This window comes from Shewanella marina JCM 15074 (assembly GCF_000614975.1).
Taxonomy (GTDB): Bacteria; Pseudomonadota; Gammaproteobacteria; order Enterobacterales; family Shewanellaceae; genus Shewanella; species Shewanella marina.
The window spans coordinates 57,672-115,342 of record NZ_BALM01000001.1 but is presented as its reverse complement, the minus strand read 5'-3'; the positions used below and the strand labels follow the sequence as shown (position 1 = coordinate 115,342).

Annotated in this window: 48 protein-coding genes, 2 tRNA genes, 1 other RNA gene and 4 pseudogenes (2 of these 55 cut by a window edge); 19 read left to right on the top strand and 36 right to left on the bottom strand. The window is 41.1% G+C overall.

Going from position 1 to position 57,671, the window contains the following annotated elements; translation table 11 throughout:
- From rbfA to rlmE, 12 genes are all read right to left on the bottom strand, one after another.
- Positions 1-55, bottom strand: partial view of a 30S ribosome-binding factor RbfA gene (gene rbfA / locus JCM15074_RS00535; protein ID WP_025819337.1) — the start only. The gene continues 362 nt to the left of window position 1, outside the view; only the first 55 of its 417 coding nucleotides appear in the window; its start codon is at positions 53-55; its stop codon lies off the left edge, out of view.
- 40 nt (positions 56-95) lie between these two features.
- Positions 96-2,789: a translation initiation factor IF-2 gene (gene infB, locus JCM15074_RS00530; protein ID WP_025819336.1), complete on the bottom strand. Its 2,694-nt coding sequence runs from the start codon at positions 2,787-2,789 to the stop codon at positions 96-98.
- A gap of 26 nt (positions 2,790-2,815) precedes the next feature.
- Entirely contained in the window at positions 2,816-4,315 is a 1,500-nt protein-coding gene (gene nusA / locus JCM15074_RS00525) for a transcription termination factor NusA (protein ID WP_025819335.1), read from the bottom strand.
- Between the two features lie 26 nt (positions 4,316-4,341).
- Positions 4,342-4,797, bottom strand: coding sequence for a ribosome maturation factor RimP (gene rimP, locus JCM15074_RS00520; RefSeq protein WP_025819334.1), 456 nt, complete (start codon positions 4,795-4,797; stop codon positions 4,342-4,344).
- A gap of 167 nt (positions 4,798-4,964) precedes the next feature.
- Positions 4,965-5,041: transfer RNA gene (locus tag JCM15074_RS00515), tRNA-Met, on the bottom strand.
- Between the two features lie 76 nt (positions 5,042-5,117).
- A tRNA-Leu gene (locus JCM15074_RS00510) sits at positions 5,118-5,204 on the bottom strand.
- A gap of 10 nt (positions 5,205-5,214) precedes the next feature.
- Positions 5,215-5,556, bottom strand: a complete 342-nt coding sequence (gene secG / locus JCM15074_RS00505) for a preprotein translocase subunit SecG (protein ID WP_025819333.1) — start codon at positions 5,554-5,556, stop codon at positions 5,215-5,217.
- Positions 5,557-5,559: 3 nt separating this feature from the next.
- Positions 5,560-6,342 (bottom strand): triose-phosphate isomerase, encoded by a 783-nt coding sequence (gene tpiA / locus JCM15074_RS00500; protein WP_025819332.1) that lies wholly within the window; start codon positions 6,340-6,342, stop codon positions 5,560-5,562.
- A 230-nt stretch (positions 6,343-6,572) separates the two neighbouring features.
- Entirely contained in the window at positions 6,573-7,904 is a 1,332-nt protein-coding gene (glmM, locus tag JCM15074_RS00495; protein ID WP_025819331.1) for a phosphoglucosamine mutase, read from the bottom strand.
- A 51-nt stretch (positions 7,905-7,955) separates the two neighbouring features.
- Positions 7,956-8,792, bottom strand: a complete 837-nt coding sequence (gene folP, locus JCM15074_RS00490; RefSeq protein ID WP_025819330.1) for a dihydropteroate synthase — start codon at positions 8,790-8,792, stop codon at positions 7,956-7,958.
- A 68-nt stretch (positions 8,793-8,860) separates the two neighbouring features.
- Positions 8,861-10,825, bottom strand: a complete 1,965-nt coding sequence (gene ftsH, locus JCM15074_RS00485; protein ID WP_025819329.1) for an ATP-dependent zinc metalloprotease FtsH — start codon at positions 10,823-10,825, stop codon at positions 8,861-8,863.
- 48 nt (positions 10,826-10,873) lie between these two features.
- Complete coding sequence (rlmE, locus tag JCM15074_RS00480; RefSeq protein WP_025819328.1) at positions 10,874-11,503, bottom strand: 23S rRNA (uridine(2552)-2'-O)-methyltransferase RlmE; 630 nt, start codon at positions 11,501-11,503, stop codon at positions 10,874-10,876.
- A gap of 93 nt (positions 11,504-11,596) precedes the next feature.
- Here rlmE and yhbY point away from each other — a divergent pair, with 93 nt between their 5' ends.
- On the top strand, positions 11,597-11,896 hold the full coding sequence (gene yhbY, locus JCM15074_RS00475) for a ribosome assembly RNA-binding protein YhbY (RefSeq protein ID WP_025819327.1): 300 nt from the start codon (positions 11,597-11,599) through the stop codon (positions 11,894-11,896).
- Between the two features lie 75 nt (positions 11,897-11,971).
- On the opposite strand, the gene greA is transcribed toward yhbY, so the two are convergent.
- Positions 11,972-12,448, bottom strand: coding sequence for a transcription elongation factor GreA (greA, locus tag JCM15074_RS00470; protein WP_025819326.1), 477 nt, complete (start codon positions 12,446-12,448; stop codon positions 11,972-11,974).
- A 613-nt stretch (positions 12,449-13,061) separates the two neighbouring features.
- Here greA and JCM15074_RS00465 point away from each other — a divergent pair.
- Complete coding sequence (locus JCM15074_RS00465) at positions 13,062-14,300, top strand: L-lactate MFS transporter (RefSeq protein ID WP_025819325.1); 1,239 nt, start codon at positions 13,062-13,064, stop codon at positions 14,298-14,300.
- 285 nt (positions 14,301-14,585) lie between these two features.
- On the top strand, positions 14,586-15,887 hold the full coding sequence (locus JCM15074_RS00460) for a coproporphyrinogen III oxidase family protein (protein WP_025819324.1): 1,302 nt from the start codon (positions 14,586-14,588) through the stop codon (positions 15,885-15,887).
- Between the two features lie 5 nt (positions 15,888-15,892).
- On the opposite strand, the gene JCM15074_RS00455 is transcribed toward JCM15074_RS00460, so the two are convergent.
- Complete coding sequence (locus tag JCM15074_RS00455) at positions 15,893-16,429, bottom strand: hypothetical protein (protein WP_037468767.1); 537 nt, start codon at positions 16,427-16,429, stop codon at positions 15,893-15,895.
- A 160-nt stretch (positions 16,430-16,589) separates the two neighbouring features.
- On the opposite strand from JCM15074_RS00455, the gene JCM15074_RS00450 reads away from it, so the two are divergent.
- The 4 genes from JCM15074_RS00450 (at position 16,590) to JCM15074_RS24480 (ending at position 19,372) form a co-directional block, all read left to right on the top strand.
- Positions 16,590-17,294, top strand: a complete 705-nt coding sequence (locus tag JCM15074_RS00450; protein ID WP_025819320.1) for a hypothetical protein — start codon at positions 16,590-16,592, stop codon at positions 17,292-17,294.
- A 233-nt stretch (positions 17,295-17,527) separates the two neighbouring features.
- On the top strand, positions 17,528-17,812 hold the full coding sequence (locus tag JCM15074_RS00445) for a hypothetical protein (protein WP_025819319.1): 285 nt from the start codon (positions 17,528-17,530) through the stop codon (positions 17,810-17,812).
- Between the two features lie 101 nt (positions 17,813-17,913).
- Positions 17,914-19,041: a hypothetical protein gene (locus JCM15074_RS00440; RefSeq protein ID WP_025819318.1), complete on the top strand. Its 1,128-nt coding sequence runs from the start codon at positions 17,914-17,916 to the stop codon at positions 19,039-19,041.
- A gap of 106 nt (positions 19,042-19,147) precedes the next feature.
- Positions 19,148-19,372, top strand: a complete 225-nt coding sequence (locus tag JCM15074_RS24480) for a hypothetical protein (protein ID WP_037468765.1) — start codon at positions 19,148-19,150, stop codon at positions 19,370-19,372.
- 111 nt (positions 19,373-19,483) lie between these two features.
- On the opposite strand, the gene JCM15074_RS00430 is transcribed toward JCM15074_RS24480, so the two are convergent.
- The 11 genes from JCM15074_RS00430 to JCM15074_RS24470 all read right to left on the bottom strand — a co-directional run bounded on the left by JCM15074_RS00430 (position 19,484) and on the right by JCM15074_RS24470 (position 30,149).
- Positions 19,484-20,761, bottom strand: coding sequence for an RNA polymerase sigma factor (locus tag JCM15074_RS00430; RefSeq protein ID WP_025819317.1), 1,278 nt, complete (start codon positions 20,759-20,761; stop codon positions 19,484-19,486).
- A gap of 147 nt (positions 20,762-20,908) precedes the next feature.
- Positions 20,909-22,318: a DEAD/DEAH box helicase gene (locus JCM15074_RS00425; protein ID WP_025819316.1), complete on the bottom strand. Its 1,410-nt coding sequence runs from the start codon at positions 22,316-22,318 to the stop codon at positions 20,909-20,911.
- A 314-nt stretch (positions 22,319-22,632) separates the two neighbouring features.
- Positions 22,633-23,049, bottom strand: a complete 417-nt coding sequence (locus tag JCM15074_RS00420; RefSeq protein WP_037468835.1) for a DUF2057 family protein — start codon at positions 23,047-23,049, stop codon at positions 22,633-22,635.
- Between the two features lie 170 nt (positions 23,050-23,219).
- Positions 23,220-23,759, bottom strand: a complete 540-nt coding sequence (locus tag JCM15074_RS00415; protein WP_025819314.1) for a redoxin family protein — start codon at positions 23,757-23,759, stop codon at positions 23,220-23,222.
- A 113-nt stretch (positions 23,760-23,872) separates the two neighbouring features.
- Entirely contained in the window at positions 23,873-25,135 is a 1,263-nt protein-coding gene (gene efeB / locus JCM15074_RS00410; RefSeq protein ID WP_025819313.1) for an iron uptake transporter deferrochelatase/peroxidase subunit, read from the bottom strand.
- An 11-nt stretch (positions 25,136-25,146) separates the two neighbouring features.
- Complete coding sequence (locus JCM15074_RS00405; protein ID WP_025819312.1) at positions 25,147-26,043, bottom strand: EfeM/EfeO family lipoprotein; 897 nt, start codon at positions 26,041-26,043, stop codon at positions 25,147-25,149.
- A complete protein-coding gene (locus JCM15074_RS00400) occupies positions 26,027-26,869 on the bottom strand; it encodes an FTR1 family iron permease (protein WP_025819310.1) in 843 nt (280 codons plus the stop codon). Before JCM15074_RS00400 ends, JCM15074_RS00405 begins: the two co-directional genes overlap by 17 nt.
- Positions 26,869-27,216 carry a cupredoxin domain-containing protein gene (locus JCM15074_RS00395; protein WP_025819309.1) on the bottom strand — a complete coding sequence of 116 codons (348 nt, stop codon included), beginning with the start codon at positions 27,214-27,216 and terminating at the stop codon, positions 26,869-26,871. Before JCM15074_RS00395 ends, JCM15074_RS00400 begins: the two co-directional genes overlap by 1 nt.
- A gap of 72 nt (positions 27,217-27,288) precedes the next feature.
- Entirely contained in the window at positions 27,289-27,843 is a 555-nt protein-coding gene (locus JCM15074_RS00390; RefSeq protein WP_025819307.1) for an iron transporter, read from the bottom strand.
- Positions 27,844-28,482: 639 nt separating this feature from the next.
- Positions 28,483-28,821 (bottom strand): hypothetical protein, encoded by a 339-nt coding sequence (locus JCM15074_RS00385; protein ID WP_025819306.1) that lies wholly within the window; start codon positions 28,819-28,821, stop codon positions 28,483-28,485.
- 353 nt (positions 28,822-29,174) lie between these two features.
- Positions 29,175-30,149 carry a hypothetical protein gene (locus JCM15074_RS24470; RefSeq protein WP_025819305.1) on the bottom strand — a complete coding sequence of 325 codons (975 nt, stop codon included), beginning with the start codon at positions 30,147-30,149 and terminating at the stop codon, positions 29,175-29,177.
- 375 nt (positions 30,150-30,524) lie between these two features.
- Here JCM15074_RS24470 and JCM15074_RS00375 point away from each other — a divergent pair, with 375 nt between their 5' ends.
- Complete coding sequence (locus tag JCM15074_RS00375; protein ID WP_025819304.1) at positions 30,525-32,687, top strand: AAA family ATPase; 2,163 nt, start codon at positions 30,525-30,527, stop codon at positions 32,685-32,687.
- 774 nt (positions 32,688-33,461) lie between these two features.
- Here JCM15074_RS00375 and gcvP read toward each other — a convergent pair.
- The 6 genes and pseudogenes from gcvP to JCM15074_RS00345 all read right to left on the bottom strand — a co-directional run bounded on the left by gcvP (position 33,462) and on the right by JCM15074_RS00345 (position 41,334).
- Positions 33,462-36,349: pseudogene (gene gcvP / locus JCM15074_RS20265) on the bottom strand (aminomethyl-transferring glycine dehydrogenase).
- Between the two features lie 122 nt (positions 36,350-36,471).
- Positions 36,472-36,861 (bottom strand): glycine cleavage system protein GcvH, encoded by a 390-nt coding sequence (gcvH, locus tag JCM15074_RS00365; RefSeq protein ID WP_025819303.1) that lies wholly within the window; start codon positions 36,859-36,861, stop codon positions 36,472-36,474.
- 26 nt (positions 36,862-36,887) lie between these two features.
- Positions 36,888-37,981, bottom strand: a pseudogene (gene gcvT / locus JCM15074_RS20260) (glycine cleavage system aminomethyltransferase GcvT).
- 248 nt (positions 37,982-38,229) lie between these two features.
- Positions 38,230-39,459, bottom strand: coding sequence for an FAD-dependent monooxygenase (locus JCM15074_RS00355; protein WP_025819302.1), 1,230 nt, complete (start codon positions 39,457-39,459; stop codon positions 38,230-38,232).
- Positions 39,460-39,473: 14 nt separating this feature from the next.
- A pseudogene (ubiH, locus tag JCM15074_RS20255) lies at positions 39,474-40,633 on the bottom strand (2-octaprenyl-6-methoxyphenyl hydroxylase).
- Positions 40,634-40,758: 125 nt separating this feature from the next.
- Complete coding sequence (locus JCM15074_RS00345; protein WP_025819301.1) at positions 40,759-41,334, bottom strand: UPF0149 family protein; 576 nt, start codon at positions 41,332-41,334, stop codon at positions 40,759-40,761.
- Between the two features lie 228 nt (positions 41,335-41,562).
- On the opposite strand from JCM15074_RS00345, the gene JCM15074_RS00340 reads away from it, so the two are divergent.
- The 7 genes from JCM15074_RS00340 (at position 41,563) to JCM15074_RS00320 (ending at position 47,263) form a co-directional block, all read left to right on the top strand.
- Positions 41,563-41,871, top strand: a complete 309-nt coding sequence (locus tag JCM15074_RS00340; RefSeq protein ID WP_025819300.1) for a cell division protein ZapA — start codon at positions 41,563-41,565, stop codon at positions 41,869-41,871.
- A 32-nt stretch (positions 41,872-41,903) separates the two neighbouring features.
- Positions 41,904-42,084, top strand: a non-coding RNA gene (gene ssrS / locus JCM15074_RS23885) — 6S RNA.
- An 18-nt stretch (positions 42,085-42,102) separates the two neighbouring features.
- Positions 42,103-42,669, top strand: coding sequence for a 5-formyltetrahydrofolate cyclo-ligase (locus JCM15074_RS00335; protein WP_025819299.1), 567 nt, complete (start codon positions 42,103-42,105; stop codon positions 42,667-42,669).
- 158 nt (positions 42,670-42,827) lie between these two features.
- Positions 42,828-43,754 carry an EAL domain-containing protein gene (locus JCM15074_RS23330; protein ID WP_051536783.1) on the top strand — a complete coding sequence of 309 codons (927 nt, stop codon included), beginning with the start codon at positions 42,828-42,830 and terminating at the stop codon, positions 43,752-43,754.
- The gene (locus JCM15074_RS23325) at positions 43,730-44,350 is read left to right on the top strand and encodes an EAL domain-containing protein (protein ID WP_148300700.1); all 621 of its coding nucleotides are present in this window, start codon (positions 43,730-43,732) and stop codon (positions 44,348-44,350) included. The genes JCM15074_RS23330 and JCM15074_RS23325 overlap by 25 nt, the downstream gene beginning before the upstream one ends.
- A 247-nt stretch (positions 44,351-44,597) precedes the next feature.
- A complete protein-coding gene (locus tag JCM15074_RS00325; RefSeq protein ID WP_025819298.1) occupies positions 44,598-46,778 on the top strand; it encodes a TonB-dependent receptor plug domain-containing protein in 2,181 nt (726 codons plus the stop codon).
- Positions 46,778-47,263 carry a TlpA family protein disulfide reductase gene (locus JCM15074_RS00320; protein WP_025819295.1) on the top strand — a complete coding sequence of 162 codons (486 nt, stop codon included), beginning with the start codon at positions 46,778-46,780 and terminating at the stop codon, positions 47,261-47,263. The genes JCM15074_RS00325 and JCM15074_RS00320 overlap by 1 nt, the downstream gene beginning before the upstream one ends.
- A gap of 7 nt (positions 47,264-47,270) precedes the next feature.
- Here the strand turns inward: JCM15074_RS00320 and JCM15074_RS00315 are convergent, their stop codons facing one another.
- The gene (locus tag JCM15074_RS00315) at positions 47,271-48,203 is read right to left on the bottom strand and encodes a DUF808 domain-containing protein (RefSeq protein ID WP_025819294.1); all 933 of its coding nucleotides are present in this window, start codon (positions 48,201-48,203) and stop codon (positions 47,271-47,273) included.
- Positions 48,204-48,419: 216 nt separating this feature from the next.
- Here JCM15074_RS00315 and rpiA point away from each other — a divergent pair, with 216 nt between their 5' ends.
- Positions 48,420-49,079, top strand: coding sequence for a ribose-5-phosphate isomerase RpiA (gene rpiA / locus JCM15074_RS00310; protein WP_025819293.1), 660 nt, complete (start codon positions 48,420-48,422; stop codon positions 49,077-49,079).
- A 109-nt stretch (positions 49,080-49,188) separates the two neighbouring features.
- On the opposite strand, the gene recJ is transcribed toward rpiA, so the two are convergent.
- From recJ to brnQ, 4 genes and pseudogenes are all read right to left on the bottom strand, one after another.
- On the bottom strand, positions 49,189-50,913 hold the full coding sequence (gene recJ / locus JCM15074_RS00305) for a single-stranded-DNA-specific exonuclease RecJ (protein WP_025819292.1): 1,725 nt from the start codon (positions 50,911-50,913) through the stop codon (positions 49,189-49,191).
- 67 nt (positions 50,914-50,980) lie between these two features.
- Positions 50,981-51,711 (bottom strand): annotated as a pseudogene (gene dsbC, locus JCM15074_RS20245) (bifunctional protein-disulfide isomerase/oxidoreductase DsbC).
- A 125-nt stretch (positions 51,712-51,836) separates the two neighbouring features.
- On the bottom strand, positions 51,837-52,739 hold the full coding sequence (xerD, locus tag JCM15074_RS00295) for a site-specific tyrosine recombinase XerD (protein ID WP_025819290.1): 903 nt from the start codon (positions 52,737-52,739) through the stop codon (positions 51,837-51,839).
- 75 nt (positions 52,740-52,814) lie between these two features.
- Positions 52,815-54,221, bottom strand: coding sequence for a branched-chain amino acid transport system II carrier protein (gene brnQ / locus JCM15074_RS00290; protein WP_025819289.1), 1,407 nt, complete (start codon positions 54,219-54,221; stop codon positions 52,815-52,817).
- Between the two features lie 574 nt (positions 54,222-54,795).
- Here brnQ and JCM15074_RS00285 point away from each other — a divergent pair.
- The 3 genes from JCM15074_RS00285 to JCM15074_RS00275 all read left to right on the top strand — a co-directional run.
- Positions 54,796-55,521, top strand: coding sequence for a tRNA1(Val) (adenine(37)-N6)-methyltransferase (locus JCM15074_RS00285; protein WP_025819288.1), 726 nt, complete (start codon positions 54,796-54,798; stop codon positions 55,519-55,521).
- Positions 55,522-55,654: 133 nt separating this feature from the next.
- On the top strand, positions 55,655-56,878 hold the full coding sequence (gene srmB, locus JCM15074_RS00280; protein WP_025819286.1) for an ATP-dependent RNA helicase SrmB: 1,224 nt from the start codon (positions 55,655-55,657) through the stop codon (positions 56,876-56,878).
- 143 nt (positions 56,879-57,021) lie between these two features.
- Positions 57,022-57,671: the 5' portion of an efflux RND transporter periplasmic adaptor subunit gene (locus JCM15074_RS00275; protein WP_025819285.1), read on the top strand. Its footprint extends 529 nt past the window's final position; 650 of the gene's 1,179 nt are visible here — the first part of the coding sequence; its start codon is at positions 57,022-57,024; its stop codon lies beyond the right edge, outside the window.

Below are 57,671 nucleotides of genomic sequence, written 5' to 3'. Positions count from 1 at the left end.
GCTCTTGTTGAAGTTGCTGTCCGATACGACGTGTACGACCAAATTCTCTTGCCATAATAATCACCAAGGGCGGCCTGAGCCGCCCTTTTTAAATGTTACAGTGTACGAGCGATTTCAACTGTTTCGAATACTTCGATTTGGTCGCCTACGCGAACATCGTTGTAGTTCTTAACACCGATACCACATTCCATACCGTTACGTACTTCAGCCATGTCGTCTTTAAAGCGACGTAATGACTCTAACTCACCTTCGTAGATAACTACGTTTTCGCGAAGTACGCGGATTGGTGCGCTACGCTTAACGATACCTTCAGTCACCATACAGCCAGCGATTGCGCCAAGCTTAGGAGACTTAAATACGTCACGAACTTCAGCAAGACCAATGATCTGTTGCTTAAATTCAGGAGCAAGCATACCGCTCATTGCTGAACGAACTTCGTCGATTAGGTCGTAGATTACGCTGTAGTAACGTAAATCAACGCTTTCTGCGTCAATAGTCTTACGCGCCTGTGCATCAGCACGAACGTTAAAGCCGACCATAATTGCGTTAGAAGCTGCTGCTAGAGTTGCATCAGTTTCAGTTAATGCGCCTACGCCACGAGCAATAATGTTCACTTTAACTTCATCTGTAGAAAGTTTAGTTAAAGAATCACAAATTGCTTCTAATGAACCTTGAACGTCAGCTTTTAGCACGATGTTAAGTTCTTGAACTTCGCCTTCAGTCATGTTGGCAAACATGTTCTCTAGCTTAGCTTTCTGCTGGCGAGCTAGTTTAACATCACGGAACTTACCTTGACGGTATAGTGCTACTTCACGCGCTTTACGCTCATCACGTACAACAGTCGCTTCGTCACCCGCTGATGGCACACCAGAAAGACCTAAGATCTCAACTGGAATTGAAGGACCCGCTTCAGTGATTGACTTACCGTTCTCATCTTTCATTGCACGGATTTTACCGTACTCAAGACCACATAGAACGATATCACCTTGACGTAATGTACCTTCTTGAACCAATACAGTTGCTACAGGACCACGGCCCTTGTCTAGCTTAGATTCGATAACAACACCCGCTGCCATACCATCTTTAACTGCTTTAAGCTCTAGTACTTCAGCTTGTAGAAGAATGCCTTCTAATAGCTCATCGATACCTTGACCAGTTTTAGCTGAAACGTAAACAAACATGTTGTCTCCGCCCCAATCTTCAGACATTACGCCGTGCTGTGATAATTCACTCTTAACACGTTCAATATCTGCTTCTGGCTTATCCATCTTGTTCACAGCTACGATTAGCGGTACGTTACCTGCTTTAGCGTGCTGGATTGCTTCGATAGTCTGTGGCATTACACCATCATCTGCAGCAACAACAAGAATTACGATATCAGTTGCTTTCGCACCACGAGCACGCATTGCAGTAAATGCTGCGTGACCTGGAGTATCTAAGAAAGTGATGATGCCGCCTTCAGTCTCAACATGGTATGCACCAATATGCTGAGTAATACCACCGGCTTCGCCAGCTGCTACTTTAGCGCGACGAATGTAGTCAAGTAATGAAGTCTTACCGTGGTCAACGTGACCCATGATAGTTACTACTGGCGCACGAGGCTCCAATTTCACAGTATCATCATCACGATCTAACAGTACTTGATGCTCAAGTTCGTTATCACGAATAAGCACTACTTTATGACCCATTTCTTCTGCAACCATCTGAGCAGTTTCTTGATCAAGCACTTGGTTAATAGTAACCATTGAGCCCATCTTCATCATCTGCTTAATGATTTCAGTCGCTTTAACTGCCATTTTCTGTGCTAATTCAGCAACAGTAACTGTTTCGCCAATACGAATATCGCGGTTAACAGCAGCAACAGGCTTGTTAAAGCCATGAGCCATTGACTCTGGAGCTGTTGAACGGTTACGAGTTTGCTTTTCACGGCGAGCGTCTTTACCACCACGCTTCTTGATGCCGCCTTTGTTACGAGCACGACGACCGCGCTTTTCAGCATCAGCATCAGAACTATCTTCAGCAGCACGAGCTACTTTAGATGTAGTAACGTGGTGGTCACTTTTCTTTTCAGCTTCTAAACGTTGGCGTTCTTCATCAGCCCAACGCTTTTCATTTTCTTCAGCAAGACGACGAGCTTCAGCAGCAGCTTTTACTGCTTCTTCATCTGTCTTACGTTGTGCTTGTTGTTCTTGAGCAGCTTTAATACGTTCTGCTTCTGCTTTAGCTGCTTCAATTTCAGCTTGGTTCGCTACTGAACCTTTGTCGTTAGTCGCTTTATTTGCCACTTCGGATTCCCGTTTTGCTTTGGCTTTTGCTTCAGCTTTCGCTTTTGCGTCTACGGCAGCTTTTTCTTTCGCTGCTTTTGCCTCTGCCTCGGCTTTAGCTTGTGCTTCTGCCTTGGCTTGTGCTTCAGCCTTTAATTTCGCTTCTGCCTCTGCTTGCACTTGTGCGGCAGCTTTGGCTTCCTGTTCGGCTTTCAATGCCGCTTCGTTAACATCTTGTTTAACGAAGGTGCGCTTTTTGCGCACTTCCACTTTAACATCTTTCGATTGCCCGCCATTTCCAGCAATACTGAGTGTCGATACCGACTTGCGTTGTAGTGTCATTTTAGTTGGCACTACATCGCCACCGTGTTGCTTTTTAAGATAGCCAAGCAGTTCAGCTTTTTCAGCTTCAGAGACCAAATCGGAGCGAGTTTTCTTAATACCAATGTTAGAAAACTGTTCTATTAGACGTTCAACGTCCTTACCAATATCCGTGGCCAACTTTTCTACTGTATGTGTTGTCATCAGTAACCTCCCATCCGTTGATCGACTTAAGCGTCTTCACCAAACCAACAGATATTACGCGCAGCCATAATTAGCTCGCCTGCTTTTTCTTCTGTTAATTGTTCAATATCCATTAAGTCATCTACACCTTGCTCCGCAAGATCTTCAAGGGTTACAACACCCTTGCTTGCAAGTGTAAATGCTAGGTGACGCTCTAAACCTTCAAGTGCTAATAAATCAGCACTTGGCTCTACGCCATCTAATGCTTCTTCATTGGCTAATGCACGAGTTGTAATAGCCGCTTTTGCACGCTCACGTAATGCTGCAACGATATCGTCATCAAGACCATCAATTGCTAGCAATTCTGTTTCTGGTACATAAGCAATCTCTTCTAAAGAGCTAAAGCCTTCATCAGCTAATACCTGTGCAAATTCAGCATCGATATCAAGTGATTCAACAAATAATGTTACCACTTTTGCGCTTTCAGCTTGATGCTTCTTCGCCATATCTTCAACTGTCATTACGTTTAATTCCCAACCTGTTAGTTGAGTTGCTAAACGTACGTTTTGACCATTACGGCCAATAGCTTGTGCTAGGCTATCGCTTTCTACAGCAATATCCATAGAATGATTATCTTCATCTACAATGATAGATGCTACATCTGCAGGTGACATCGCATTGATCACATATTGTGCTGGGTTATTATCCCAAAGTACGATATCAACACGCTCACCGCCTAACTCATTTGATACAGCCTGAACACGCGCACCACGCATACCCACACAAGCACCAATTGGATCGATACGCTTATCGTTTGACTTAACTGCGATTTTTGCACGAGAACCAGGATCACGAGCAGCGCCCATGATTTCGATCATCTCATCGGCAATCTCAGGTACTTCAACACGGAAAAGCTCAATTAGCATTTCAGGCTTAGTACGAGTTAAGAAAATCTGAGCGCCACGAGCTTCTGGACGTACAGAGTATAAGAATGCACGAACGCGATCGCCTGGACGGAATGATTCGCGAGCGATTAAGTCTTCTTTAAATAATACACCATCAGCGTTATTACCTAAATCAACTACAACACTGTCACGATTGCTCTTCTTAACAACACCAGTGATTAACTCACCTTCTTTGTCTTGGAACTGCTCAACAACTTGAGCACGCTCAGCTTCACGAACTTTCTGAACAATAACTTGCTTAGCTGTTTGTGTAGTAATACGGTCAAATACAACTGAATCGATCTCATCTTCGATAAAACCACCCGGTTGGATAGTTGGATCTTCAAATTGAGCCGCTTCTAATGTGATTTCACGGAATGGGTTTTCAAGCGCATTACCTTCATCAGCAACAACCATCCAACGACGGAAAGTTTCGTAATCACCAGTCTTGCGATCAATTGATACGCGTACGTCGATATCACCTTCGTACTTTTTCTTGGTTGCTGTGGCTAGAGCAATCTCTAGCGCTTCAAAAATCTTCTCGCGCGGAACAGCTTTTTCGTTTGAAACAGCCTCAGCGACTAGCAGGATCTCTTTATTCATCTCTTGCCTCGTTCACCTTGAAACAATCAAAATTTAGCGATTACGTTGCCTTTGCGGATATTATCCAATGCGACAACAAGCTCGTTACCATCAACAACAACAGAAAGCATTTGACCTTCTACTTTGCTAACAGCGCCTTTTAAATTACGACTACCCGCTACAGGCATAGTCAATTGAAGCTTCACATCTTCGCCGATATATTTAGCGTATTGCTCAGCATTAAATAGCGGTCTATCCACACCTGGCGAAGAAACCTCTAGGGTAAATTCTGTTGAAATTGGGTCCTCAACATCGAGCACTGCGCTAACTTGACGACTGGTTTCAGCACAATCTTCAATATTGATGCCGTTGTCGCTATCGATATAAAGACGCAAAATAGAGTGTTTACCAGCTTGGATATATTCAATACCCCACATCTGATAACCTAATGCCTCTACAGGCACTCTTAGCATCTGTTCTAATTTGGATTCTAACGTTGCCACGATGATGACCCCCAAAAAACAAAAAAAGGGCATAAAGCCCCAGTCAGTGTCGTATCTAGACGACAAATTTAAAAGTCCATATAACAAAAAACCCCGTAAAATACGAGGTAATTTCGATAAGAACCTGTAAACAGTTGAAGAATACCGATATTCAACAAACTGGGAGTTGGTTGCGGGAGCCGGATTTGAACCGACGACCTTCGGGTTATGAGCCCGACGAGCTACCATACTGCTCCATCCCGCGTCAACTGGGTGCAAGTATATTGATTATTATCTCAACTTGCAATAACTAATAAATTATTTAATTTGTTAGTTAAATTTGGTGCCGAGAGCGGGACTTGAACCCGCACGACCGTTAGGTCACAGCCACCTCAAGGCTGCGCGTCTACCAATTCCGCCACCTCGGCGACACCTGGTTTAATCTGGAATTTTGTCTTCTGCTGGAGTTGTTACTGGTGCAACTGGAGCCGCAGGCTGAGTTACCACAGTATTAGAAGCAGGAAGATCCAAAATATCCTTATCCTTGCTGTGATTTGCACTTAAGTTACCAATAATTAGGCTTAGTGCAAAAAAACAAATCGCAAGAATTGCGGTTGTACGAGTCAAGAAGTTACCTGCACCACTTGAACCGAATAAAGTACCTGAAGCACCGGCGCCAAAAGAAGCACCCATGTCAGCACCTTTACCTTGTTGAATTAAAATTAAACCAACTAGGCCAATCGCTACTATTAAATAAACTACAATCAGTACTTCGTACATAATCTATGCGCTCATCGCTATGCTGCATAAGCTTAGAAACTCAGTTGAGTTAAGGCTTACACCGCCAATCAATCCACCATCAACATCAGGTTGTGCAAACAAGTCTGCAGCATTACTCGGTGTTACGCTACCACCGTACAAAATCCTGATATTTTCTCCAATGTATGGAGACACTTCAGAGAGACGTTTGCGTATAAACGCATGAACTTCTTGTGCCTGCTCTGGCGTAGCGCTCTTACCTGTCCCCACAGCCCATAAAGGCTCGTAAGCGATAATTGCATTATCAAAAGCCATGGTACCGTTCTTTTCGATTACCACATCTAGCTCTTCAGCAATCACTTCAAAAGTGCGTCTTGCTTCACGAGCTGGGCCGGATTCACCTACACATAAAATAGGCGTCATGCCGTGCTTTTGAGCTGCAGCGAATTTCTCCGCTACGATATCACTCGTTTCGCCATACATACGACGACGTTCCGAATGACCAATAATAACATAACGACAACCAGAATCTTTAAGCATTTGTCCTGAGATTTCGCCAGTGTATGCACCAAAATCATGTTGACTCAGGTTCTGAGCTCCCATTCGGACTAAGCAGCCATCAAGGGCTTCTTTATTTGCATTAAGTAGTTGTCTAACACTTTCTAAGTAAATAGTCGGTGGACACAATACAACTTCAGCAGAATCGTTTTTCAGCTTAGCGGCAAACTTGGTGAATAGCTCTTGTGCAAGCTCTGCACTACCATTCATTTTCCAATTCCCTGCTACCATCGGACGTCTAAGCGCCATTTCTATCTCCTCTGAAAGCGGCGAGAATAATAGCGAACCACTAATTAACTTACAATAGTTAATTGTCGATATTTTTGATTTAATTAGTCATTCGCTTACTTTTCGGTCAAAAACAAGCCTTTGGTTATCAAGGTTTTGCAATCAACCGTTAGCTATGTAGCTAAACGACTTGAAGTTACTATTTGCAATCGCCTTAATAACTTCAAGTAGGGATAACATAAAGCTCGTTACTATACCCCGATTTTTACAGCCTCAGCAATGCTATTTGCGTGTGCCATAACTTGCTCATAATCATCCCCTTCAACCATCACTCGGATCAAGGGCTCTGTACCTGATTTGCGAAGTAACACACGTCCACGCGCACCAAGTGCTTGTTCTACCAACAATTGGGCTTGTGCAACCTGCTCACTCGCTAATGGATCATTTTCACCTTCAAAACGAACATTGACAAGCACTTGTGGCAACATGTTCATACCATCAACCATGTCAATCAGGCTCACTTGTTTACGACGCATAGCCGCTAACACTAAAATACCGGCAACGATACCATCACCAGTTGTGCCATGGGCTAAATCAAGAATGTGACCCGAATTCTCACCACCGATACGCCAACCTTTGGTTTTCAGTAACTCCATCACATAGCGATCGCCCACTTTTGAACGTTCAAATGGAACATCAAGCTCTGCAAGTGCTAACTCAAGGCCTAAATTAGACATTAAGGTACCAACAACACCGCCCACTAAAGTGCCATTTTCTTTAGCATCTTTAGCCAGAATATACAGAATTTGGTCACCATCAATCACATTACCTAAATGATCGACCATCATAATACGGTCACCATCGCCGTCTAATGCAATACCTAGGTCAGCTTGCTCTGCAACGACGGCTTCACAAATAGCACCCATTGAAGTCGCACCAACTTTATCGTTGATATTAATACCATTAGGTTGATCACCAATGGCAACCACTTCAGCACCTAGCTCTCTAAACACATTAGGGGCAATATGGTAGGTTGCGCCATGGGCGCAATCGACAACAATTTTTAACCCTTCTAAGGTCATATCAGCAGGGAAATTACCTTTGCAATACTCGATATAACGACCCGCAGCATCATCAATACGAGCCACTTTACCAAGCTCATGTGATTCAACACAAACAAGTGGTTTTTCAAGTTCAGCTTCAATGGCTAATTCAATTTCATCATCAAGCTTGCTGCCATCAGCCGAGAAGAACTTAATGCCATTATCATAGTAAGGATTGTGCGAAGCACTAATCACCACGCCTGCTTCTGCGCGGAAAGTGCGCGTTAAGTATGCTACAGCAGGTGTCGGCATAGGGCCCATCAACATGACGTTTAATCCTGCCGCTGATAAACCAGCTTCTAATGCAGACTCAAACAAGTAACCTGAAATACGGGTATCCTTACCAATAATAACTTTCTTAGTGCCTTTACGAGATAAAACACGCCCAGCAGCCCAACCTAATTTTAGTGCTAATTCTGGGGTCATCTTACCTGCACCAACACGACCACGAATGCCGTCTGTGCCAAAAAACTTTCTCATTTTATTCTCCGAACATCCTTTGTTTGTCGATCAAAAACAAACTTTCTTAAATTATCTAATATAGGTTTCAGTTGCTTGCCATACTCGTACAACATCCATAGTTTGTTGTACATCATGCACACGAACGATCTGTGCACCTTGCTGAATGCTAATTAATGCACCCGCCAAACTGGCAGGTAAACGATCAGTCACGTCTCGTGCTAATAATTGACCAAACATACTTTTACGAGATAGCCCTGCCAAAACAGGTAATCCTAACCAACTAAACTCATTTAATCTGCCTAATAGCTCATAGTTATGAGCAAGAGTTTTACCAAATCCAAAACCTGGATCTAATATAAGCTGCTGTTTTTTAATACCTGCAGCTAAACAAGCGTCTACTCTATCTTGTAAAAATTGCTTTATATCAACAATAACATCATCGTATTCAGGAGCCATTTGCATAGTGCGAGGTTGTCCTTGCATATGCATCAAACATACTGGCACATCTAATTTTGCGGCCATCGCTAAAGCACCAGGCTCTTGTAAGGCTCTCACATCATTAATCATATGCGCACCAGCATCAATGCCCGCCTGCATAACTTCAGGCTTACTGGTGTCAAGCGAGATCCACACATCAAAATTAGCGGCAATGTATTCTACCAGAGGGATAACCCGAGCAAGCTCCTGTTCAACACTAACGGCTTGCGCACCGGGGCGGGTCGACTCGCCACCAATATCAATAATACTGGCACCAGCGGCAATCATCTCCCTTGCTTGCTGGCATGCGCCATCAAATTGGTGATATTGGCCACCGTCAGAAAATGAATCAGGGGTGGTATTTAAAATCCCCATCACTTGTGGGCTATCGAGCGCTAAAGTGCGCTTCTTTGAAGTCAATTGGAACATGTTATTTTATAATAATCCATAAACAAGAAAACCCCGTAACGGGGTTTTCTTCAATATTGAGTTAGTAGTTACTTCGCCGGAGATTCATCGACAGGACCTACTTCAGGTTTGTCTTGTTGCTCATCGGTTTCAGCTTTAGCTACTGGTTCAGCATCAATTGTTTTACCTTGACCATGATCGTCATGATTGTTCTTATCATCAGCGGTCCAGTCAGCAGGCGGTCTAACTTCACGACGCGCCATTAGATCTGCAATTTGTAGTGAATCAATAGTTTCATACTTCATCAATGCGTCTTTCATTGAATGAAGAATATCCATATTGTCGTTTAGGGTTTGGTAAGCACGATCATAGTTACGATCAATAATTAGCTTGATCTCGCTATCAATCATTGCCGCAGTATCATCAGACATATGTGATGATTTACCCATGCTACGACCTAAGAATACTTCACCTTCTTCTTCAGCATAAAGTAGTGGACCTAGCTTTTCAGAGAAGCCCCACTGAGTCACCATGTTACGTGCAATTGACGTTGCATATTTAATATCTTGTGATGCACCAGTCGATACCGCATCGTGACCAAAGATAAGTTCTTCAGCTAAACGTCCACCGTATGCAACCGAGATTTGACACTCTAGTTTACGACGGCTTTGGCTAATTTGATCACCTTCAGGTAAGAAGAAGGTAACACCTAGCGCACGACCACGAGGAATAATTGTAACCTTATGCACTGGATCATGCTCTGGCATTAAATAACCAATAATCGCATGACCCGCTTCATGGTAAGCCGTCATCTCTTTTTCAGCTTCAGACATTACCATTGAGCGACGTTCTGCACCCATCATGATCTTATCTTTAGCACGCTCAAACTCTTCCATGCTTACCACGCGGCGGTCACCACGAGCAGCAAAGAGTGCAGCCTCGTTAACTAAGTTAGCTAAGTCAGCACCAGAGAAACCCGGTGTACCACGAGCAATCACACTTGCTTTAACGTCATCACCCACAGGGATCTTACGCATATGTACTTTAAGGATCTGCTCACGACCACGTACGTCAGGTAAACCAACTACCACTTGACGGTCAAAACGGCCTGGACGAAGTAATGCAGCATCTAATACGTCTGGACGGTTAGTTGCAGCGATAACAATAATACCTTCGTTGCCTTCGAAACCATCCATCTCAACTAGCATTTGGTTTAGTGTTTGTTCACGCTCATCGTGTCCACCACCTAGACCAGCGCCACGTTGACGACCTACAGCATCAATTTCATCGATAAAGATGATACAAGGTGCAGACTTTTTAGCTTGTTCAAACATGTCACGTACACGAGACGCACCCACACCCACAAACATTTCAACGAAGTCAGAACCAGAAATAGTGAAAAACGGAACTTTAGCTTCACCAGCAATGGCTTTTGCAAGTAATGTTTTACCTGTACCTGGAGGGCCTACCAACAAAATACCGGTAGGAATTCGACCACCCAATTTCTGGAATTTAGTTGGATCACGTAAATAATCCACCAATTCTTTCACTTCTTCTTTTGCTTCATCACAACCAGCAACATCCGCAAAAGTGGTTTTAATTTGGTCTTCGCTCATCAATTTGGCTTTACTCTTACCAAATGACATCGCGCCTTTACCGCCACCGCCTTGCATTTGACGCATGAAGAATATCCACACACCAATTAGCAGTAACATAGGGAACCAAGAGATGAAGATTTGAGTCAAGAAGCCAGATTCCTCTGCTGCTTGGCCTTTCATCGCCACACCTTTGTTGTCTAATTGATTGATTAAATCGCGATCATAAATCGGCATAATAGTGACAAATTTTTCACCATTGCGCATTACACCATCAATGGTGCGTTGATCACTTTTAATTTCAACACTTGTAACCTGTCCTTTATTAACATCATTAAGGAAAGTTGAATAATCCATCTTCTGCGTCGACGACGTAGAGGGGGAGTAACCCTGAAAAACTGACATCAACACTACAGCGATGACAACCCAGAGTATTATGTTCTTAGCCATGTCACTCAAATTACTTGACCTCGTTTATAAAGCCTTGCGTTATTAATCAATAGACTACTACAACTTGTAGCCTGTCGCTACCAAATACACTTCACGAGAGCGCGCTCTTGAAGAATCTGGCTTCCGAGTTTTTACAGTCTTAAATGCTTGCCGAACGGCTTTCATGTATTCGTCAAAACCCTCCCCCTGGAATACTTTGACGGCAAAGCAACCATTAGGTGCCAAAACTTGATGGCACATATCTAAGGCTAACTCCACTAAATACATGGCTCGCGGTTGATCGACACCATCTGAACCACTCATATTTGGAGCCATATCTGATAATACCACATCAACTTTCTCTTCACCTACACGCTCAAGTAAAGCATCAAGAACTTTCTCTTCACGGAAGTCACCTTGAAGGAAATCGACACCGACGATTGGGTCCATCGGTAAAATATCACATGCAATAACCTTGCCTTTATCACCTGCAAGTTTTACTGCAACTTGTGACCACCCACCAGGTGCGGCACCTAAATCAACAACCGTCATTCCAGCACGAATGAGTTGATCTTTTTGCTGTAATTCTTCCAACTTAAAAGCAGCACGAGAGCGTAAACCACGCTTCTGTGCTAATTTCACATAATGGTCATCGAAGTGTTCTTGCATCCACCGACTGGAGCTGGCTGTACGTTTTTTAGCTGACATTTAACATCCGCAACAAAAAATGAGTGTTACATAAAAGGTATATAAGGGTAGAATAGCGTTTTTTCAACAGTAACTCAGCAAAAGTTGGTATAAATGAACTTAACAACCAAACAAAAACAGCATCTAAAAGGCTTAGCACATAATCTTAAGCCAGTTGTAATGCTTGGTGCCAATGGTCTGACTGAAGGTGTACTGGCTGAAATTGACAATGCACTCGCTCATCATGAACTGATCAAAGTGAAAGTGGCCTCTACAGATAGAGAGCTTAAAAATGCAATCGTTGATGCCATTGTACGTGAAACCCAGTCTACCAAAGTACAGCTTATTGGACACGTTTTAGTGTTATTCCGCCAGTCAGAAGAGATGAAAGTCGCTCTGCCTCGCGCAAAATAAGTCTGTAGACTGAATAAAAGCCAGTTGATATTCGTCAACTGGCTTTTTTGTATCCGAAACGTCTAAATCTAAAAATTAGATATATTTTACCGCGATGATCTCGAAATCTGTTTGGCCACCAGGCGTGTTAATGGTGACTTCATCATCAAGGTTTTTACCAATCAAGCCACGGGCAATCGGCGAACTTACAGAGATTAGATTCTCTTTAATGTTTGCTTCATCCTCGCCCACAATACGATAAGTGACTTCTTCATCAGTATCTAAATTTAAAATTGTCACAGTCGTGCCAAAAATAACACGGCCCGTATTTTCCATTTTAGTGACATCAATAATTTGTGCGTTTGAAAGCTTACCTTCAATATCGCGAATACGCGCTTCACAAATACCCTGCTCTTCACGAGCTGCGTGATATTCAGCGTTTTCTTTTAAATCGCCTAGCTCACGAGCTGTTCCAATCGCGTCAGTAATCTGCGGACGCTTTTCGAATTTAAGCATATCTAATTCTTTACGCAGCTGTTCAGCACCAACTAATGTCATCGGAACTTTATTCATTTATTTTCTCTCCTGTAAAGCAAAAGCACCCTCTGCCAAGTAGTGACTAAGCAAATATTTATTTTATTTGAAATTGTACTTAATTACTGTCTGTAGTTGTAAGCACTGTAATTTATAAGCACTAACTAAAAGGGTGCAATTAACTCAAGCTAATTGATGTTAGCTTACTCAACCTTGGCTTCAGTTACTAGGCGTTAGCGCAAAAATTTGTGCTTTGTAGCAAATGTAGAACTATAGATGATTAAATTTACAGCAAATATAAAACAATCTGATTTTACTGATAGTAAAAAGCAAACAATCATATTTCATCATCAAAAAATAGTATTGATCATTTTAACGAGTAGCATCCACTCTACAACCAAGCCATTAGCTAACGACTTAAAATAACATATACAACATAATTAAAACCAATGCGACAACTGAAAAGACGTGTCGGTTACAATCAATCAATTACTTTGACAATTCTAATTTAGCTCCATAAAATCCGCTGCCTTTTGAGCAAAACAACTATCGCTCATAAAATAACCAAATAATATTGACCTAAATTATCGCTTACCGTGTCGCTTTTTTGCTCACAAAAACATAAGCGGTAAACTCTGTTTTTGAGACCAACATGATAAAATTCAGTAAACCCGTACAGATCCTAGCTGCAGGCTTCTGTATCAACCTTTGTATGGGTATTTTGTACGCGTGGAGCGTATTTAAACAGGCCCTTGTAACAGATCTTAATTGGTCAAATGCAGATGCTTCTATGCCATATACCATTGGTGTTATTAGCTTTGCATTATCATTACTTGTTGCTGGCATTCTACAAGACAAAATGGGTCCTCGCCGTGTATTGTTGCTCGGTATCACCATGGTCGGTTTAGGTATGATCGTTTCAAGCCTTGCCACCAGCCCGCTATTGCTGACGCTAAGCTTTGGTGTCATGACAGGCTGTGGTATTGGTTTTGGCTATGCTTGCCTTGCGCCATCAGCAATGAAATGGTTCCACCCATCGAAAAAAGGCCTAGTTAATGGCTTAATTGCTGCAGGTTTTGGTTTAGCTGCAGTTTATTTAGCACCATTAACATCAACTCTGATTGTTCATTTTGGTATTAATCAAAGCTTCCTAATTCTTGGTATTGCGATTTTAGTTATTGCGATCCCATTAGCATGTACTATTTCAAACCCACCAACAGACTATGTCCCTGATGCGCCTAAAGGCTATCAAGGTAGCATTAAACCTGCACTAAACATTAGCTGGAAAATAATGATTAAAACCCCACAGTTTTATTCATTATGGGTAATGTATGCTTTCGCCTCTGCTGCTGGTTTAATGTTGATCGGTAACATCACCTCTATTGCCGCAACCCAAGCAAATATCACTCAAGCGGCTTACCTTGTTGTGATTTTAGCTATCTTTAACTCAGGTGGCCGTGTTGCAGCAGGTATCTTGGCAGATAAGATTGGTGGCCTAAAAACCTTAATGCTCGCCTTTATCATCCAAGGCATTAACATGCTAATGTTTGCCACTTATGAATCAGATCTAGCCCTAACTATCGGCGCTGCATTAGCCGGTATTGGTTACGGTACCTTATTGGCGGTATTCCCAACCATTACGGCTGATTTTTATGGTTTGAAAAATTACGGTGCTAACTATGGTGTACTTTATACTGCTTGGGGCATCAGTGGCTTTATTGGTCCGGTAGTGGCAGCTATTGCTGTAGATACCACAGGTTCTTATGAACTTGCCTATGGTATTTGTGCCGCAATGCTAGGTGTTGCAGTTGCATTGTCTTGGTTTACTAAGCCCGTTGATAGTGAAACTTTAGTTGAACAATCTAATCAAGATAATAGTGCATTTGCATAACATCGAATTGATTCAATATTAATGCGGCCTTAGTGCCGCATTTTTTCTGTGCGCTTGTTTACATTTTTTTATATTCACATTTGCCATTATTCAATTATTAGATTGATAACTCAAATATCAGTAAAATATATTTCTATATATTAATTCTGTACCTATCCGACATTTTAACACTGCCATATCCATTAGGCTAATTAGCAATAATTAAATTTAAAGCAATATCAAAATACCCCAACGTAAAGTTGTTTCCTCTTATTTGGTATGTTTGTATTGTAAAAGGCCTGATATATGAACTCGTTTTTTGCTGATAATAAATTATATATTGCAACTGATAGCCTTGATTGGGTGATGAATAAAGCCATTAGCCAATCTTTATCTTTATCAACGGCTATGCCTCTCAACACTCATAACGATCATGTACCTGAAAAGCCAATTGAAACACTCTATATTCATATTCCGTTTTGCCACACCTTATGCCGATTTTGTTCGTTCCACAAAGTTAAATTTAACCATGATTTAGCTATGCAATACTTCCAATCATTAAAGCAAGAGATTACTCATGTATTACAACAAGGTTATCGCTTTAATCGAGTCTATATTGGTGGCGGCACAACAACTATTTTAGAAGACGAATTAATTAAACTCATTGAGCAAATAAAATCAACAACTCATATCAGAGAAGTCTCGTGTGAAAGTGATCCAATCTATTTTGCTGAGGGCAATCCGCAACGTTTAGTGGGTTTAGTCGATCGAATGTCAATTGGTGTCCAAAGTTTTAATGATCAAGTATTAAAGAATACAGGTCGTTATGAGAAATTTGGTAGTGCCGCCCAGCAAGCTGAATATATCTTGCAAGCTAATCAATTATTCCCAACGGTTAATATGGATTTAATGTATGGCTTTAAAAACCAAACGATAGACGATGTTGCATATGATATTGAAATAGCCAAAAGCATAAATCCAGCGCAAATTACCACTTATCCTCTGACATTAGGTATAGGCAAAAACCGTAAGAAAGCTGGCGTGCTAGCAGGGAACCCGCATCAATTATGGCCTTTATTTCAGCAGGTAAAATCAAGCTTAGCGGATCATTATCACCAAGAATACCCTTGGACATTTAGCCGTATTCAACAAGCAACCGATAATAAATATGTGCTTGATGGTGAAGATTGCTTTGGTGTTGGTTCAGGCGCCTTCGGCCGATTTGGCAATCAGTTTAGGATCTCAAGTTTTAATATTGAACAGTACATTGAATTAATTAATCGCCACAATAGCGGCACAACCCATTATAAAATGATTGATGATAAAGCCTTAATGCAACACCAATTAATGATAATGATGGGTCATGGTTACCTCAATAACCATGCATTTAAACAACATACTGGCAAGAGCTTATGGCAGGCATTCCCACTAGAATTAAGCTTCTTAATTTCAATCGGTGCATTAACCAAACAAGGGCAAGACTATCGCACGACTGAACATGGTGAATTTGTTGCCTTAAAAATGTTTACAGGCTTCTTATCAGGTATGGACTGGTTAAGAGAGCAGGCCCGAGAAATTAACAGTGACCAATACGCTATCACGTTATAACTCCCCTACTTAATCACGATTGTAGGTAACCAGCGTAATTCAGGCTCCGACTCATCCAAATCGACTAATTTAATTGGAGCTTGAATTTGCTCGCTTGGCGCTGCAATGATATTTAAATCAACACTATGTGCCAGCCCTTCAATCTGCTGCTGTGAGTTGATCTTTAATTTGTAATAGATACCATTCCATAAATTGGCGCCAAAGCTGCCTTTAGGTTTATACATAAATAATAAATCGTGCTCTAGCCATGCTAGATCTGTCTGCGTTATAAAATGCGGATTATGATATGGATAGGGAATATAGCACCAGAGCTCTGGCCCCTCGAGACACTTCATCTCTTTCATTGATAAAAAGTAATCTTTAAAGGTATGAGTATCAATATCTAGCTGATACTTAATCTTGCCCTCCTGTTCAGTAAAATTAATCTTACCTATTTGATGGCTTTGCTGATATTTGTCATATAAGTAAATATATTTAGTACCACTCATATCAGCAAAACAACTGCTGCTTATCAATAACAATATCCATATAAAGCGACTCATACCTAATGACCTAAAATGAGTTAATAACCCATAAGTTTAATCAAGCCTAATTAACTCCGCATTATTAATTGGCATCATTAGGTTCATTCATTAGCATCACTTTGAAGCTTAATAACGACTATGCAATGATATCTAATCCACTCCACCATCTAGGCTCGATATGAATAAACGGATTTTTAAATACGCTCGAAAATTACATAAATGGTTTGGCTATATGTTGGCACTGCAAATTTTACTTTGGTTAATAGGCGGGTTAGTCATGAGTGCGATTCCATTAGCGTTAGTTCATGGAAAACATATTGCGACTAAACATATAACAAACCCTCTCAATATCGATGATTACTTAATTGATATTAATGCAGTTACCCAACAATACCCACAATTACAACAACTGCTTTTTAGTCACCGTTTAAATCAAGCTATTATTGAAGTCATCACCCCAAGCAAGCGTATTATTATCGACGCGGTGACAGGTCAATTAGCCGTTCCTTTAAGCCAAATTGAAGCACAAACCATCGCTAAGCAGCACTATCTTGGCAGTGGCTCAATTCAATCAAGTCAATACTTAGCTAAAGGTCCAAGAGAAACTGGTTATAAACCACAGCTATGGGCCATTCAATTTGACGATGTCTACCGTAGCACCCTCTATATTGATGCCAATTCAGGTCAGCTGCACACCATAAGAAGTCATATTTGGCGCATTTTCGATTTTTTCTGGATGTTACACATTATGGATTACGATGAGCGAGAAGATTTTAACAACCCACTTTTAATCAGTTTTGCTAGCTTTTCAGTGTTGTTTTGCTTAACCGGAATATTATTGCTCTTTCAACAAATAAAACCTTTTAGAATCAAGCGTAAATAACCGTCTAAGTCTCCAATTAAATAATCTAATTTATGCTGAAAAAGCGGTTTCATTCTGACAGACAAGAGCGCACAATAATTAAACAACAATAAACTTGTGCGCTACACCACATTTTATGTAATTACTAGTTGTTTAATGCCTGTTTAAACCTAAAATTCGGCAAAGTTAAGTACTTTTGTAGTATGTGTAACAATTTTGCGTTTTAGTTTGATGTGAGTTAAGGATAGACAATCATGAATTTTAAAGTATTCGCTGGTATCGGCATTGTTGCGGTAGGCTTTGCTATGTTGCACACCTTTTATGACAGAATGGATCCAGTAATGGATAAACTTAACTTAAATGCATGGCAAGCTATATTAATATTATTAACAGGTATCGCGTTGTTTTGTTTATTTTCAAAACGATTTTTAGGTTTAACCGTCGTCATGCTAATGATCACTTTTAGCGTAATACAACATAATCAAGCAGAGCCAAAAATCGAACCAACCCACGCCTCAACATGGCAGCAATTACGTTAATATAATTTCTTTTAAGGCTAGGTAAATTTGACATTTATTTAGCCAAAACTGACAATCTAAGAATACATTCAGGGCAGGATGCCCAATGAACGGCAATGGACATGTATTCTAATACTAGTATTTCATTTTTATCCTCATTAAGTAATCCCAATACTGATAACGGCAAACGTTATTTCAGTCTCTTAACCTTCACTGTAATCTGTTCTATTTTATTGCTATTCATTGAGCATGAATATCCTACTGCGTTACCGATTGGTAGTCCTCAATTATGGTTAATTGAACTATTTTTCCTACTGGTTTTTAGCCTAGATATTGGCTTACAACTTAAAACAATTAACCGCCGTAGCCCACAAGAACTGGCACAACTTTTTGCTGAAATTCTAGCGACACTGCCTTCATTGTTAGTGGTACTACAACCACTGGGTATTATTGATTCTAATGCCATTGATATGTTGGTGCTATTACGATTATTTCGATTACTTAGATTAGTGAGGCTATTGCGCGTGGGTCATCAGCTCACTGAAGTATTTGGTACTTCAGTTCTGACTCTTGTATTTGGCACCATGGCAGTCCATTTAAGTATTAGAGTACTACTACTTGAACTCAATAAGGTGACCGATTTTGATATTTTTACCTATTCAAATAGCCCATCACTTTCTATTGCAGTGACATCGGTCGGTGCCGTATTTGGTATTGCATTAGCAATCACCTTTGGCATCGTAAAACGTAAACAATTAGAGATTACCGAATTACATCGCCAAGCCATGGACAATCTAGCCGCCTTTGAACGTGATATCGAACTATTAGGTAAAGAACAGCACAATATCCCATTTACAGAGTGGCGCAGCGATCTGCAGAAATTCCTTAATGAACAACTCTCCTACTCACTGATGAAGCAACATACCAATCGCCTGCTGCATCAAATTCGAGTCGCTATTATAGATAGACCCAGTATGGATGTGCCCTATCACCGTGGTTTAGTACCAACTATGACTGCTTTTTTTAGTAAAACACAACTGGTGTTCCATCCTGCGTTTTACAAATGGATGAATCGCATTGCCCATCTCTATTTCCTATTAATCCTCTTTGCAACCGTAGGAATAACTGGCATCGTGGTACAAATGTTGGTCATTTATGTCTTTCAAGGATTAGTGGTCGTCATTGATGATATGGACCATACCATTGATACCGAAGTGGTTATCTTTAATGCCAAAATTCTTGATGAGTAACTTTTTTCATAAGTTAATAAATACATAAATGTCTCCATTTTAATCACTCGATCGTTATTAAAATAAGACGACAGTCTTAATCTCGATTTTTACAAAAGGAGTTTATATGAAAGATTATATGCTGATTTATAAAGGCGGCGATCCTGATTGGATGGACCATACTTCAGAAGCGCAAATGGCTGAAGTAATGCAGCAATGGCAACAGTGGCTTGGCGACTTGGCTGCCAAACAATTACTGGTTTCAGGTGGATCGCCATTGGAATACTCAGGCAAACAAATTAGCCTGATGGCGTTGTCACAGATATTGCTGCAGCAGAGTTTAAAGAGTTAGTTTCAGGCTATTCAATTATCAAGGCAGAAACTATTGAGCAAGCGGTCACTTTAGCTAAACAATGCCCAGTACTTCACAGCCCGGATGTAACCGTTGAAGTAAGAGAAGTTGTTAATCTCGACTAGCAGCCAATAGGCGCTCTATTTGTGACATCATTTGTTGATGTTCAATAGCAGTGCCTCCTTGCTTTTGTGCTTGCTCAGCTAATAAATAAGCTTGCTGCTTATGCCCTAACTTAGCTTGTATATGTGCCTGTGTGGCTAACGGCATATAGGATTGGCGCAATAATTTATGCTCAGCGGCTTGCTCAACCACTAATAACGCCGCTAATTCATCTCCAGCATATGCCATTGCGATGGCCTGATTCAGTCTAATGATAGGTGATTGAGTTAACTTAAATAAATGCTGATAACAAGTCACAATTTTAGGCCAATCAGTATCAGCAAAACTCTCTGCTTGGCTGTGAATTTCAGCAATTTGTGCTTCATAATAAAAACGGCTACTCCCCCTATCAGCCATTTTTTTGGCCTGCGACATGAAAAAATAGCCAGTATTTAAATACTGTTGCTGCCAGCAACGACGATCTTGTAAATCAAGAGGGATAATATTACCTAACTGATCTGTTTTAGCATCAATTCGAGCAATCAAAAAATGCATTAATGCAAACAGTGCAAGGCTGTCACGATGATAGAAACGACTGTCATCAACTAATAGTTTAAGCAACCCAATCGCCTCTTGGCAACGCTGTCTATTTGAGTCCTTATCAGCCGATTTACCATAAAATCCCTCATTAAATAACAGATATAAAATAGTATGCACACTGGCTAAAGCCGCCGGTATTTGTTGCTCATCAGGAATACAAAAGTGATGCTCTCGTAGTTGTTGTTTGGTTCTTAATAATCGCTTTTTTACTGTGCTTTGCTCAATAAATAACGCATCGGCAATCGCGCCCGTCGACATACCGCATAATACATTTAATACAAAAGGTAGACGATTCGCAGACTTGATATCTGGATGGCAGCACATAAACATCATGCGCAGTTGATCATCTTTAATATTATCAGCCTCAAATTCAAATTGAACCTGCGCAGTTAGTGCCCACTCACTGGTTAATAACTGTTGTAAATCAGTTGCGTATTTTAATTGAGTACGATTAGCACGGATGATATCAATGGCGCGGTTTTTAGCGGCTTTAGTCAGCCAAGCTTGAGGTTGTTTAGGCATTCCTTGTTGCTGCCAATGCGTTAATGCTTGGGCATAAGTGTCATGTAACACATCTTCAGCAATTTGCAGTTGGTGAGCACCAAATATACGGGTTAACACAGCAAGCAGTTGTGGTGAATGACTTATATATAACTGCTGTAGCGCGTGCTCTATGTCATAGTTCATTAACAGATACTCATCAGCTACCCCTTAACACCATAACGACTATTGTTACTCATTAGCAAATTTAGACAATAAAAAAGCGAACTGAAATAGTTCGCTTTTAAAGTCGTTATCGATTAACTAATTGTAGCTTAACTCATTATCTATTAATCAGTTATTCCAAGGATTCACTTTATTGTCAGTACTTGGTTTGGGTTTACTGCTACGAACAGCACTCTCTTTACCACGCTCAGCAGATTTACCTTTATTCAAGGTTAACTGCCCTATTTTAGGCTTAGGCGTACGCGGCTTTTTAGTGGTCGTGCTAGGTACCTTACTGTTCGCATATGGATCACGGCTATCGCTCGCTTTAGCTTCTTTTATTGCTTTAGCATCATTTTGTTTTTTTGCTTTCGGCACATAGTTTAAAATTGATACAGGCATTGGCTTTTTAGGTGCAAAACCTTCAACTTCGACGCGATCAATAATGTGCCCTAGCTTACTTTCAATTGCGCAAAGGTTCTTAAAGTCATCTTTTGATAAAAATGATACCGCTTCACCCGTAGCACCAGCACGGCCTGTACGACCAATACGATGAATATAGTCAGATGCAGGAAATGGTAAATCGTAGTTCACCACAAGCGGTAAATCGTCAATATCAATACCACGAGCAGCAACACCCGTAGCGACTAATAAACCCACTTTTCCGGTTTTAAAGTCAGCCAGTAATTGCTCACGAATCGCTTGGCTACGACCACTATGAAACGCCTCGGCAACAATGCCACGTTTCTCAAGTTGGCTAACAAGCTTAGCCGCGCCTTGCTTTGTTTCAATAAAGATTAATGCATGCTGCCAATTATGCTCTTGGATCAACTGGCTCAATAATGCCGACTTTTTATCTTTATCAACCGCAACCAACCACTGCTTAATTTTAGGCTTAGCATCGTTATCGCTAATCACTGATATTTCTACAGGCTTAACAATGGCCGTCTTCGCTAAAGCACGCACTTGATTATTCAAAGTGGCAGAAAACAGTAAACTTTGTCTAGCTTCTGGTAGCTTTTCTAAAATCTTATTGATGTCTTCAATAAAGCCCATATCTAGCATACGGTCAGCTTCATCAAGTACCAGCACTTCAAGTTCATCAAAATGCACAGCACGTTGAGTATACATATCAAGTAAACGACCAGGAGTCGCCACTAGGATATCAACACCTTCAATTAATGCCTGCTTTTGTGCTTTTGCATCAACACCACCATACATCGCTAATGATGTCAGTGGTAAGTGTTTACTATACAAGGCAACATTACGTTCAACCTGCACGACTAGCTCGCGAGTTGGCGCAAGAATTAAGGCACGCACACGTTTTTTACGTTGCGTCTGTGCTTGACTCAGTTTTTCTAAAATCGGTAATACAAAACTTGCAGTTTTACCTGTACCCGTTTGCGCTGCTGCAATAACATTGCGGCCACTCAGAACTACTGGGATGGTCTTAGATTGAATAGATGTAGGTGTTTGATAACCCAGTTCGGTTACCGCTTTTAAAATAGGATCGCTTAATCCAAGCTTAGAAAATGCCATTGCAGATCTCAGTGAAAATTTGATAAACAGGCTGTCCGCAAATGCGTAACAGGAATGCAGTATGGGGATTATAGCAGCAAATCGAACCGTTTAGCTTTAAATGTTATGGTACTAAAGGGTTCGATCTTACTGTTTTAACCAATAAGCGCACAACGAGTCTCTTGCAACGTTAAAAAGCGGATCACTGAAACGATATAAATGTAGATTAACAATTAATATTTGAATGTCTTCGTTTTATAGAATTAGCCTAACTAAACATTTATTTATAAAATAAAAAACAGACCATTTAAAATAAATAATATTTAAATAAAGTATTACTCTATTAATAACGCCATCATCTGATAGTTAGTTAATAATGTTTTAGTTTCTGTGTTACCTTGACTATCAACCAACATAATTTGCGGCGCATTAATAAACTGATGGGCGGCGATTTCAGAATGAATATCAGGCAAGCTCACCTGATACTCCCCTTGCTTTATATCCGCTTGTAGATAGAGCTTATTTGATGTCGTAAAGCGGCCACTATCTGCACTAGGCCCATGAAACATCTCACGATAACGCACCATGATGAGCTGCTTGCCAGACGTCACTTCAACAGTTTGCCCGTATTGACCATGCTCACCATTAATGCCTTCCACTTCTAATTCAGCCGGAAAAGTGATGGTTGCAGCGACAGTATTAAATGATAACGACAATCCGATTGTAACAAGTAAAGCTGATAACTTATTCATATTAATATTCATCATTAACTCCAATATTGACTAATTTAAAAATCACTAAAAGTAAAAAATAAATGTGTTATATGTGTAATGAATAAGAACAAGTGAACTAATAAAAAATTTCAAACTAATATTAAAAATTTTATTCTGATATAAAAAAGGGGCTGAATGCCCCTGATTAACTAATAACTAAATGTACCACGAATAGGATAATGATTATCAGGATTACGGATCCAAGCGAGCCCGTTGACTAAGGTTTGTAAATCAGGTCGCGTAAATGGATTATTGGCAATATCGACCACATGCAATTGTCCATGCTCATTGACAATAAACAGCCCTGGTTCAGCAAAATTGTGATCCGTTTCTTGTGCGCTACGCGGCACTGAAATATACAAACCTAACTGTTCAAGCTGAGCTTGCGATAAACCATAAGCCATCGCAAAATTGATATCAAGCTGAGTTAGATGCTGTTCTAACTGGCTTTTTGAGTCTGCAGACACCGCAATAATATCAACCCCAATTTCAGCTAACGCCTGAGTATACGACGCTAGTGCATTAAGATATTTGGTGCATAGCGGACAATGTCGACCACGATACACCACTACCGCTTGCCATGTGGCATCACCACTTGGCTGACCCAATGTCACAGCTGAGCCATCAAGCAATGTCGCCTGAATATCAGGAAAAGAGTCACCTGCCTTTAACTTTACTGAATATGTCATATACATTCCTTATGATGAGAATGATTAGAATTTATACCAAGCATCACCATTAAGCTAATAACATAAACAGATAAATAAACATTAAATAAGCTATATGGTAAAACTCTCCTTTACTAAGCCACCTTTTTTGCCAATTCAATCAGTTGATGTCCAAAATATGTTTGCTTACCATCCAAACCAGGCAGTACAAAATAGTAACCACCACCGAAAGGTTTTACATAACGCTCTAACGGCTCTCCATTTAACCGTTTTTGTGTATCGATAAATCCTGTCTTTAGGTTTTGCTGATAACAAACAAAAATCAGCCCCATATCGAGAGCGCCAGTACTGCTGACCCCCAGAGAGTAACTATAACTTCGGCGCCGAAGCTCTGCGGTATAACGATGAGGATTACGAGGCTCTGCTCGACGTATATGAGAGTCAAACAAGATGCGATCTCCGTGGGGATCTTTATCAAACTCCGGTGAGTCTTGCTCATGTTTCATACCGATTGGTGCACCGCTGACTTTGTGACGACCAAAGTCATTTTCTTGATCTTCTAACGGCGTTCGATCCCAAAACTCTAGATTAAAACGAATCAAGCGGATGGCCTGATAGCTACCTCCCACACACCACGCATGGTCCTTGTCATCATCCGTTACCCAAACGATGTCATCCATAAGTTGAGAGCTTTCAGCTGGCGCATTACCCGTGCCATCTTTAAAACCAAATAAGTTAATAGGTGTTGATTGGTTATCGATATTACGTGACGGTAGAAATCCATCCATTTTCCAAACAGGAATAAGGTAAGCACTGGTGTGCCGAATAATATCACGCAGGGCGTAAATCACGCTCTCAGGGCTGTTAGCACAGATTTGTAGTGTGATGTCACCGCCACACCAATCTTGCTCTAATCGATCATTCGGAAAACTCTTCATTTCAACCAAACGCTTAGGTTTAAATGCACTAAAGCCAAAACGAGAATCAAACAAACTCTCTCCAAGTGCCACGGTAATTGTAAGGGCATCTGGTTTTAAGTAACTGCCTAAAATACCGGATTCACGAGGGGGTAATTTGTCGTTAGTGTTGGGCGTAATAGCATGAGCTTGGGTCAAATAGGCGATGCGATCGGTGAGGATTTTAAAGCACTGCTCAAGCTCATCAAGGCTTTCTGTCGTAACATCAAAAGCAATAAATGAGGCATCTTTTTGCTCTTTGGTGATCACCCCAGCTTGATGCAAATCGTTAAACTTGATCACTTTAGCGTAGTCATGGCACGTCTTTGGCGCAGATGCAGCCATACTTGGTAATGTTAAAGCTGCACTACCTGCAGCGATGGCTTTGAGAACATTGCGGCGAGATACAACTGCAGTCGCCAAGTTTTGCGTGTTTTTCATCGTATTTTCACCTAAAACTTATAATACACTGCAACGTCTAATATGGCTCTTAGCGTCGCCAGTAAGTTGGCTTGTTGTGACAATAGGGAATAGAGCTTTTTCTTGTCATGCCAAGTTAGCGCCTCAAAGGTTTTGTATTGACCATTGGCAGTGACGTAATGCGACATAATTGCGTTAATTTGTTGATAATTACGATTAATTTGCTTGAGCATTGACTGCGGAATAAACGCTGAGAGTTCTTCAATAATATGTTGAGAACCTTGCACGTTAGCTGCCATATCAGCGATGTCTGAATGACTATATAGGTTTTCCTTGCCAGCGAGCTTAACTTCAATGGCCATCTCAATGAAATCTGCGGATGATTGCACTAGCTTAGGAATGTCAATTTGCTCTTGTGCTAGCCGCTGCTTGAGATCTCGGCAGTACATCAATAGCTCACCTACCGCATCTTTAGCCGCCGCAAGGTTTTTACTGTCAAATAGCAAGTATTCAACGAGGTGAAATCCTTTAAAACGATAATCTGATGTACCCTGTAAAAAATAACTAGCACGCGAATTAATGATGCGATCTGCATGACCAAACAGCCTAACAATCGGCCTTACTCGCTCGTAGTGTTGATGAGCTTGCACATAAAACTGCTGCGCTTGGGATAAATTACCGCTGCTTAAAGCAACATTAAGCTGATTAAGCAGCGAGATGATTGATGTGATATTTTGGCTGGCATAATCCAATTCTGCTTGAATGGCCTGATGATACTTCGCCGGCGTTGGTATATCACCTTTTGCGACAATAATGTCATCTCCAGTTTGCACCGGAGAACGCAACGCTTTAGCACTAAGCGAAGTACTGACTAATAAGCTTAATAACAAGCAACTAGCCATCAGCAATGGTTTAGCTTTGCTGTTCATTTTTGCTTCCTAAAACCATAAATGAACCCACCACGATCCAGTACAGCACAAAGGTGATCACACTAAGCCATATAGGTTGTGAACGATAAGCAAAGAATGACGCCAGTAAATTGCCAAACACAGTTGAATCATCAATGATTGCGGTGGTATTCCAAGCAGGTAAATAAAGAAAATCGGGCACCGCGTAATCGTATTGGATTAGCAGGTTAATGCTTTCTTCTACACCTCTAAGCAGCAAAGATAGTGCGAGGAAAAGCAAAATGATGCCGGTGATATTGAAGAAAATCTTCCATGGGATAAAGCGCTTAAACAGAGAAAATAGATAAATTGTCAGTGCGGCAAGTGCAATACCGCCAATCACCTCAGCAAAAAACTCTACCGCGTTGTGTGAGTTAAGGTTCATGATAAAACTAGAGAGAAATACCACAATTTCACTGCCTTCACGGGCAATGGCAATGGCAACAATCAAGGTAACGCCCCACCAACTGTGACGCTTAGTTTGCTCGCTGAGGCCAGAGTCCAGTTCAGACTTTAACATCTTGCCCCGACTATTCATCCAACACACCATTTGTACGATCAGCACACAGGCGACAAACTCCATAACAATCATAAAAATGGATTGCTCGGTATCACCAAGCGCGTTGAATACACCGTAGATGATTGAGGCCAGTAATACAGATACGCCGCAGCCAATGACAACCCCAAACCATAGATATTTCATGCCTTGTTGACTGTCAGCGTTTTGCTTAATCCACGCAAAAATAATGCTAATCAACAGCAGCGCTTCAATGCTCTCGCGCCAAATAACAAATGCAACTTGTCCCATTATTCGGCTCGCTCTTTGGCGATGATTTTTCCTGCTGGAAGATCAAGGTGAAAATCATCAAAAAAGGTGTAACTACCAGCACGCAAAGGCGCTATGACGACAACGGAATGAGCGCCCGGGGCGAGCACCTTTTCTTTACGTAATTGCGTACTTTCAAATTCGGCAGGTTGATTGCCAATATTGGATACTTTTATGCGAATGATTTTCCCCGCTGGTACTTCTAAAACCTGCGGGATCAGTTCGCCATTTTTTATTTGCAATTGTGTGGTGAATTTTTCAGTGGCAAACACTGATATGGATGAAATAGTGCACAAAGTGGCAAGAATAAATATGAGAGATTTTTTCATGAGAGATTTCAGTAAAAATTGATATGAAAGGGCTGCAAAGCCCCTTAACTTATCTGAATCTGTGATTCGGAATTAGTAACTGCCTTTGCGGCCAACGCCCGCATAGTTAAATTCCCAAGTTACGTCAAAAGGTTTAAACCATGGCGCAACCCCAGTCTCTTTATCAATATGGCGGCCAAACGCTACTTTCTTGTTGTATGAAGGTGGGTAAATAGTAAAGGTAACTTTGTATTTACCGTCGCCATCAAGCTTAATATTTTTGCCATAGTGAGGGCCATCGCTTGCCACCATTGGCATAAATTCACCTGTTTGTGCCGCTTTATTATCGCCCAGTTTATCTACTGAATATTTAATGGTTAGGTAAGGAATCCACGCACCTTCAGCAAAGCCGTTCGGATTTTCTTCGACAGCATGAATATCAGCTTCAAGGTGAACATCAGACTCTTTAGCAGATAAATTGTGCATATTGGCCATACCGTCCATATCCATGATGATGGGTTGCAGATATACACCTTGGATTTCCATACCATCTTTAATCGTTGGTTGACCCAAAGGATACTCTTGCGCAAAAGCAGAGGTTGAAGCTAGAACCATTGTGGTTAACAAAGCAAGTTGAGCTTTTTTCATATAGCCAGTCCATTATCGAATAAGGGCGCTAATGATATTGATAATTATTCCCACTTAATAGTTAAACATTAATAATGAATTCTGATCTAGCCAAAACTCAATTTTTGATCATTTGTATCAGGCAAATATGAAATGTTTTTATGACAGAGTGAACTTAGATACTAAAGGTTACTGTATGAATGTGGTTGTAATTTAAACGACTTCGTTTGAGGTAACTCTAACTTATATTAGGTTATATCTTGCCCACTTCACATGTATATCAAGGGATATAACTGTTCTAGCACAAGCTAAGTTGAGATGAAAAACAACCGATTACAATTTCTTGCGATGACGTTAATTAAAAGCAAATTGACATAATTAGCTTAACTCAATAACCCACTCTAGCCCTTATCTTATATTAACTATTCTTCATATAACTTATGTGACAATCTGTCTAATCTGCTTAACTCAATTGCATTACTGACAAAACGAGTACAAGTAATATGAAGGTGCTAGCGCGCAGTTTATTCTTCTACTTGTTGCGTTATTACTTCTTTTTATTAAGCCACCCATTTTAAAGTTTTTATTAAGCAAAGTGTTTATTAACCCCTATATGGATATGGCTTAATAAACACTCGATTTCAACTTACTGAATAATTTTCAGTCCATTTGGGTAATAAAGGTTTGCTCGTCATCCACAAAAGCCACAAAGCCGCCGTGATAGATAAATACTCGACCACGCCCCTCAACAAGGCAAGCAAGCTGTGGGGTCAAATCTTCTTCGTTATCCAAACTTTGAAATGTGCCGGTATCGGTGATTACGCCGCTGAGTGTAGGCAAATATCCATAAGTGCGCTTGGCTTGATCAATCAAGCTCAATTCACTGGCGGTAGATAAGCAAAAGAGAACCGTATTGGCTTCTTCGATAAATAAAGTTTTAAGTTCTTCAAAAGCTGTAATCACCAGCCAGTCGATGCCGTTAACATGATGGATATACATAGAGTTTCTCGGTAATTCTGATGCAAAGATTTTATCACTATCAGGGGCTAAACGTAGCAGAGATTTAGTTGATAAAGGCGGCAGTTATGTGCAATTTCCAGACATTTACTCGGCCAACTATAAACTCGCTATAACCTTTTATTAAGCCACCCAATTTAAAACTAAGCTATCAACTGAAATCATTGACTCATTTATACTTGAAAATAAACATTCCAACGCATAAAAGCATAAATACTGGTTTAATTAGGGCGATGTGAACTTAAAACTTGAGAAAATAACGGATTAGAGGCAACAGAGTATCTCGAATTGATGAACTCGATAAGGTTTTACTATAGGTAGAAAAATTATGCCAATTAGCCCAACATTCGTTGGCACATTTGTGCGCCATACCGCCTGCGTTTATCCAAATGCTCACATAACTGAGTCAGTTCTTGCAAAGTACCGACAGGGCCTTTGAACAAATCATGAAATTCTGAGGTGATTTTAAGCCAATTATCTAGTGGGATATTGAGTCTAGAAAGAATATCTAATGTACTTGCAGCAATGGCACCACATTTATCGCTTCTTAATTGCCGACCAGTATCATCAACAAGTTGTAAATAGTCCTGCACTGAAAATCTTAATCCGTTAGGCATATTAGCGCATTCATTACCAATAAAAGGTAAGAGTTCTGATGGTTGTTTGCCTTTCATTGCGGCTTTGATACGACGCTGAATACTGGTGTAATCTGAAGTTTCTGGTGTTTTGGCAATATTGGCTCGAATTGGGTTTAAATCAACATATGCCATGCAAGCGAGAACCGCTGCTTCATCAAGCAAGGCTTGCGATTTAAAACGCCCTTCCCAGAATCTACCCGTACATTTATCTTCTTTATTCGCTTTTCGAGCAATGGGCTCGTTGAGACTACGCATAAACCAACTGATATCAATCAGGCGTTTACGGTACTCGGTAATGGTATTGTTTAAGGTTTCAAGCTCGTAAGCTTCAATTTTTTCGCCTTTTAAGAACTTCTGCGTCAGTAAAGTGCCTTTAAATAGCTTTTGCCATTGCAGTATCACCTCTTCATCTGACCAAGCCTGCACCCGTTCAACATCAACTTTTAATACCACATGCAAATGATTACTCATTACTGCATAAGCGCAAAGATCGATGCTAAATACTTGAACTAACTTTAATAATCGTTCTTCTATCCAATCACGTCGATGTTCATAAGACTGCCCAGTATAGCTATCAACACCACATAAATAGGCTTTACGAACACAGCGACTGACGCAATGGTAATAAGGCGTATCTTCTAGACTCACTAACCTTTCTCTTGGTACCGCCATAACATGCCTCCCAAAATCCCAATTCAATAAGTCTAGTTCAAGAGCAAAATATCACCACTATTATGGGTGGCTAATTTAATCTCCTATTATGGATGGCTTAATAAACAGATTTCCAGGGGGAGAGCGCGTGTGTTTATTTTTTTAATGACAAGTCTAAATAATAAGCTACACGAAGTCTCAGTTAATTTCATATGATTAATTACGATGCATTTTTCGGCTATTACATAGCCAATTTCAACTCAAAAAACGTTCACGCTCACGCCCAAGTCTGATTTTATATCTCAATTCATCAATCAGTTATTTGACTAATATTTTCTAATGAATGTAATGTGTCAGTAGAGTCTACGGAACATTATGATTTGTTGAGGAAAAACAATGTTAACTGATATTGTGCTAGAAAATGTAGCGAGCTACAGGTCAAAAAGCGCGCTAAAAACTGACAAAAAAGTCAATATAATTTATGGACTGAACGGGTCAGGAAAAAGTACTTTTTCAAACTATTTTTATAATCCTGAAAGTACAAAATATCAGCAATGCTCTCACCGTGACTCTGGTGATACGGTTCTCGTTTACAACCAAAAATTCATCCAAGATAACTTCTATGCAAAAGATACTCTTAACGGTATTTTTAGCCTATCTAAGGAAAATAAAGAAGCGAAAGAGAAGGTAGAGGCAGTTACTCTTGAGTTAGAGAAAATTGCTAAAGATAAGCAGCAGATCAACAAAGAAATTGGTGAACAACGTTCTAAGATTAATGACGCAAAGGATAAGGCTCAGAAGAAAGTTTGGGAAATCAAAACCAACTATGCAGGTGGGGATCGAGTACTTGAATTTTGTCTGAAAGGCAAAATGGGCGGTAAAGAGCCACTTTTCAACCATCTTTTCTCTATCCCCCTCCCCGCATCTAAACCATCTAAGACAATTGCAGACCTCAAAGAAGAAGCAAATGCTATAGATGGTGATACTGCATTAAAACACTCTGCTCTTAGTAAGCTAGGCATGTTTGATTTATCTGCTGATGACTTAGCTTCGTTAAATGAAATCATTGTAGGTAGCGAAGACAGTCCAGTTGCAAAACTTATCGGGAAGCTTAAAAACTCTGACTGGGTAAGTGAAGGTCTTAAATATCTCGATCAAATCGAGGGTTCTCAGTGTCCTTTCTGTCAATCAGAGACGATGACTGAACATCTAGCTGAGCAAATTCGTGGCTATTTTGACGAGTCATACCAAAACAGCGTGAATGAGGTTAAAGCAATTCAGGCTCGTTACAGCGCAATAGTTGAGAGTATTCCAAGCCTAGACGATTATAAAGTAACTCAATTCTCTACAGACTATATAGCTCAATTAAATGAACATTACGCTAAACTATCTAGATACGCAGAAGTTAATCTTAAGTTAATCAAGCAAAAAGTTTCAAATCCTAGTCTACAAGTCGTTTTGACCGATGTTTCTGAATCTGTTGAAGCATTTAACCTTGTCGTTGACTCGATTAATAAACTTATAAGTGAACATAATGCTAAGATCGATAACTCTGCAAATGAATTAACAAAAATTAAGGCTGAATTTTGGCGAATCTTACGATACGAATATGACCAAACAATCAGCAATTTCAATGATGTTCAAAAAGATGCTGACAAGGTCATCGCTGACAAAACTAAAGAGGAAGCTGCAAAAGTAGCTCTAGAAGAAGCAAAGGACGTTGAAAGGGCTGAGTATCAAAAATCAACTGTAAATATTGATGATGCGATAGTCAGTATTAACCAAGGTTTAACGGATATTGGCATTACAGACTTCTACATAGAGAAGTATGAAGATGAGTTGTATCGCTTAGTTCGTACTAACTCTAACTCGAAAATCTTTTCATCATTAAGTGAAGGTGAAAAGATGATTATCAGCTTCTTGTATTTTAGAGAGTTGTTCAAAGGGAAGCGGAGCGCGACAGAAGGACAAGTGAAAAAAGTCGCTGTTATTGACGATCCAGTATCAAGCTTGTCACACATCTTTGTCTATAACATAGGCCAATTAATCAAAAATGATTTTTTTAATTCAGAAGACATTGAGCAAGTATTTGTCTTAACTCATAGCTTATACTTTTTCTATGAACTTGCAGATGCGAATCACAATAGAAGGAAAGAAAATCAAAATTTATACCGTCTATCGAAAAACGCAAATGGTAGTTCAATTAACACAATGAAATATGAAGAAGTACAAAATGACTACCAATCATATTGGTCTGTAATTAATGATGATAAACAACCACCTGCTTTAATTGCTAACTGTATGAGAAATATTATTGAATATTTCTTTAACTTCGTGCAGAAAGCCGATCTAAGTAATGTGGTTCAAAAACCTGAATTGAAGAATCCAAGATTTCAGTCATTTGTACGTTACATCAATCGCGAGTCACACTCTTTAGGTCAGAATATCTTCGATTTTAAGGAGTTTGATTACCACGATTTTAAAGAAGGCTTTAGATTGGTTTTTGAACAAACAGGCTATCCTGAACACTATGAAAAAATGTCCAGAATTAGAGCCTAATGCTAACAAAGATCACTCGTACTGGTGGTGTTTCCTTGAAAAGTGGGCGAACCAGGGTACTTCAGCTAATACTTAAATTGCTGCACTAACCAACGCGTATATTTCCTACATTGAGCCAGCCGAACATCGCAGGCTCAAAATGCCCCTTATTGAGCAACAAAGTCATCTACTTCGCTTTCCCTAACAGAACTTATCCGAGCCAAATTGTTTAGAGTATCTGTTCTAAATCGGTTCTGTCCAAAAATGATTTAGGTCTTCATTACAGTACTAATTGAGTACTATTTATTTTACTAAGCATATTTTTATGCATAGTCTGCACATAACAAAAAAGGCGAATCATCTCAGATTCGCCTTTTCGTATTTACCGCCTAGCCAGTCACAAACTTAAATCACTGCTATCACTTAATTAAATTGCGTCGCTGGCGACACTAATGCAAGGCAAACTAAAAGCATTAGCCCAGAGTTGACTGCTGTCAATGAGCACTAGCATCGAATTTTTAAGCAGTAATAGTGAGTCTAAGCAACCCTATAAAATTGCGTCACTGGCGAAACTAATGCAAGGCAAACTGAAAGCATTAGCCCGGAGTTGACTGCTGTCAATGAGGACTAATGCTGAAGTTTAACGCTGCTGTTGAGAGCCTAAGCCCCCCTATTAAATTGCGTCGCTGGCGAAACTAGTACCAGTAAAAATGAAGATGCTAGCGCGGAGTTGACTGCTGTCAATGAGCACTAGCATCGAATTTTTAAGCAGTAATAGTGAGTCTAAGCAGCAATTTACTCGTAATCAGAGATAGGCACGCAAGCACACATCAAATTCCGATCCCCATAAACATCATCAATTCTGTTCACGGTTGGCCAGAACTTGTTTTGTTTCACCGCTGCTGATGGGAATACCGCCTCTTCACGGTATATGGCCGCTCATCAAAGCTTGGATCCATAATATCTGCTAGGGTATGCGGCGCATTGTGGAGCGGATTATTGTCCTCTGGCCACTCGCCTGCTTCTACTTTCGCGATTTCAGCTCGAATCGAAATCATTGCCTCAATAAAGCGATCAAGTTCGACTTTAGACTCTGATTCGGTTGGCTCAATCATCAGCGTACCCGCGACAGGGAAGCTCATGGTAGGCGCGTGGAAGCCATAGTCATTAAGACGCTTGGCAATGTCCATTTCGGTCACGCCTGATGCTTCTTTGAGTGGACGTAAATCAATAATACACTCATGGGCAATACGATTATTACGGCCACGGTATAGTACCGGATAATGGTCAGCTAATTTATGGGTAATATAGTTAGCATTAAGCATGGCGACTTGGGTCGATTGCTCCAAACCTTTAGTGCCCAGTAACTTAATATACATCCATGAGATAGGTAGAATACCTGCGCTGCCATATGGCGCTGCTGATACGGCACCATTGTTGTCGCACTCTTTACCAAACTTAACGATTTTATGGCCTGCAACAAATGGCGCTAAATGCGCTTTAACACCAATAGGGCCCATACCTGGGCCACCGCCGCCATGTGGAATCGCAAAGGTTTTGTGTAGATTTAAGTGTGATACGTCGGCACCAATAAAGCCCGGTGACGTTAACCCCACCTGTGCATTCATATTGGCACCATCAAGATAAACCTGACCGCCGTGCTCATGAATGATGTCACAGATTTCACGAATGCCCTCTTCGTACACGCCGTGGGTTGATGGGTACGTGACCATTACGCATGATAGATTATCGGCCAGTTCACTCGCTTTCGCTTTAAGATCGGCTAAATCAACGTTACCTAACTTATCACATGCAGTTACCACCACTTTCATCCCTGCAAGCTGCGCTGATGCTGGGTTAGTACCGTGTGCTGATTGTGGAATTAAGCAGATGTTACGATGACCTTCGCCACGGGACTCATGGTATTTCTTAATTGCCAGTAAGCCTGCATATTCCCCTTGCGCGCCTGAATTTGGCTGCATACACATGGCATCATAACCTGTGATATCCACTAAATACTCGGCCAACTCACCGATTAACTGCTGATAACCTTGAGCTTGGTCAAGTGGGCAGAATGGGTGCATATTGGCAAATTCAGGCCAACTGACGGGGATCATTTCCACCGCGGCATTAAGTTTCATGGTGCATGAACCTAATGAGATCATTGAGTGATTCAATGCTAAATCTTTATTTTCTAACCGTTTAATGTAGCGCATCATCTCTGTTTCGCTATGGTAACGGTTAAAGGTCGCATGGCTTAAAATCGCATCTTGGCGAATTAAGCTTACTGGAATACTTGCGCTAATATTGGCAAGTAACTGGGTATCTAGCGCGGCTACATCTAAATCATGTTTGTCACCTAAAATGATATTAAATAATTGTGCTACATCTTGGCGAGTGGTGGTTTCATCAATACTGATGCCGATAATGCCATCTTCCTCATAACGCAGGTTGACGCCTACCGCTAATGCGCGAGTTTTAATCGCTTCAACATCTAAATCTACAAACGATAAGGTATCAAACCATGTTGCATTAATTGGCTTTATGCCATATTGCTGCATGCCTAGCGCTAAAATATCCGTTAAACGGTGAATACGCTGGGCAATCAGTTTTAATCCTTTAGGGCCATGGAAAACCGCATAGAATGAGGCCATATTGGCCAATAATACTTGTGCAGTACAGATGTTTGAATTGGCTTTTTCACGGCGAATATGTTGCTCACGCGTTTGCATGGCCATACGCAGTGCTTGGTTGCCGCGGGTATCTTTTGATACACCAATAATTCGCCCCGGCATTGAACGTTTATGAGCATCTTTAGCAACAAAGAATGCCGCATGTGGCCCACCATAGCCCATTGGCACGCCAAAACGTTGAGCACTACCAAATACCACATCAGCGCCTTGGCTACCCGGCGACTTTAACATCACTAATGACATAATATCGGCAGCAACAGTTACAATCGCTTTCTTGTGCGCAAGCTGGCTAAATAGCTCGGTATAATCATGGATTTCGCCATGTTTATTGGTGTATTGGAATAACGCACCAAACAGTTCGTAATTCACCGCCTCATGAGCTGGGCCTACAATCACTTCAAAACCAAAACACTCTGCACGGGTTTGTATTACATCTAATGTTTGTGGGAATACATCATCTGCAACAAAGAAAATATTGGCTTTTTTAGCTTTCGATACTCGTTTAGCTAGCGCCATCGCTTCCGCCGCTGCGGTAGCTTCATCCAGCAGAGATGCCGAGGCCAAATCAAGACCTGTTAAGTCCATTGATAATTGTTGGAAATTTAATACGGCCTCTAAACGACCTTGGGCGATTTCTGGCTGATACGGCGTATAAGCGGTATACCAACCAGGATTTTCTAATACATTACGTAAAATAACGTTAGGCACTTCAGTGCCATAATAACCTTGACCAATATAGCTTTTATTAATTTTATTTTTGCTAGCAACTTGGCGAATGTAAGCAAGACCTTCAGCTTCATTTTGACTTAACCCAACCTTGAGCGGTTGTGGCAAACGAATGCCTTGCGGCACGATTTGCGCGGTCAAATCAGCAAGAGATTCAGCACCAATACAATTAAGCATTTGCTGCTGTTGTTCACTGTTAGGGCCTATATGACGAGCTAAAAAGCTGTCGTGTAACTCTAGTTGAGTCAATGTAGGTTGGGTCATGAGATCAATATTCCATTACTGCCAGTACAAGTGACTGGTCTTGTGATATCAAACCAATTAAGATTTTTTTTATGAGGGAAAATTAAAGCAAAGCCCCACAGAGTGAGGCTTTTATGTATTGATTAATCTTCGTCAATAACTTCTTGATAAGCATCTGCATCAAGTAGATTTTCGAGCTCTGCTTCATCGCTTGGCATGACGCGGAAGAACCAGCCATCACCGAATGCATCGCTGTTAACGAGTTCTGGAGAATCTTCTAAAGCATCGTTAATTGCTAATACTTCACCTGATAATGGTGAATAAATATCTGATGCGGCTTTAACGGATTCAGCCACTGCACATTCTTCACCTGCAGAAAGGGTATCACCCACTTCTGGCAGCTCAACAAACACCATATCACCTAAAAGCTCTTGTGCGTGCTCAGTGATACCCACTGTATAGCTACCATCTTCTTCTTTACGCAACCATTCATGAGAGGCAGCATATTTTAATTCAGTAGGAACGTTACTCATTGTGTTATATCCTTTTTCTCAACAATCTAAAATGCTTGTTTACCATTACGAACAAAACTAGGTGCTACTACTCGTACCGGCACTCGCTTTTTACGAATAGCCACTTCTGCGGTATCAGCAATACCTGCTGGTACGCGCGCCATCGCGATAGAATAGCCTAAGGTTGGTGAAAATGTTCCGCTAGTGATCACACCTTGATATTCTTGGTCTGCACCATCACTAAAGAACACTTCCATACCATGACGCAAAACACCTTTTTGCTCCATGATTAAGCCAACGAGTTTTTGATGACCATTATTCTTGATTTCAGTTAACGCGCTACGGCCGATAAAATGACGCTCTGACGGCGCCCAAGCAATCGTCCAGCCCATATTGGCAGCTAATGGATTAATGGTTTCATCCATATCTTGACCATATAGGTTCATGCCAGCTTCTAACCGTAGCGTATCACGCGCCCCTAAACCACATGGACGCACACCGGCTTCTAATAACGCTTGCCATAATGCTGTCGCTTCAGTTTCTGGCACGATAATCTCGTAACCCGCTTCACCGGTATAGCCCGTGGTTGCAATAAATAGTGACTCGGCTTGAATACCAAAAAATGGCTTCATGCTTCAATCACTTGATTCTGCTGCGCGCTAAACACACTCGCGGCTTTAGCTTTCGCATTTGGCCCTTGTACGGCAATCATGGCAAGCTCGGGGCGCTCTGTCACGGTCACATCAAAATCTAAGGCTTGTAGATTAATCCAAGTCAGATCTTTTTCACGGGTGGCGGAGTTAACAACAACGCGATAATGCGTATCTGAAAGGTAATAAGTAATGAGGTCGTCAATCACACCGGCATCGTGATTAAGCATAGCGGAATAAAGCGCTTTGCCAGCGACTGTTAGCTTAGCAATATCATTCGCTAATAGTTGACGTAAGAAAGGTTTGGCTTGTGGGCCTTCAATGTCTACCACCGTCATATGGGATACATCAAACATACCGGCATCTTGTCTTACTGCATGATGCTCTTCTAACTGCGAACCATAATTAATCGGCATTTCCCAACCATGGAAATCGACCATTTTGGCATTCGATTGTATATGCTTATCGTAAAGTACCGTTTTATTAGCCATCTTTATCCCTTTTGCGTGATCATCATGATCTAAAATTGGTACGGGCATCCACCCTTTAAGTTGAGCTTTCATTTTTTTGTTTTATTTTAGCGATTATTCGCTGAATAATGCGCCAAAATTATACCTTGCGACATACTTTTGTATACAAAAGTTTTGATCTATTTTTACTTGCTTAACAACTCCAAAAACATCACTAAAAACGACATTAGCTAAGCCTTAAAACTTAGCAGTTTGAGCTATATCAATCGTTACACAGATGCGGAATCATGAGCGCGGCAGATAACGGGCAAGTTTGCATCAAGTCCCAAGGCTTGGCGCATAAACTGTTTTTTAATAGGCGGACAATTATCAACAAGATTTAGACCAAAATCTCGTATCACTTTCTTTAATGGATGCTCACCAGCAAACAATTGTTTAAAGCCTTCCATTGCCGCAACCATTTGCATTGCTTCAGCCTTACGGGCACGCTCGAGAGGTCTTAAATAATGATAAGCACCAATATCTTTGTCGGTTTGCGCCAGTAAACTAATATGCTCAATGGCATTAGCTGCATCTAAAAAGCCTAAGTTAACACCCTGTCCTGCCAGCGGATGAATGGTATGAGCCGCATCCCCCACCAGCAATAATCTTGATTGAGCAAAGTGACGGGCAAAACGCATCCGCAGAGGAAATGCTTGGCGCTCGCTAACCAACTCACAAATGCCGAGTCTGGCATCAAAGGTCGCGGTTAACTGTTTACTAAATTCACTGCCATCTAATGCTAATAAGGCTTCACTTTTAGCCGGTGGTACAGACCAAACAATTGAACATAAATGTGGATCATTAAGCGGCAATAGCGCTAATGGGCCATCAGGGGTAAATACTTGTCTGGCGGTTGCTTGATGTGGCAATTGGCAACGCACTGTAGCAACGATGCCATGATGACCATAATCCCAATAGGTTAATGGAATTTGACACTGCTGCCGCACCCATGAATTTGCACCATCGGCGGCAATCACAAGATCGGCTGAGATGTTGCTGCCATTGGCTAATGACAACCATGCTTCACGATCGCCTAACACCAAATTATTCACTTGCTGCGACATAATATGAGTTAAGTTAGGCAGCTCACTGGCACGCTGCGCCAGCGCATGGCTGACCACATCGTTTTCAACAATACTGCCCAGTTGCTGCTGACATAAGTCATGACTATCAAAATCAATATGGCCCAAACCGTTTTTAGCCCAGACCGACATTTGCTGATAAGCCCCGACTCGGCTCATATCAACATTTTGCCAAGCCCCTAAATTGGTTAATAGTTGCTGACTGGCTTTATTGAGTGCACTGACTCTTAATCTTGGTTGACCTGTGACAGCTTCAGTATTGCCGGCATCAATCACCACGACGTTAAGATCAGCCATTGCCAATCCTATCGCGGCCGCTAAGCCCACCATACCGCCGCCGACAATGGCAATATCATATCGCTGGCTTGATAACATGTTTAAAAATTCCTTTATTGCCATCCCATTGCACGTTCGGCAACGGGATACTTTAACGGCGGTAACCAAGACAACAGCCGCAAGCCGATACTTCGACCTGCCACCAATGGCCAATATTGATTTGAAAATCCACGCACTAAGCCATTAATCGCATTAATGGTGTTATCTCGATCGGTTTGTCTGTTGTTTAAATAACTGTGTTGCAGACGAATATCACCGATATGATAACCGCTATCTAAATGCTGTTTTAATACCTTTAACAGTCCAACCACATCACGTAAGCCTAGGTTAAATCCTTGCCCTGCAATGGGATGTAACATCTGCGCGGCATTACCAATAAAAAGAGTGCGATGGTAAATCGGTCGCGGCATGACGCATAGATTAAGCGGATATTGATGACGCTCACCGACACCGATAAAACGGCCAGCTTGATAACCAAATTGCTGCTGTAGCTCAGCTAAAAACTCAACCTCTGACGCCTGTTTTAACTGAGCCGCTTTTGCGGCTGTCATTGCCCATACCATCGACATTCGATGCTGCAGGTTTAATGTCTGCATGGGTAGCATGGCGAGCGGCCCATGCTCAGTAAATCGTTCATAAGCTTGCTGTTGATGCGGCCGGTCTAATGCGACGTTAGCAATTAAGCCCACTTGACCAAAATCAGTTTGCTCAAGCGTTAAACCTAACTGCTGTCGCACCACTGAATTAACCCCGTCAGCGGCTATCAACAATTGCGCATTAATCACTTTACCTGAAGCAAGGGTAAGTTGCTGTCGTGCTTGATGAGTCTCTATTTGCAACAATTGCTCGGGGCAAAATAATTGAATGTCTGCTTGTGATAACAGCTTAAATAACACATGACCGACTGGTGCTAATTCGATCACTTGCCCTAAGCAGTCCACTTGAAGATAAGCACTATTGAGCGCAGTCATCCCAAAATGACCTTGGTCTGAGACATGAATATCGGTAATTGGGCACGCAAGTGGTGCTAGATGTGGCCAGAGCCCTAATTGGTTTAGCTCGAAAATGGAGCCATTAGCAACGGCAATTGAGCGCGCATCAAAACCGGGATGTTCTGCATGGGGTTGGCTAGACTCTATTACGGCAATAGATAATGGTTTGGTTAGCGTTTGATTAAGCTTAGCTAAACCTAACGCTAACGTAGCACCAGCATGGCGCCACCGACAATCACAATATCTATATCGATTTCGTCAGTTTCAGATGTCAATCTCTGATCCTCTTTACCTAACTTTATGCTCTTATTTGGGCTTTAGGCACTGATATTACTTACTGGCGATGCTAGTGCAATGGTTGCTCAGGCTCGTCGTTATCACTGCTCATTTCAGCCACAAACTCTGCATGACACATAATTGCAGCCATACGCACAAACTCAAGTAGTTCAGCGTATGCAGCTTCTGACTCTTCGTCTTCTGCAACATCAAATTCAACTTGTGCAATTTCAGCTAAATCTTTAATCACTTCGCACACATCTTTTGGCGCTTTGTTTAATTTAGGCTGAATAATCGCAAGTCCGGTTAAAAAACTTTGCGTCCATAGTGATAATGCTTCTACACGCACAGATAAAGGCTCTTCCTCTTCTGGCTGCAATGGCGTAAAACCAAATTCAAATTCAGCTAAACGCGTTGCTGCGTCTTGATACATATCATTAATTAACTGCATTAATGTCGGTGGTAATGGCTGACCATCATTTACTAATTCAAGTAATGGCTTAACCCAAGCACCACTTTGTACTGGCGCACCACCACAAATTAAACCAACCAATGCGCCATGGACTTCAACTGGGTGTTGTGCGATTTCTGCACCATTGAGTTCTAATGCTAAGTTGTCGATATTTAACGAAGGAGAGGTTGCCATAATGGTGTGTCCAAAAAATAGTATTAGTTTCAATGCTAGCAGAGTTAACATAAGCGACCAACTACCTAGCTCAAGATTGTTGCGAGTAAATTGAAAACTGTTACTAACTGCTCAATGTTAAAGCAAATAAACCTAACTTCACCAAATCATTCTCAGCTTACCTTGCACTTTTCCAACTAGCCTTATATAGTCCGCAACAAGAGCTTAATTTAAGGACCGTTTGCCATCATGAGTAGTAGTGCTATTGAAATCAGTCTATTTGGACGCACATACTCTATTGCTTGCCCGACAGGACAAGAAGCGGCATTACGAGCGGTCGCAAAAAAATTAGAGCAGCAACTTGAAAGTTTGCGCCAACGTCGCCCAAACTTAACTCGTGAAGAAATTGCAATTATGGCTGCGTTAAATATTGGTAATGAGCTTTACCAAGAGCAACAACAGAACCATAATTACCGTAATGAGATGGATCATCGTATTCGTCTATTACAAACAACTTTAGAAGATGCGCTAGTTAAGCAGTCTGTTAAAGTTGAATAGTTACCTAGCGTAACTCTAAAATTTAAGAATTTTGTTCCCTGGGGTGTTTGTAAAATGGTAATGTCCCTGTGCCGATAATTTTAACTTTAGGGTGAATGCTTTACTGACATTGAGCACGCTCGGTCCGCCGAGAAGCCTTAGGAGGTAATCATTTGTCCGCCTTGAACCTACGGTTCAAGGGCTACACCAAAGTAACGGCATTCTGGGGAACATCTAAATTTAGAGGCTAGCGTGAATCATAAAAAAGTTATACGCAAAACCATCCGCCAACTAAGAAACTCACTTAGTCCACAGCAACAACAATCTGCAGCTCATCTCGCCGCGACGAAACTTGTCAGTTATCTGCAAACATTAAATATTCAGCGTGTTGCCCTGTATCTCGCCAATGATGGTGAACTCGATCCTTTACCTGCAATCAAGCAACTGATTACGCTTGGCATCGACGTTTATATTCCAAGGTTGCATCCGTTCTGTGCTGGTTACTTACAATTTTACCGCTATAACCCCTCACAGTTGGTATTTAACAAATATGGTATCGCCGAACCTAAGCTGAATGTCAGCGAGCTTTGTCCAATAGAACAGCTTGATGTCATTATCACCCCGCTAGTTGCCTTTGATCAGCAGGGTTATCGACTCGGTATGGGCGGCGGTTATTATGACCGCACTCTTGCGGCTGTATCTCCACCGCTAACCATCGGCTACGGCCACGATATTCAATTGCATCCTAAGTTAATTATTGAGCCATGGGATCAACCACTTAAACATGTTGTTACACCTACAACTCATTATCATTTTTAACAATTTTTTAGTATCGAGATGCACATTCGTAAGTAAAAAGTCTTACTTTATTAGTTCAAGTTCAAATAATTAAGCAGATCTGACCAGAAGCTTTATAAGTTTAGGTATACTACTCCGCTGTTTTTTGGGCAACAGCCTATATTGAAAGGAATTTTTTATTGCGTTCGTCAATTCGTCGAGTTGTGCAATTACTAAGTGATCACCCCATTTTTGTATCAATATCACTTTTTGCCCTACCACTCTTGCTCATCATACCCATTAAATCATTATTAATTGATTTAATGATCCAACACAGATTAGATAATCACCTCAGTAAACTGGCTGTTATCATGGCATCACATAACGATGAATTGAATCAGGCAAATTTTGAGCATCTAAAAAAGCTTTTTCATTTCTCTTGTGACATGCATGACATTGAACTATTAGCCAGTGAAAAGCTCAGCCCAAGAGAAGTCAGGGTGATTCAACTTGAACTCGCTAATGGTAAACGCTGCTCAAATCTAGGTGAAGCAGTTGATATGAAACTGAGTCACGATCGACTACAGCATAAATCAGGGGCAATCCTCACTACCAGCCATGCCGAATCACATGAAAACCGAAGCTTGGTATATATTTTACCTTTAAATAATAATCGGTTAGTAGCGATGATCAACAATCGTATCTATAGCGATCAATTAAACAATCATTGTAATCATTGCTTTCAACTAGAAATTAAGTACCCCAACTTAAAGCCTATTCAGCTTGGGCAAACAACACTTGAGCAACTCAACCATCAATATAAAGCGTCTCATTTAGTGGTGAATGGCAATCTGCTGCTGACCTTGAAAGCGGGCGATCTGTTAAATATGGAGATTGCCAAGCAGTTTTGGTTTTGGATCTCAATTGCCAGCTTAAGTTTTGGCGTGATCAGCAATTTACTGTTTTCGCATTGGCGTAATATGCGAATTTCACAGGGTTACCTGATCCGCAAAGGGATTGAAAACCGTGAATTTGTGCCTTTCTATCAGCCTATTTATGATATTCAAACCAATAAAATTGTTGGCCAAGAAGCATTGCTACGTTGCAACGGGCTAACGGGACTTTAGTCGCGCCCAATATGTTTATTCCCTATGCCGAGAAAAACAATTTAATCCTGCCGTTAACAGAGCTACTGCTGGATCAAATCTATAAAGATCTGCCAAAACTGGAAGGGTTTGTTAGCGTCAATATTGTCAGCGAGCATTTAGAGAAAGGATTGATCAGCCGTTACTTACTAAACCGCGATGATAGTAATACAGCAAAGTTGTGTTTTGAGCTGACAGAACGTCAACCTATGACTAATTTTGTCGCCGCTACTGAAGAAATTAAACGGCTATCACAACTCTGTTATGGTGTGAAACTTGATGATTTTGGTACTGGCTTTAGTGGTTTTAGTTACCTACAACAGCTTGGCATTAACAGTTTTAAAATCGATAAAATGTTTATTGATACCATTGGTACTGAAGATTTAAAACGCGGCGTTTTAGATGCCATTATCAATTTTGGTCACAAATTAAATATGAGCATGATTGCTGAAGGCGTAGAAACCCAAATACAGCTGGATTACCTCAAACAACATAATGTGCAATTTGTACAAGGCTACTATTTTGCACGACCACTGCCATTAAACGAATTATTGCAACAGCATTACACCTCACAATAATCTCATCTATCACTCTCCCATTAATTGCTATTGATGGGAGATATCACCACCTATACCCATAAGTCACTAATTTAGAACACAATTAATCTTTTTGTGATCAATCTTATAAATTTCAAATCAAAATCATTACATTAATAAAATAGTGTTGATATTAAGAATAGTTATCATTAACATTCTCGTAAATAGTGGTTAACGCGGGATTCCGCAACTCACTTCCCTACTTTCATAATCATACGAGATCGGAAAAATGTTTAACAAAACCTCTGTTGCATTAGCTGTTTTCCTCGCCTTACAAGTACCGCATGCTGTAGCTCATAATGATGAAGATACTCAAGCAAGTTCTGCCCAAGCACATGCAGAAAAATCTATCGAACGCATTGAAGTTCAAGGGGTGCGTCAACGCCTTGAACGTGCAGGCATGTTGTCTGACAACATTATGAAAACAGAGGTAATGACGGCTGATCAAATTGATAATAAAAACGCCATTAACCTGACCGATGCGATTAATAATATGCCCGGCGTACGAGTTTCAAATGAGTGCTCTATGTGTGGTGTAAAGCGTATTATGCTTAATGGCTTGCGTGGTGAACAAACAACTATCTTAATTGATGGCTTACCTGTTCATGCAATGATTGCAGGCTATTACGCAGTAGATGCTATTCCAACCACAGGTATTGACCGTATTGAAGTGGCTCGCGGTGCTGGTGCATCTCTTATCGCTCCAGAAGCGATTGGCGGTACCATTAACGTAATCACTCAAACTGCCACCGAAAATGGCGCAACACTTGATATTTCAATGGGTGAAAATGGTAATCAGAAAATCGGTTTACTTGGTACCGGTGTCAGCGATGACAAACGGACTCGCGCAACCTTAATTGGTCAATTTGATACACGAGATCAAGTTGATGAAGACAATAATTTAGTTAACGAAGCACCACAACAAACCAACCAAAGTTTTACCGTAAGATTGTCACATGACTTAACGGATAACGATAACTTATTGATGCGTTATTCACATGTAGACTCTGAAATTTTTGGTGGCCCAATGTTGGGTGAAGTCTTTGCTGACGGTATTGCAAGCAGTGTTGGCTCGGTATTAACCAATTTTGATGATGTTGCTTCATCGCAGTTATTTGAAAATGGCGATGTACGCAATAAATTTATTGGTAAAGCATGGGAAACGACCGAGTGGATCCACACTGAACGTGATGAACTATCGCTAAGCTGGTTGCATGAACTCAATGAAAACTGGAACACCACGTTAGCAGCCAGTTATTCGGATCATACTCAAGACTCATTCTACGAAGGCTTCCGCTACTATGCCGAAGATAAGATGCTCTATCTTGATGCCCGCGTAAATTATTTCCTTAATGATCAACACCTAATTACCTTTGGTGTGGATAACCGCAGCGAAGAGATGCGTTCTCGCTCAAGCGGTGAAGGTAGCAAAGATTATGTCTCTGATTCATTTGATTACGATGTATTAGGTTTTTACATTCAAGATACTTGGCAAGCCTCTGATGACTTAGAAATTGCCATGGCACTTCGCTATGACAGCATTAGTGCTGACTTTATTGACCCGAAAAAACCGGGTAAAGAGATTGATAAATCAATTTTAGCACCACGGGTTGATATTCGTTACCAGCACAACGATGAGTGGACGTCACGCTTATCTGCAGGTCGCGGCTACCGTGCGCCACTGTCATTCTTTGAAACTGACCACGGTGTATTAGACGCCAACTTAGGCTTTGAGATTGATATTGAAGAGCTAGAACGCTCAACCTCAGCCACCTATACGCTGAGCTACAATGCTGATCACTTAAGTGTCAGTTCATCCGTTGCTTGGACAGAAGTGGAAAACCTAGCGCGCCTAACCGAGACCGATAAAGGTGTGCCGTTACTGACTCAGCTCGATGAGAAAGCCAGTGTCACCACTGCAGATATCTCTATTGGTTATGATGTGACCCATGATTTCACCCTAAATTTAACCGCCGAAGGTTTCTTTTATGATGACGCCTTTAAATCATCTTATTCATTAGCACCAGTTGAACAACGTATCACCTTTAGCGCAGATTACGAGCTTAACGATTGGCAGTTCTTTGCTAACGCAGTTTGGATTGGTAGTCGTGACCTAGCTGAATACGGTTATGAAGGTTATAACCAAGTTGATGGCAATGGCAATGTGATTGCCTCATCTAAAAAATCGACAGATGCGCCATCTTATATCACAGTTGATTTAAAGGTCACCAAAGCTATTACGGATAATATCGACTTCTACGCTGGGGTAACTAATTTATTTGATTATACCCAAGCCAATGAAGGTGAAAGCCCATTGTTCTTTGATGCTGATGGCGGCTATGACGTGGCTTATATCTGGGGTCCATTAAGAGGCCGTGAAGCTTACTTAGGCATTAAGGCAAGCTTCTAATGTTCAGCCATTGTCGCCGTATATTCGGTTTGGTATTGATGTTAATGAGCAGCCCTAGTTGGGCTCACTCGCTAACCCAATATCAACACCATAATTTAATGACTAATAATATTGAACAACTTGCGTTAATGTCGGATAAGCCCAGTATTATGATGCTATTTGAACCGGATTGTTCATGGTGTTTTAAACAAGCTAAAGTGCTTAATCAACTACATGCAGCTTGCCCCAATCAAATTAATATTATTGCATTAGGCGTCAATGGCGATAAACAAGCTCTAAAACAACAAAGCTGGAAAATGAAACTTCATTTTCCAGCTTATATGACCAGCCATGATCTACTCGACGTACTCGGTGAAATACCCGCAACGCCGATGTCATTACTGTCTTCAAGTGAGGGCAACTATATTGGGCATTTACGCGGTTATGTAAAACTTGCTCCCTTAACAAATTTACTTACCGCTAAATTCAATATCAGTTGCAAATAACCATAAGCTAGTGAGAAGGCTTCCCACGAAGCTTGTTCACTAGGCTTATTACCACTAAGGTTATTCCACCAGCAATTACGCCAATCACAATGTGCAATAAACTCGGGGTAATGTAAGCTAAAATCGGTCCAACATCATTCACTTGATGTAGTGCACTCGCAATTCGTTCTATCTGTACTGTTAGCCAATGAATACCATGACTTAAAATACCGCCCCCCACCATAAACATGGCAATCGTGCCAACAATCGTTAATAACTTCATTAATGGTGGCGCAGCGTTCACTAGCATTAAACCAAAGCGTCGAAAAGCACGGGTAAAAAAGCCCTCGCCTTGGCGTTGACTCAAATATAACCCCGCATCATCCATCTTCACAATTGCAGCAACAATACCGTATACCCCAAGGGTCATAATCACAGCTATCACGCACAGGGTAAAAAACTGCGTCCATAAATCAGAGGTTTCAACTATCCCAAGGGTAATCGCAATAATCTCTGCCGATAATACAAAATCGGTACGAATGGCACCTTTCACTTTCTCGGCTTCATACACCTTTAAATCGATATTTTCAGGAATAACGGTTTTAGCCTCATCGGCATCAGGTTTGTGGGTAAGCCAATGGAAAACCTTTTCAAAACCCTCAAAGCATAAGAATAAACCACCGCACATCAACAACGGCATAATCGCCCATGGAATAAAGGCACTAATTAGCATTGCTGCTGGAATTAATATGGCTTTATTCTTTAAAGAGCCTTTAGCAACCGCCCATACCACGGGCAATTCACGTTCAGCGCTAACACCTGTCACTTGCTGAGCATTAAGCGCTAAGTCATCCCCTAATACCCCAGCAGTTTTACGGGCTGCTACCTTACTCATTAAAGCAACGTCATCTAAAATACTGGCAATATCATCTAATAGCGTTAATAAACTTGCACCGGCCATTTATGCTTCCTAAAAAAGTTATATCAGTTAATGATACTTCAATTACTAAAAAGCATGAAATTATCAGTTAAATTAACGAGTACATCACAGTATTTTTTTATCACCTAATTAAGATAAATTCTATATTTTCAGGATTATCTAACTCGGTTTCTATCAGTCACTTGAGGATTAAGGGTATACTAACCGCAGTATTTGATATCCCTACAGGATGATAAAATGACGCAAGACGAAATGAAAAAAGCAGCGGCTTGGGCTGCACTAAAATATGTCGAAAAAGATAGCATTGTAGGTGTAGGCACAGGCTCTACCGTTAATCACTTTATTGACGCGTTAGCGACTATCAAAGCCGATCTTGAAGGCGCTGTATCAAGTTCAGTGGCTTCTACCGAAAAACTAAAAGCTCTAGGTATTCCAGTCTTTGATCTTAATAGCGTGAATGGCATTAGTGTTTATGTTGATGGCGCGGATGAGATCAACCCAAGCATGGATATGATCAAAGGTGGTGGCGCAGCACTTACCCGCGAAAAAATCGTTGCAGCGGTTGCTGAAAAATTTGTGTGTATTGCCGATAGCAGCAAACAAGTTGATGTTTTAGGTGACTTCCCGCTACCAGTAGAAGTGATCCCAATGGCACGTTCTTACGTGGCTCGTCAATTAGTTAAACTTGGCGGCGATCCTGTTTACCGTGAAGGTGTGATTACTGATAACGGCAACATTATTCTTGATGTTTACAATATGAAAATTGTTGATCCTAAAAAATTAGAGACTGACATTAATGCGATTGTTGGCGTTGTGACTAATGGTTTATTTGCACACCGCGGTGCAGACGTATTATTAGTGGGCGCAGCAGATGGCGTAAAAACCATTCAAGGTTAAGCTAGCGTGAACATCAAAAAAGCTAAGCAACTTGCTTAGGCTTTTTGTTATCTAGGGCAGCACATCACCATAGTTACATACATAGCTACATACATAGCTACATACATAGCTACATCGGTTCTATTTGCTCAACTAACATCTGCACCGTTTGATTGCCGCGGTATTCATTTACATCCAATTTATAAACCACTCTTGCATGTTGAATGGTTGCATCAGGCCACACTTTTAAATCACAGTTAAATGCAATGGCATCAATCATAACGCGGCTGCATTCAGTTTCTAAAATTAATTTAAGGTGCTTTTCACCGACAATCCGCTGCTGCACTATTTTAAAATAGCCATCAAATAATGGCTCTTCAAAATTTTGTCCCCAAGGACCGGCATCGCGAATGGCTTGTGCCATTTCAATGCTAAGCTCATCAGGGGTTAACTCACCATCACTCAACAGCTCACCGGTCAATAACTCAGGCGCAATAAGCTCTGCAACAACCTGATTAAATGCCTCTGCAAATTGTTCAAACTCGCCTGCTTTTAACGTTAAACCAGCAGCCATAGCATGACCACCAAACTTAATAATCATGCCCGGGTGACGGCTATTAATCAGCTCCAATGCATCACGCATATGCAAGCCTTTGATTGAACGCGCGGAGCCTTTAATTTCATTATCATCAGATTGGGCAAAGGCAATCACAGGACGATAATATTTGTCTTTAATTCTTGACGCTAGAATACCAATCACACCTTGATGCCAGTCGGGCTGATAAATTGCAATCCCATGTGGCAATGTCGCTTTATCAAACTCCAAATGCTCAAGACTGCGCAGCGCCTCTTGTTGCATATCAGCTTCTAACTCGCGTCGCTCAGCATTTAAGCCATCAAGCTCAGCAGCCATACGCCTTGCCTGCATCATGTCATCACACAATAAAGTTTCAACACCGAGCGCCATATCAACTAAGCGTCCAGCGGCATTCAATCTTGGGCCAACGGCAAAACCAAAATCACTAGCAACAGTACGACTTGGAGTACGTTTGGCCACTTCTAATAGTGCGGTAATCCCCGGGCAACAACGCCCTGCACGTACACGCTGCAAACCTGCCTGTACTAAAATACGATTATTATTGTCTAAACTGACCACATCAGCGACTGTGCCTAACGCCACAATATCGAGCAGTTGCCCTAAATTAGGCTCGGCAATGCCTTGGCGCTGATACCAATCTCGTTGTCTTAACTCAACACGTAAAACTGACATCAAGTAAAAAGCGACACCCACCCCAGCGATTGATTTACTGGCAAACTGGCAATCAACTTGGTTGGGATTCACAATAGCATCAGCTTGCGGCAGCTCATCACCCGGTAAATGGTGATCGGTAACCACCACTTGCATACCGTAAGCTTTAGCGGCCGCAACGCCATCAATTGAGGAAATACCGTTATCAACGGTGATCAGTAACTGCGCGCCTTTTTGTCTAGCGACTTCAACCAATTGCGGGCTTAAGCCATAACCGAAATCAAATCGATTAGGAATTAAGTAATCAACATGCAACGCACCCAGCATTTTCAGTGTACGCAAACAGATCGTGGTTGACGTCGCGCCATCAGCATCAAAATCGCCAACAATTAAGATCGATAACTGCTGCTCTATCGCATCAGCAACAATGCGAGCAGCTTGATCTAGCCCTTTCATGGTGTTTGGCTTGAGTAAACCTGCCAAAGCTAATTCACAATCTTGTTCAACTAGGCCACGACTGGCAAGAATTTGTCTAATACGAGGTAAGTAATGGGCAGGAAGATGACTATCATCTACATGAGGACGGCGATTAATCTGACGTAACACGGCAATTCCTAATCTAAAATAAAAAAGGTGAGCCTAAGCTCACCTCGATACTATACTAAAAAAACAGTTACTTTTGAGAAGATTCTAAAATCTTTAATAAACTTGCAGGCGGCTGATAACCAGGAATTAACGTACCATCAGCTAGAATCATTGCTGGCGTACCAGTAATACCGATAGCTTGACCTGCTTCGTATTGCTTCTTAATTTCAGCATTACATGTTTTCTTTTGAATGCTTTGACCCGCTTTCGCATCAGTCATTGCCTGTAATGGATCTTTAGCACACCAGATAGAACGCATTTCATCAGCATTTGCAGATGGTACACCTTGGCGTGGGAATGCGAGATATTGAATGGTAATGCCTAAGTCATTATATTCTTGCATTTCGCTATGCAGCTTACGGCAATAACCACAAGTGGTATCGGTAAACACTGTCACGACAAACTTCTGATGTTTAGCTTTATACACTAACATGTGATCTTTTAGGCTATCTACAATCGCTAAACGTGGCGCAGCATTGCTGCTTCAGTCAGGTTCTTCATCCCCTGATTAAGCGCATACATATTACCGTGAATAAGCTTAGTGCCATCTTTAGTCACATATAAAATGCCGCGATCTGTCATCACTTGGTATAGATCGGCCACTGGTGACTGTTCAATCGAAATTACGTCAACCCCAAGGCTATTTACAAGTTCTTGCGAAATTTTTGCGCTTTGATCAGAAGTCACATGCACCGCTGCACTGGCAAAAGGCGCTGCAACCATAGCTAAAATTAACGTCAACGCTGGAGTAAACTTCATTAGATTTCCTATTCTTGTGTATGGCTTATTATCAAATGATAAGACCGGATAAGTAGCGAAAAGTTACAATGCCCATTGATTTAAAGCAACTATTTGCTGTAACTAATGGTAACTAACCAACAATTTTAACCTCTAGGGTGATGCTGCTGGTGTAATTCTTGTAAACGCGCTTTAGCTACATGAGTATAAATCTGCGTAGTCGACAGATCGCTATGTCCTAATAATAGCTGCACTACACGTAAATCGGCACCATGATTTAATAAATGAGTCGCAAATGCATGCCTAAGTGTATGTGGTGATAACTCGCCTTTGATATTAGCCAATAAAGCGTAGTGCTTAATTCGATACCAAAATGTTTGCCGTGTCATCATCTGCCCGCGCTTAGAGGGAAACACCACATCAGACATTTTATTGCCCAGCAACATAGGTCGCGCTTGTCGTAAATATTGCTCCACCTCACTAATCGCTACTTCGCCTAATGGCACTAATCGCTCTTTGCCGCCCTTACCGACAATACGCACAAGCCCTTGGCGTAGACTCATCTGTTCCATGGTTAATCCCACCAATTCAGATACCCGTAATCCTGTGGCATAGAGCAATTCCAGCATCGCTTTATCACGTTGCTCGACTGGGTCATCGTAATTAGGTGCGGCCAATAATCGCTCAATATCAGCCTCAGAAAGGCTATTTGGCAAGTGACGTGACATTTTTGGCGAATCAATTAATGCAGTAGGATCGATATTAATACGGTGACTAATAAGCAGATAGCCATAAAAACGACGTAAACTGCTTAGCATTCTGGCATAAGATGTTTTTGCCATCCCTTGCTCAACTCGCTCACTTAAATAGCAACGGATTTGTTCAGCATTAGCGTTAATAATATCGACATCTTGTTGCTGAATATATTGATCAAACTGACGTAAATCAGTTTTATAAGCACTTAAGGTATTATCACTAAGCCCTTGTACGGACCATAAATCATCTAAAAACAGATCAATAATGGCGGCAACTTGATAAGTCTGAGTCACAAATAATCCTTATAAAAAAAATGGCATAGAGAAAACTCTACGCCATTATTGTATGCAGATTAGTACTGCGGGTCACTATGCAGCAGCCACCGTATTAGATTTTGCTGGTAGTAATAAACAGGCTAGCATCACAATCATGGTCGGTAATAACCAAGCCATACCTTCTGTTTGCAGCGGTACTTTAGCGTACACATGCACAATAGCGGCAAACATATCATTTAATATTTGCATAAAACCATTGTCTGAAACGGCTGCAGTGTAGTTATTAACGTTGATCCAACCCGTAGCTTTAACACCATCCATAATACCGAAGATAAATGCCGTTGCTAACACAATGCGGTGTGATAGTTCAGGACGCTTATAAATATTGGTAAGGAATGTCACTAATACTAACGCAATCGCAATTGGATAAATCATCATCAACACTGGAACACTGATACTAATTAGTTCAGATAAACCAACGTTAGCCACTAATGCACAAATAATGCTTAATAAAACCACTAGCAATTTGTAAGATAACTTAGGCAATAGTTCATTAAAGAACTCAGCACAGGCACTCACTAAACCAACTGACGTTGTCAAACACGCTAATGTCACTACGGTTGCCAGTAAAACTTTACCTGTTTCACCAAACATTTCGTTGACGTAGTTAGTTAAAATCACACTACCTGTTTTAGCGCCATTAGCGATGTCGCCAGCTGTTGCACCTAAATAGAATAATGATACATACACAAACGCTAAGCCGATTGCAGCAATAATACCTGCTCGCACGAGATATTTAGTTTGTAGCTCAGCACTTTCAATCCCTTTTTTGCGTAAGATATCAATAATCAAAATACCAAACATTAACGAGGCAAGCGTATCCATCGTGTTATAGCCTTCTAGGATACCTTGTACCATAGGGCTATCAACATAAGCACCCTGAGGTGCCATTGGCGCAGAACCCGCACCCACAAATACTGAAATCGCTAAACCCGCCAACAAGAACATTAATACAGGGGTAAGAACTTTACCGATGCTATCAAGCAGTTTGCCCGGATACAAAGCCAGTAACATGGTAATACCGAAAAATACTAACGTATAAACTAGCTGAGCTTGATTCAGTGCAATACTGCCAATATGGAACATCATATCGGTATTGTCTAAAAATGGTTTGGCACCAATTTCATAAGCAACTAAACCAGTACGCGGCGCAGCAAATGCTGGACCAATAATAATATAAATGGCGACGGCAAGTGCAGTAGCGACGGCTGCGGGTAATAACCCCATGATTTTGCCTTTCGCTTTAGCGACAGCAATCAAACCAATCAGCGGCATACCAACAGCTGTCAGTAAGAAGCCAAACATAGCAGGATGCATATTTTCACCCGCTAACATACCCGCAAATGGGGGGAAGATTAGGTTACCAGCACCTAAATAGAACGCAAAGGTCATAAAACCTAACCCTAACGTATCTGAAAAACTCATCTGTTGATTCTGCACTTACGACTCCGCATTCTTTCAATCTTAATATGATGACGCTAGCTTATGTATCAGCGCTAGCTTATTTAACTTAATCTCGCCAACTGTAAATCAAACTTTACAGAAAGTTTTTACAAATTTAAGCTGTTTTAGCGAGTTTTATTAGTTTTTTTGGCTATTTTAAAGCCATTTTATCTCAAACTCACGATTTAATTGCTTTAATCTGTTCTATAACCCTTGTTTACGGGACGAACTAATACCAAAAATAATAACTTTAAACAATAGTTGCTTATTAAATAAACTCAGTAAGCAGGCCTTATTTGGATTTTCAACACATATAAACCAAACAATTGCAGATTTACCAAATAAAACACTAAACCGTACCAATAGACAGCTTGGTTAAATATTAGCCTACCGTTAATCAGCGAGCCTTGTTATTTGCCCAAATCCTACTCTTCTAACCTGAAATCGATGTTGACCCAAGCAAGGGACGCGACCATTCAATATCCCCTTATACCCAAACAAGGTGATATCTATTTCTTAATCAAGTTGGTCTTAGGTATAATCTAGGCTTTATTTTCCAACTGATATCGTCATGGCATTTACCTTTAAACAGTTTCATATTGATGATTATGGGTGCGGTATGCCCGTCAGTACCGACGGTGTTTTATTGGGCGCTTGGGCGAATCTTAGCCAAGCACAACAGATTCTAGATATTGGCGCAGGTTCAGGCCTATTAAGTTTAATGGCGGCTCAACGTAGCTCAGCTAATATTACAGCGGTTGAATTAGATGAGGTTGCCGCATTAGCTTGCCAAAAGAACTTTCAACAAAGCCCTTGGCATTCAAGACTCAACATAGAACATGCTGATATTAATGAGTTTTGCCAACATTATTTAGCCTCAGACTCCGCTTTATTTGACCATATCATCTGTAATCCACCCTATTTTGAAAATGGACCACAATCGCAAAAGGTGGAACGAGCAACAGCCAGACACACGGATAATTTGAGTTTCGGCCAGTTATTATCAATTATGGCCAAACTACTGACGGCAAATGGAACCATCAGCGTTATTTTACCGACCCAAAGCCTTGCCGCATTCACAAAACAACTTGAGCAAAACTCATTACAAATCTATGCTCAAGTAGACGTTGTCAGTGTGATAGGAAAACTGCCGCAACGGGTTTTATTAGCATTACGTCAAACAGAGGCTGATAACGGTCAGGTTATGGCGCCACAAACATTAAATATCTGTGTGGCTGGCGGTCAATATAGCCCCGAGATGATCGCGCTAACAAAAGCCTTTTATCTCAAACTATAAGGTAAGTTAGCGCTTAATTTATCTCCCCATAAATACTGACTCGCATAAAGTTTGCGCAATTAATGATGATAATTGAGCAAATTAACAAAATTACGTATATAATGCTGCGCTTAATTTTATAGGATGCTGCTAAATGCAATTTGAAGATTTCGACCTTGACCCTAGTTTACTAGATTCATTAAAAGCCATGGGACATAAGTCACCGACCACTATCCAACAACAGACCATTCCATTAGCAATGGAACAGCGGGATATTTTGGCTCGGGCCCCAACAGGAACTGGTAAAACAGCCAGCTTTTTGTTGCCTGCATTGCAGCATCTGATTGATTACCCTCGTCGTCGTCCAGGTCAAGCACGTGTATTAGTGCTAACCCCAACACGTGAACTTGCAAGCCAAGTACATCGTTATGCATGTCACCTTGCAACAGACTTAGGTTTGGATATTGCGATTGTGACTGGTGGTGTGCCATATGGCCCGCAGGAAGAAGCATTGCAAGGCAATGTTGATATTCTAGTGGCGACGCCAGGTCGTCTACATGAATACCTAGAAAAGCAAAAGTTCAGTGCTGAAGATGTTGAAATCTTAGTCATTGACGAAGCTGACCGTATGCTTGATATGGGCTTTACTAACATCGTACAAACGATTGCAATTGAAGCTCAAGGCCGTAAACAGAACATGTTGTTCTCTGCAACACTTGAAGGTAATGGCGTTAAGCGCTTTGCAAAAGAGCTGTTAAACGACCCAATCACTGTTGAAGCAGAGCCACCACGCAGTGAAAGCGCTAAAATCCATCAGTGGATCCACTTAGCCGACCATAAAGAACATAAGTTTGCATTACTGTGTAACTTATTACGCCAAGAAGATGTAAAACGTGCCATTGTGTTTGTTAAAACACGTGATGCAGTAAGCAGCCTTGACGGTATGTTGCAGCATGAAGGTATCGCTTGTGCATTTATGCGTGGTGATATGGAGCAGAAACGTCGCTTCCAAGCGTTAGGCCGCTTTACTAAAGGCGAAGTTAACGTATTACTTGCAACTGACGTTGCTGCACGTGGTATTGATATCGATGATATCACCCACGTTATCAACTATGATATGCCGCACTCTGCTGACGTATATGTTCACCGTATTGGCCGTACCGGTCGTGCGGGCGCTAAAGGTACTGCAATTTCATTGGTTGAAGCCCATGACATGCGTATTCTGAGCAAAATTGAACGTTATATTGAGCAGCCTCTAAAGCGTCGCGCAATCGAAGGCTTACGTCCAAATAACAAAGAAGCAAAAGTGCCGACTAAGAAAAAAGTCAAAGTCAGTGCAGCGACTAAAAAGCGTAAAGCGAAGAAACGCAATAAATAACATGCGTTTGAAATTATAAAAAAAGGAGCTCCGGCTCCTTTTTTGATACACCTTGAAACATTTTTATTACATAAAGTCATATCCTGCTTACATAGCCTCTGCTAAATTACGGTTATTATTCAATAGCTATATAGCAAGCCACTATGCCGATACTACTAAGAAGAATTTTAATCCCCCTCATCATTATTGCCGTCTCTGTTGGTTTGGCAATGTTATTAGTTAGTAGTAAAAAAGAGCCAGAGAAAAAGCCAGAACCTGATACCCGCCCAATTGTCGATATCATTAGTGCTAACCCAAGTAATTTGTCGGTTCAACTGGCCTCATATGGTGTAGTCAGCCCTAAATACAAAACCCAACTAGTGACCGAAGTACAAGGCCGTCTGTTAGAGCTTGCCGATGTGTTTGTGGCCGGTGGCATGGTTAAAAAAGGTCAAGTGCTCGCCCGTATTGAACCTGCAGACTATCAAGCGGACTTAAGCCAAGCACAAGCATCTCTTGCCCAAGCTCAAGCCAATCTGGATGAAGAGATAGCATTAGGCGAAGTAGCTAAAAAAGAGTGGCAAGATTTTCAAAGTGGCCCTGCTCCCGAATTAGGTTTACGCGTACCACAACTTAAAAAAGAACAAGCCAATGTTAAATATGCGCAAGCGACGTTAGCTCGAGCCCAACGCAATCTAGATCGCACCGTTATTCGCGCACCTATTGATGGCATAATTAAAAGTCGTATGGTCGATCTAGGCCAATATATCACCATGGGCACTACCTTAGGTGAGCTGTATGGCACCAGTATTGC

Excerpts from the sequence above, each read along its gene's own strand:
- JCM15074_RS00345 (WP_025819301.1), bottom strand. The coding sequence starts at position 41,334 with ATGGCAACCTCTCCTTCGTTAAATATCGACAACTTAGCATTAGAACTC.
- JCM15074_RS00325 (WP_025819298.1), top strand. The coding sequence starts at position 44,598 with ATGTTTAACAAAACCTCTGTTGCATTAGCTGTTTTCCTCGCCTTACAA.
- glmM (WP_025819331.1), bottom strand. The coding sequence starts at position 7,904 with ATGAGAAAGTTTTTTGGCACAGACGGCATTCGTGGTCGTGTTGGTGCA.
- srmB (WP_025819286.1), top strand. The coding sequence starts at position 55,655 with ATGCAATTTGAAGATTTCGACCTTGACCCTAGTTTACTAGATTCATTA.
- efeB (WP_025819313.1), bottom strand. The coding sequence starts at position 25,135 with ATGAAAAACACGCAAAACTTGGCGACTGCAGTTGTATCTCGCCGCAAT.
- JCM15074_RS00395 (WP_025819309.1), bottom strand. The coding sequence starts at position 27,216 with ATGAAAAAATCTCTCATATTTATTCTTGCCACTTTGTGCACTATTTCA.
- rpiA (WP_025819293.1), top strand. The coding sequence starts at position 48,420 with ATGACGCAAGACGAAATGAAAAAAGCAGCGGCTTGGGCTGCACTAAAA.
- infB (WP_025819336.1), bottom strand. The coding sequence starts at position 2,789 with ATGACAACACATACAGTAGAAAAGTTGGCCACGGATATTGGTAAGGAC.
- JCM15074_RS00355 (WP_025819302.1), bottom strand. The coding sequence starts at position 39,459 with ATGTTATCAAGCCAGCGATATGATATTGCCATTGTCGGCGGCGGTATG.
- JCM15074_RS00400 (WP_025819310.1), bottom strand. The coding sequence starts at position 26,869 with ATGGGACAAGTTGCATTTGTTATTTGGCGCGAGAGCATTGAAGCGCTG.
- JCM15074_RS00465 (WP_025819325.1), top strand. The coding sequence starts at position 13,062 with ATGATAAAATTCAGTAAACCCGTACAGATCCTAGCTGCAGGCTTCTGT.
- JCM15074_RS00405 (WP_025819312.1), bottom strand. The coding sequence starts at position 26,043 with ATGAACAGCAAAGCTAAACCATTGCTGATGGCTAGTTGCTTGTTATTA.
- JCM15074_RS00315 (WP_025819294.1), bottom strand. The coding sequence starts at position 48,203 with ATGGCCGGTGCAAGTTTATTAACGCTATTAGATGATATTGCCAGTATT.
- JCM15074_RS00425 (WP_025819316.1), bottom strand. The coding sequence starts at position 22,318 with ATGGCATTTTCTAAGCTTGGATTAAGCGATCCTATTTTAAAAGCGGTA.
- JCM15074_RS00445 (WP_025819319.1), top strand. The coding sequence starts at position 17,528 with ATGAATTTTAAAGTATTCGCTGGTATCGGCATTGTTGCGGTAGGCTTT.
- JCM15074_RS00420 (WP_037468835.1), bottom strand. The coding sequence starts at position 23,049 with ATGAATAAGTTATCAGCTTTACTTGTTACAATCGGATTGTCGTTATCA.
- greA (WP_025819326.1), bottom strand. The coding sequence starts at position 12,448 with ATGAATAAAGTTCCGATGACATTAGTTGGTGCTGAACAGCTGCGTAAA.
- rlmE (WP_025819328.1), bottom strand. The coding sequence starts at position 11,503 with ATGTCAGCTAAAAAACGTACAGCCAGCTCCAGTCGGTGGATGCAAGAA.
- tpiA (WP_025819332.1), bottom strand. The coding sequence starts at position 6,342 with ATGGCGCTTAGACGTCCGATGGTAGCAGGGAATTGGAAAATGAATGGT.
- JCM15074_RS24470 (WP_025819305.1), bottom strand. The coding sequence starts at position 30,149 with ATGGCGGTACCAAGAGAAAGGTTAGTGAGTCTAGAAGATACGCCTTAT.
- JCM15074_RS00340 (WP_025819300.1), top strand. The coding sequence starts at position 41,563 with ATGAGTAGTAGTGCTATTGAAATCAGTCTATTTGGACGCACATACTCT.
- yhbY (WP_025819327.1), top strand. The coding sequence starts at position 11,597 with ATGAACTTAACAACCAAACAAAAACAGCATCTAAAAGGCTTAGCACAT.
- JCM15074_RS00455 (WP_037468767.1), bottom strand. The coding sequence starts at position 16,429 with ATGAGTCGCTTTATATGGATATTGTTATTGATAAGCAGCAGTTGTTTT.
- JCM15074_RS00440 (WP_025819318.1), top strand. The coding sequence starts at position 17,914 with ATGTATTCTAATACTAGTATTTCATTTTTATCCTCATTAAGTAATCCC.
- JCM15074_RS00285 (WP_025819288.1), top strand. The coding sequence starts at position 54,796 with ATGGCATTTACCTTTAAACAGTTTCATATTGATGATTATGGGTGCGGT.
- JCM15074_RS00430 (WP_025819317.1), bottom strand. The coding sequence starts at position 20,761 with ATGAACTATGACATAGAGCACGCGCTACAGCAGTTATATATAAGTCAT.
- JCM15074_RS00390 (WP_025819307.1), bottom strand. The coding sequence starts at position 27,843 with ATGAAAAAAGCTCAACTTGCTTTGTTAACCACAATGGTTCTAGCTTCA.
- JCM15074_RS00375 (WP_025819304.1), top strand. The coding sequence starts at position 30,525 with ATGTTAACTGATATTGTGCTAGAAAATGTAGCGAGCTACAGGTCAAAA.
- folP (WP_025819330.1), bottom strand. The coding sequence starts at position 8,792 with ATGTTCCAATTGACTTCAAAGAAGCGCACTTTAGCGCTCGATAGCCCA.
- JCM15074_RS00320 (WP_025819295.1), top strand. The coding sequence starts at position 46,778 with ATGTTCAGCCATTGTCGCCGTATATTCGGTTTGGTATTGATGTTAATG.
- gcvH (WP_025819303.1), bottom strand. The coding sequence starts at position 36,861 with ATGAGTAACGTTCCTACTGAATTAAAATATGCTGCCTCTCATGAATGG.
- secG (WP_025819333.1), bottom strand. The coding sequence starts at position 5,556 with ATGTACGAAGTACTGATTGTAGTTTATTTAATAGTAGCGATTGGCCTA.
- JCM15074_RS24480 (WP_037468765.1), top strand. The coding sequence starts at position 19,148 with ATGAAAGATTATATGCTGATTTATAAAGGCGGCGATCCTGATTGGATG.
- JCM15074_RS00450 (WP_025819320.1), top strand. The coding sequence starts at position 16,590 with ATGAATAAACGGATTTTTAAATACGCTCGAAAATTACATAAATGGTTT.
- JCM15074_RS00385 (WP_025819306.1), bottom strand. The coding sequence starts at position 28,821 with ATGTATATCCATCATGTTAACGGCATCGACTGGCTGGTGATTACAGCT.
- JCM15074_RS00415 (WP_025819314.1), bottom strand. The coding sequence starts at position 23,759 with ATGACATATTCAGTAAAGTTAAAGGCAGGTGACTCTTTTCCTGATATT.
- nusA (WP_025819335.1), bottom strand. The coding sequence starts at position 4,315 with ATGAATAAAGAGATCCTGCTAGTCGCTGAGGCTGTTTCAAACGAAAAA.
- JCM15074_RS00460 (WP_025819324.1), top strand. The coding sequence starts at position 14,586 with ATGAACTCGTTTTTTGCTGATAATAAATTATATATTGCAACTGATAGC.